Origin of the sequence: Bacillus sp. MM09(2025) (genome assembly GCF_050496725.1) — a bacterium.
Lineage (GTDB): Bacteria > Bacillota > Bacilli > Bacillales > Bacillaceae > Bacillus > Bacillus pumilus.
Map to the genome: position 1 here is coordinate 634,387 of NZ_JBNWEN010000001.1, position 57,671 is coordinate 692,057.

A 57,671-nucleotide genomic window follows, 5' to 3' on the forward strand; every position below is an offset into this window, starting at 1 on the left:
GTTCGTCCACCATTGCCTTCTCATATGGACTCCACAGCCCATCCATATTTTCAACAGGGGCTTTAAGTTTTCCTGGTGTATTACGAATGAGGCTCAAAAATCGCTGATAATGAGACGTCGCCAAATACTCAGCTCTCTCTGTATGATCAGCAGCAAAAACCGTCACACCAACCATCGCATAAGGTTCTTTTAACACATCTGAAGGTTGAAATGACTGTCTGTATAATTCTAATGCAGGAATGGTATTTTTAGGTGAGAAATGTGCCGCAAAGGCAAATGGCAGCCCAAGTTCTCCTGCAAGCCTTGCACTAAAACCACTTGAACCAAGAAGCCAAATCGGAATATCTAGCCCCTCTCCCGGAACAGCTCTTACATGTTTTTTGACATGACCGGTCGGTTTGAAATATTGCCGAAGTTCTTCAAGCTGTTCAGGGAAATCCTCCCCATTATGAAGATTACGTCTAAGTGCCCTTGCTGTTAACTGATCTGTTCCTGGTGCCCTACCTAGACCTAAATCAATTCTCCCTGGATACAAAGTCTCCAGTGTTCCAAATTGTTCTGCAATGACGAGTGAAGAATGGTTTGGAAGCATAATCCCCCCAGAACCAACCCGGATCTTTTCAGTCCCTCCAGCAATATGTCCAATTAAGACAGACGTTGCTGAGCTCGCAACCCCTTCCATATTATGGTGCTCCGCAAGCCAATATCTATGGTAGCCCCACTTCTCAGCTTTTTTTGCTAAATCCATACTATGTTCAAATGACTCTTTGATTGTGCCACCTTCTGTTACAGAGGATAAATTTAACACGGAATATGCTGCGTGTTGTAAAACTGATTGACTCATAAATGATGTCCCCATTTCTGTCAAAAATCATACTAGTTTCATACTTTCAACACCATAACATAAAACGATTTAATTTTTAAATCATTTGATTCGATGAACTTCGAACTAAAAAATATCATTTAGCTCAATTCCGCTTTTTAAATTTCTACATAGAATAAAATATTAACTTTTAGGAGATGGGGAATTTGTATAATCAGTACGATAACAAATGTCCCTTTTGCGGAAAAAAGCATGATTGGCAACCTCACTACAGAAAATCTCGTCACGATAGACCTCTACTTGATGATTGCCCTCTTCTTAAACGAGAATGTAAAAAGAAAAAAGTTGTTAAACATCACAGCACTTGTGCTAAAGCAAAAGGACGGAAAAAAACAAATAATAAGATTGTAAAAAGAGGTCCTACTGGAGCCACTGGTGCAGCTGGAGATACTGGTCCTACTGGTGATACTGGGGCAACTGGTGATACAGGTCCTACTGGAGTTACTGGTGCAACTGGTGATACAGGTGCTACTGGGGCAACTGGTGTAACTGGCGATACTGGTCCAACGGGACCTACTGGTGCTACTGGGGCAACTGGCGATACCGGTCCTACTGGTGCAACTGGTGATACCGGACCTACTGGAGCCACTGGTGCAACCGGTGATACAGGTCCTACTGGGGCTACTGGTGCAGGATTAACAGGAATTGAAACGTTTGATCCGGTAGTCAGTCCTACTTACCAAGTAGGGCAAGTAGTGACCTTTAATGGCAGTACGTATGTAGTAAATACTGCACCACCGTCAGGTACACCAGATACTTCCCCAGACTACACATTACTGGCTGCAGAAGGATCAACTGGTGCCACTGGAGATACCGGTCCAACGGGACCTACTGGAGTTACTGGTGTAACCGGAGATACCGGACCTACTGGTGCCACTGGTGTAACTGGTGATACCGGTCCTACTGGAGCCACTGGTGTAACTGGTGATACAGGTCCAACGGGACCTACTGGTGCCACTGGTGCAACCGGTGATACCGGACCTACTGGAGGCACTGGTGCAACTGGTGATACCGGACCTACTGGTGCTACTGGCGCAACTGGTGATACCGGACCTACTGGAGGCACTGGTGCAACTGGTGATACCGGACCTACTGGAGATACCGGTCCTACTGGAGTTACTGGTGTAACCGGAGATACAGGTCCTACTGGAGCCACTGGCGCAACTGGGGCAACTGGAGATACAGGTCCTACTGGAGCCACTGGGGCAACTGGTGATACAGGTCCTACTGGCGCTACTGGTGCAACTGGAGATACTGGTCCTACTGGCGCTACTGGTGTAACTGGAGATACCGGACCTACTGGAGCCACTGGTGCAACTGGAGATACCGGACCTACTGGAGCCACTGGTGCAACTGGAGATACCGGACCTACTGGTGATACAGGTGCTACTGGAGTTACTGGTGTAACTGGAGATACCGGAGCTACTGGCACAACTGGAGATACCGGTCCTACTGGTGCCACTGGTGTAACTGGAGATACCGGACCTACTGGAGCCACTGGTGTAACTGGTGATACAGGTCCAACGGGACCTACTGGAGCCACTGGTGCAACCGGTGATACAGGTCCTACTGGGGCTACTGGGGCTACTGGCGCAACTGGAGATACCGGATCTACTGGAGCCACTGGTGTAACTGGTGATACAGGTCCAACGGGACCTACTGGAGTTACTGGTGTAACCGGAGATACCGGTCCTACTGGGGCTACTGGTGCAACTGGTGATACGGGACCTACTGGCGCTACTGGTGTAACTGGAGATACAGGTCCTACTGGAGTTACTGGTGTAACTGGTGATACCGGTCCTACTGGTGATACTGGTGTAACCGGAGATACCGGTCCTACTGGAGTTACTGGTGCAACTGGAGATACCGGACCTACTGGAGCCACTGGTGCAACTGGAGATACCGGACCTACTGGAGCCACTGGTGCAACTGGAGATACCGGACCTACTGGTGATACAGGTGCTACTGGAGTTACTGGTGTAACTGGAGATACCGGAGCTACTGGCACAACTGGAGATACCGGTCCTACTGGTGCCACTGGTGTAACTGGTGATACCGGACCTACTGGAGCCACTGGTGTAACTGGTGATACAGGTCCAACGGGACCTACTGGAGCCACTGGTGCAACCGGTGATACAGGTCCTACTGGGGCTACTGGGGCTACTGGCGCAACTGGAGATACCGGATCTACTGGAGCCACTGGTGTAACTGGTGATACAGGTCCAACGGGACCTACTGGAGTTACTGGTGTAACCGGAGATACAGGTCCTACTGGTGCAACTGGTGCAACTGGTGATACGGGACCTACTGGAGCCACTGGTGTAACTGGAGATACTGGTCCAACGGGACCTACTGGTGTAACTGGAGATACCGGTCCTACTGGAGCCACTGGCGCAACTGGAGATACTGGTCCTACTGGTGCCACTGGTGCAACTGGTGATACGGGACCTACTGGTGCAACTGGTGCAACTGGTGATACGGGACCTACTGGTGCAACTGGTGTAACTGGAGATACCGGACCTACTGGTGCTACTGGTGCCACTGGAGATACCGGTCCAACGGGACCTACTGGTGCTACTGGTGATACAGGTGCTACTGGTGTAACTGGCGCAACTGGAGATACAGGTCCTACTGGAGTTACTGGTGTAACTGGAGATACCGGAGCTACTGGCACAACTGGAGATACCGGTCCTACTGGTGCCACTGGTGTAACTGGTGATACCGGACCTACTGGAGCCACTGGTGTAACTGGTGATACAGGTCCAACGGGACCTACTGGAGCCACTGGTGCAACCGGTGATACAGGTCCTACTGGGGCTACTGGGGCTACTGGCGCAACTGGAGATACCGGATCTACTGGAGCCACTGGTGTAACTGGTGATACAGGTCCAACGGGACCTACTGGAGTTACTGGTGTAACCGGAGATACAGGTCCTACTGGTGCAACTGGTGCAACTGGTGATACGGGACCTACTGGAGCCACTGGTGTAACTGGAGATACTGGTCCAACGGGACCTACTGGTGTAACTGGAGATACCGGTCCTACTGGAGCCACTGGCGCAACTGGAGATACTGGTCCTACTGGTGCCACTGGTGCAACTGGTGATACGGGACCTACTGGTGCAACTGGTGCTACTGGTGATACGGGACCTACTGGTGCAACTGGTGTAACTGGAGATACCGGACCTACTGGTGCTACTGGTGCCACTGGAGATACCGGTCCAACGGGACCTACTGGTGCTACTGGTGATACAGGTGCTACTGGTGTAACTGGCGCAACTGGAGATACAGGTCCTACTGGAGTTACTGGTGTAACCGGAGATACCGGTCCTACTGGTGCAACTGGCGCAACTGGGGCAACTGGAGATACAGGTCCTACTGGAGTTACTGGTGCAACTGGAGATACCGGACCTACTGGAGCTACTGGTGCAACTGGAGATACCGGACCTACTGGCGCTACTGGTGTAACTGGTGATACAGGTCCTACTGGAGTTACTGGTGTAACCGGAGATACCGGTCCTACTGGTGTAACTGGTGATACAGGTCCAACGGGACCTACTGGTGCAACTGGTGCCACTGGAGATACCGGTCCAACGGGACCTACTGGTGCAACTGGTGATACAGGTGCTACTGGTGTAACTGGCGCAACTGGAGATACAGGTCCTACTGGAGTTACTGGTGCAACTGGTGATACAGGTGCTACTGGTGTAACTGGCGCAACTGGAGATACAGGTCCTACTGGAGTTACTGGTGCAACTGGTGATGCCGGTCCTACTGGAGTTACTGGTGTAACTGGAGATACCGGACCTACTGGAGCTACTGGCGCAACTGGAGATACCGGACCTACTGGTGCTACTGGTGTAACTGGCGCAACTGGTGATACCGGTCCTACTGGAGTTACTGGTGCAACTGGAGATACCGGACCTACTGGAGCTACTGGTGTAACTGGAGATACCGGACCTACTGGAGGCACTGGTGCAACTGGTGATACCGGACCTACTGGAGCTACTGGTGTAACTGGAGATACCGGACCTACTGGTGCTACTGGCGCAACTGGTGATACCGGTCCTACTGGAGTTACTGGTGTAACCGGAGATACCGGTCCTACTGGTGCCACTGGCGCAACTGGTGCAACTGGAGATACAGGTCCTACTGGAGCCACTGGGGCAACTGGAGATACAGGTCCTACTGGCGCTACTGGTGCAACCGGTGATACCGGTCCTACTGGGGCTACTGGTGCAGGATTAACAGGAATTGAAACGTTTGATCCGGTAGTCAGTCCTACTTACCAAGTAGGGCAAGTAGTGACCTTTAATGGCAGTACGTATGTAGTAAATACTGCACCACCGTCAGGTACACCAGATACTTCCCCAGACTACACATTACTGGCTGCAGAAGGATCAACTGGTGCCACTGGTGATACAGGTCCAACGGGACCTACTGGAGTTACTGGTGTAACCGGAGATACCGGACCTACTGGTGCCACTGGTGTAACTGGAGATACCGGTCCTACTGGTGCCACTGGTGTAACTGGTGATACAGGTCCAACGGGACCTACTGGTGCCACTGGTGCAACCGGTGATACCGGACCTACTGGTGCCACTGGCGCAACTGGTGATACCGGTCCTACTGGAGTTACTGGTGTAACTGGTGTAACTGGTGATACCGGAGCTACTGGCGCAACTGGAGATACCGGACCTACTGGTGCCACTGGTGTAACTGGAGATACCGGTCCTACTGGAGCCACTGGTGTAACTGGTGATACAGGTCCAACGGGACCTACTGGAGCCACTGGTGTAACTGGAGATACCGGTCCTACTGGAGCCACTGGCGCAACTGGAGATACCGGTCCTACTGGAGTTACTGGTGCAACTGGAGATACCGGACCTACTGGAGCTACTGGTGTAACTGGAGATACCGGACCTACTGGTGCTACTGGCGCAACTGGTGATACCGGACCTACTGGAGGCACTGGTGCAACTGGAGATACCGGACCTACTGGAGATACCGGTCCTACTGGAGTTACTGGTGTAACCGGAGATACAGGTCCTACTGGCGCTACTGGTGTAACTGGAGATACTGGTCCTACTGGGGCTACTGGCGCAACTGGAGATACCGGTCCTACTGGTGCTACTGGTGTAACTGGCGATACTGGTCCAACGGGACCTACTGGTGATACTGGCGCAACTGGTGATACAGGTCCTACTGGAGTTACTGGTGTAACTGGTGATACCGGTCCTACTGGTGTAACCGGAGATACCGGTCCTACTGGAGTTACTGGTGCAACTGGAGATACCGGACCTACTGGTGCCACTGGTGTAACTGGAGATACCGGTCCTACTGGAGCCACTGGTGTAACTGGAGATACCGGTCCAACGGGACCTACTGGAGCCACTGGTGCAACCGGTGATACAGGTCCTACTGGGGCTACTGGCGCAACTGGAGTTACTGGTGTAACCGGAGATACCGGTCCTACTGGCGCAACTGGAGATACCGGTCCTACTGGTGCTACTGGTGTAACTGGAGATACTGGTCCAACGGGACCTACTGGTGATACTGGCGCAACTGGTGATACAGGTCCTACTGGAGTTACTGGTGTAACTGGTGATACCGGTCCTACTGGTGTAACCGGAGATACCGGTCCTACTGGAGTTACTGGTGCAACTGGAGATACCGGACCTACTGGAGCCACTGGTGCAACTGGAGATACCGGACCTACTGGAGCCACTGGTGTAACTGGCGATACTGGTCCAACGGGACCTACTGGAGCCACTGGTGCAACTGGAGATACCGGACCTACTGGTGATACTGGTGCAACTGGAGATACCGGACCTACTGGTGCTACTGGTGATACAGGTGCTACTGGAGTTACTGGTGTAACTGGAGATACCGGAGCTACTGGCGCAACTGGTGATACCGGACCTACTGGTGCCACTGGTGTAACTGGAGATACCGGTCCTACTGGAGCCACTGGTGTAACTGGTGATACAGGTCCAACGGGACCTACTGGTGATACTGGTGATACAGGTGCTACTGGTGTAACTGGCGCAACTGGAGATACAGGTCCTACTGGAGTTACTGGTGCAACTGGTGATGCCGGTCCTACTGGAGCTACTGGCGCAACTGGAGATACCGGACCTACTGGTGCTACTGGTGTAACTGGAGATACCGGTCCTACTGGAGCCACTGGTGTAACTGGTGATACCGGTCCTACTGGAGCCACTGGTGCAACCGGTGATACAGGTCCTACTGGGGCTACTGGCGCAACTGGTGATACCGGACCTACTGGTGCCACTGGTGTAACTGGAGATACCGGTCCTACTGGAGCCACTGGTGTAACTGGTGATACAGGTCCAACGGGACCTACTGGAGTTACTGGTGTAACCGGAGACACCGGTCCTACTGGTGCAACTGGTGATACTGGTGATACAGGTGCAACTGGTGTAACTGGCGCAACTGGAGATACCGGTCCTACTGGAGTTACTGGTGCAACTGGTGATGCCGGTCCTACTGGAGCTACTGGCGCAACTGGAGATACCGGACCTACTGGTGCTACTGGTGTAACTGGCGCAACTGGTGATACCGGTCCTACTGGAGTTACTGGTGCAACTGGAGATACCGGACCTACTGGAGCTACTGGTGTAACTGGAGATACCGGACCTACTGGTGCCACTGGTGTAACTGGGGCAACTGGAGATACTGGTCCTACTGGTGCAACTGGGGCAACTGGAGATACAGGTCCTACTGGCGCTACTGGTGTAACTGGAGATACCGGTCCTACTGGGGCTACTGGCGCAACTGGAGATACAGGTCCTACTGGTGCTACTGGTGTAACTGGAGATACTGGTCCAACGGGACCTACTGGTGATACTGGCGCAACTGGTGATACAGGTCCTACTGGAGTTACTGGTGTAACTGGTGATACCGGTCCTACTGGTGTAACCGGAGATACCGGTCCTACTGGAGTTACTGGTGCAACTGGAGATACCGGACCTACTGGAGCCACTGGTGCAACTGGAGATACCGGACCTACTGGAGCCACTGGTGTAACTGGCGATACTGGTCCAACGGGACCTACTGGAGCCACTGGTGCAACTGGAGATACCGGACCTACTGGTGATACTGGTGCAACTGGAGATACCGGTCCTACTGGAGCCACTGGTGTAACTGGTGATACCGGTCCTACTGGAGCCACTGGTGCAACCGGTGATACAGGTCCTACTGGGGCTACTGGCGCAACTGGTGATACCGGACCTACTGGTGCCACTGGTGTAACTGGAGATACCGGTCCTACTGGAGCCACTGGTGTAACTGGAGATACCGGTCCTACTGGAGCCACTGGTGTAACTGGTGATACAGGTCCAACGGGACCTACTGGAGTTACTGGTGTAACCGGAGACACCGGTCCTACTGGTGCAACTGGTGCAACTGGTGATACGGGACCTACTGGAGCCACTGGCGCAACTGGAGATACTGGTCCTACTGGTGCCACTGGCGCAACTGGGGCAACTGGAGATACAGGTCCTACTGGAGCCACTGGGGCAACTGGTGCCACTGGTGCCACTGGAGATACCGGTCCAACGGGACCTACTGGTGATACTGGTGATACAGGTGCTACTGGTGTAACTGGCGCAACTGGAGATACAGGTCCTACTGGAGTTACTGGTGCAACTGGTGATGCCGGTCCTACTGGAGCTACTGGCGCAACTGGAGATACCGGACCTACTGGTGCTACTGGTGTAACTGGCGCAACTGGTGATACCGGTCCTACTGGAGTTACTGGTGCAACTGGAGATACCGGACCTACTGGAGCTACTGGTGTAACTGGAGATACCGGACCTACTGGAGGCACTGGTGCAACTGGTGATACCGGACCTACTGGAGATACAGGTCCTACTGGAGTTACTGGTGTAACCGGAGATACCGGTCCTACTGGTGCCACTGGCGCAACTGGGGCAACTGGAGATACAGGTCCTACTGGAGCCACTGGTGCAGGCTTAGCAGGAATTGTAGCGGCTGATCCTGTAGTCAGCCCTAATTACCAAGTAGGGCAAGTAGTGACCTTTAATGGCAGTACGTATGTAGTAAATACTACACCACCGTCAGGTACACCAGATACTTCCCCAGACTACACATTACTAGCTGCAGCAGGACTAACTGGAACCACCGGTGCAACCGGGCCTACTGGATCCACAGGAACCACCGGTGCAACTGGGCCTACTGGATCCACAGGGATCACTGGTGCAACTGGGGCTACTGGATCCACAGGGATCACTGGTGCAACCGGGCCTACTGGATCCACAGGGATCACTGGTGCAACCGGGCCTACTGGATCCACAGGGATCACTGGTGCAACTGGGGCTACTGGATCCACAGGGATCACTGGTGCAACTGGGCCTACTGGATCCACAGGGATCACTGGTGCAACTGGGGCTACTGGATCCACAGGGATCACTGGTGCAACTGGGCCTACTGGATCCACAGGAACCACTGGTGCAACTGGGCCTACTGGATCCACAGGGATCACTGGTGCAACTGGGCCTACTGGATCCACAGGGATCACTGGTGCAACTGGGGCTACTGGATCCACAGGGATCACTGGTGCAACTGGGGCTACTGGATCCACAGGGATCACTGGTGCAACCGGGCCTACTGGAGCTACGGGAATTACAGGACCTACTGGCGTTACAGGTGTTACTGGGGCTACTGGAACAGGTGGTTTTACGGATACAGCACTTTATGCTGCTAATAGTTCTGGTCCTACCATTGTTACTGTAGCCGGGGGAACCAATATTCCCTTACCAAACTTTCAAAATATTACTGGTTTTACAGCAAACGGCACAAGTACTGTTTTCACCGTTCCACAAACTGGTAAATATTATATTACGTATCAAGTCAACACCACTACAGCACTTTTGATTAATACACGTTTGCTTTTAAATGGAACAACTACAATTTCTGGTTCAGTTCAATCACCTGTTATTTCTACTTCATTTATCAACAATACAGTTATTGTCAATTTAACAGCAGGAAATACGATTTCATTACAATTTTTCGGTGCGGTTGTAACAGCTATTCTAGTAGGTGGTGGTGCAACCGGTGCATCGCTTACCATCATCAGACTCAGCTAAGTAAAACTAAGATAAAAAAAAGAAAGGCTCAGTCGGCCTTTCTTTTTTTATCTTCAATAACGCTTATACAATGTTCAATATCATCAGATTGCAAGAGATGAAAAACAGACTGTATGATTGAAAACTCTAAATTCCACCATTCTAACAACTGAAGTTTTTCAATGATATCAGAAGAAAACCGATATTTCATGAGCCGCTGCGGGTTCCCTGCTACAATCGCATATGGTGGCACATCTTTTGTAATCAGACTATTTGCTCCAATGACTGCCCCATTTCCTATATGTACTCCTGACATGATCGTTGCTCCATATCCAATCCAAACATCGTGCCCTATACACACATCTCCTTTTGATCGTGGATGCCCTTCAATATGAGCTGCATCTGTGAAAATTTGATTAAAGGGATACGTCGTGACCCAATCTGTTCGATGTTCACCACCAAGAAAAACTTTTACTTCGTTTGCAATGGAACAAAACTTTCCCACATTCAGTGTCGTTCCTTCTCCCCAAGTCAACACTTGAAAATCTGGTCCGGCATAAGTGAAATCACCGATATTATACGAGCCGAGCTCACTTCTTTGGTTTAAAAACATAGAAGATCAGACCCCCTAAAAAGTAATCGATCTTCGTATGTATATGCCCGATGATAGGCTCACATTATGATTGGACAAGTGCAACAATCTGCTTTTTCTTCCAAACCAATCGATAATAGCTATATTGGAGGAATAAGTTTACAAAAAAGGCTGCAGGATATCCTATCCAGATTCCTTTGATCCCAAGCGATGTGTGGTGTGATAGCACATAAGCCACTGGTACTTCAACAAGCCAAATGGAACAAATACTAAAGATGGTCGGCCATAGAACGGTTCCACTTGCTCTCATTGTGGCTGCAACGATTTGCGCCGTTCCAAAAATGAGATAGCTCCATAGTGTAATCACGACCAAACTATATGCAATATCAATCGTTGCAGGATCTGTTAAAAAGATAGATAAAATTTGCGGTGCGAAAATATAGACGAAAATAATAATCAATCCGCCTATCGCAAAGTTTAGCCCCAGACCAATTTTAATGACATCTTTCAAACGATTCATGTTTCCTGCGCCAATGAATTGTGCTGCGAAAATAGAAACCGCAATACCAAGGCTCACTGCGGGCATCTGTACATAACTTACGACTTGGTTGACAACGCCATAGGCTGCTGTTGCCTGTGATCCATAATCGTTTACAAAAGAAATGACAGCAATTTCTGATAAAGAAATCAGAATCATATTAATACTAGAAGGGATACTTAACTTTAATAACGTTTTTAATAAATCCCCTTTCATCAATAAATGCTTTCTAACCAACGCATCAATGCGCAGCGGATGCTTTGTTTTATAAAGATAGATATGCAGAATGATAAACGTAACGATTGTAGAAATCACTGAAGAATACGCAGCACCATATAAACCAAATGCCGGTAGACCGAGCCAGCCAAATAATAAAATCGGCAGCAATAAAATATTTGTTCCAGTACTAATCATTAAGAAATAAAATGGTGTTTTTGAATCTCCTGTTCCACGTAAAAAGGTCGTATAGACAAAATAAAGAAATAAGACCGGCATGGAGATGAATAGGATTCTGGCATATGCCGCACTTTCCTCCACAATATTTGCAGGTGTCCCCATCAAATGTAAAATATCAGTTGCAAAAAAGCCTCCAATGACAGCTAAAGAAAGTCCAATTAAAAAAGTGAACGAAAGCGTTGTGCCTATAATTTCCTTTAATCTCTGCTCATTTTTTGCTCCATACGCTTGTCCAATGAGGATCGAGCTTCCTGATCCAATCCCAATGGAAAAAGAAACAAGTAAAAAGAAAAGCGGAAAGAATGCAGAAATTGCAGCTACTGCATCCTCTCCAATCCATCTACCGACAAGCACAATGGACACAAGCTGCCCGATTGATTGTAAAATATTGCTTAATAAAAGTGGAATTAGAAAGATCGACATGGTTTTTACTAAAGATTGATTATTATCTAACGTCATGATGGTTCTCCTTCTCTGTCTAAAGATCCTCAGCTAATATGCTGACAATGCGGTCTTCTATCTCTTTACCTTTTTCGTCATCAACGAGGTGATTCAATAATATGGAAAAAGCGAGCGTCTTTCCACTCTGCGTTTCAATATACCCAGATAGTGTACTGACCGTTGATAACGAGCCTGTTTTTGCACGCACTTTTTCTAGTGTAGCTGGTTCTTTCAATCTGTTTCTTAATGTACCTCCCACCATACGCTCACTTGCCCCAGCTAACGGAAGTGCATTGACATAGGTGTCAAACCATTTTTCCTTTTGAATGTTTGTCAAAAATAACGTGAATTGGTTTGCTGAAACAAGATTAATGGGTGATATGCCTGATCCGTCTCTCAACACAGCCATAGATGAATCTATGCCAAAGGAAGGGAGACGTTCATTCAGCACGTCAAGCCCTTTGTCAAAACTTCCTTTGTTCTTTACCCGCTTGCCAAGTTCTTTTAACAGAATTTCTGCATGTGTATTATTGCTTAATTTCATCATCGGAACAAGAAGCTCCGATAAAGGCATTGACGAATGGGAAGCGATTTTTTTTGCTTTTTTAGGAACTTGTTTTGTTTTGAGTGATCCTTTCAGCTGAATACCCTCAGCCTTTAATGCTCGTTTCATTAAGTCTAAAGCATACGTTGTCGGTTCCCATAATGCTACCCATTGTTTAGATGAAGATGCTTTTAGCGGAATCGTCCCAGTCAGCGTAATTTTGTTTGTGCCGTGAGAGCGCTTAAAAGATATTTTTTTCTTTCCGCCTTCTGGCACAGTTTTCACTTGATTGACAACTTGAGCGACGTCAGTCTTCGGGATCGTGTCATAGGTGGCCTTCTGCCCTGCTTTCTTTCCTGGCTTGACTTCGAGAATCAGCGTTCCTGCATCATAATCCTCATTCGGTGAAGCAGTGAGAGCAGATATTTGAGCGCCGTAATATTGATCTTCATCACTCCAAGGTAAATCAATCGAATACCTTGTGTCATCAAACCAAGTATCATCAGCCGCAAGCTGTCCGCGAATTGTATGTATTCCGGCCTTTTTCACTTGTTTGGCAAGTGCTGCAAAATCCTCTTCTAATAAAGTCGGATCTCCGGTACCACGTAGATACAGGCTTCCATATAACGTTTTCTTTTGAATAGAACCATCCATCCAGATGTCTGTAGGGAATGTGTGTGTTTCTCCAAGTATATCAAGGGCGATAGCTGATGTGAGCAGTTTTATATTAGAAGCAGGAGTAAGGCGCGTATCGGCTTGATGTTCATAAAGAAGAGAGGAGTCAGAAGTATCGCGGACGCTGATGCCAGAGATTGCACTTTCTAAATCAGGTGCTGTTCGTATAAATTCATCTAAAGCTGTCATCCATGGCAGTGAGCCATTACGAGCTACAAGTTGATCATCTTTTACTGAAAACGGGAGAAATAAAATCGACAGGATACATATTTGTAAAAACAAGAGCTGTGAAAAACGCTTCACGGAATCCCTCCTTTTTTGTCGCAGCCAATTTTAGAAGAATATGTTCATTATACACAAAAGAACGTTTGTTCTCAAAGGTTTTTTAAACAGAAAAGTCAGCTTTCTTTGACGAAAACTGACAAGCCCTTTACCTTTTTTCTGGATTCCAGCCATCGGCTCCGCCAAGAACAGCTTGCACCGTGATTTGACTTGCTTCATTTTTCGTTAAAATGCTGGACCATTTTACGCGGTTTGTCAAATTGCTTCCTGCCCCTGCCGATCCATATTCTTTATATCTTGCTGTTATTTCGTTATCACGGTTATCCCAGTTATGCCATCCCTCTGCCTTTATATGATCATCCATTTGTGTATAGAGGAATGTCACAGCAGAATGAGGCCGCCACGGACGTCCTAAATAAACCGATTGAGCAGCAGCCGTCCCCTTTTGCAATGTAGAGTCGATGAATACATAGCCATACCTTTGAGCTTCAGTTGTGGATGCTGCAGTAATATACCCATTTCCAAGACTTCTTATTTCAGCTCTTTTAAACACAGCTGTGGCTGATCCAAAAATAAAATCGACCGTTCCTTCGATATAGCAGTTTTCATAATATTGGCGGCCTGTTCCTGTTGCATAAAGTGTATCTTGATACCCTAAGACACGTATTTGTTTGAACGCAGCCCGGTCGCCAGAGACGTACAGTGCAACTGCCTGACCAGCATGTCTGCCGGCCGTATTTTGAAAGGTGATATTTTCTGCGTAAAAGTCGTTCGCACGAATCATTGTGCTTGAGCTATTTGTTGTGCTGCCAGTACTTGCATTTGTATCATTATACGTTAGAATCGTCTTGTGTTGGTTTTCCCCGATAAAGGACACATAAGGTTTATTTTGCGGAAGCAGGATTTTTTCTTTATACACACCATTTTTAATATAGATCGTTACGCGCTGTTGATTGTTCACTGGAATCGCATCAATGGCAGACTGAACGTTTCGAAACGAGCCATTTCCCTTTTGATCGACCACAAGGACGCGATTTGTTTGATTCTGATGATCGGCTGCTTGAAGTGAATCTAAGTTCAATAGTAATAATGACAAGACGGCCACAAGCCATACCTTTCCATACTTCATCATACATTTCCTCCTCTTTGTGAACGTTTTCAATCAAACATTCTTTTTGATCCTATTCATGATAATCACAAAAAAACACCCACTTATTGATGTTATGGGTGTTTTTTAGACTTTTCATATTTCATCGCATAAATCCCTTCATTTTCAATCCATTCACAAAATAGAACGTCTCGATAAGAAGAAATATGCTTCTTTTTTAATTGCTCTCTCAGCCATGTTTCATCGAAACCAGCTTCTTGTAAATCTTTTTTTAAAATTTCACCATCAATAATAAACGTTCTAGGCAATTTGACTTCTTTTCCCTTCACGTTCACATCTTCTGCGGTGGCTGTTGCGTATTTCATTTTCGGAAGAACGCTCACCGATCCATCTGTTTCCAAAATGGCATATTCAATTTCATTCAGGGCAAAATGACCTTTCGCGCGAATTAATGTCTGCAACTGATTGAGATCAAGCATATTTTTCTTTAAACGATTGTAGTGAATTTTCCCTTGATCAATGACAAGTGTCGGTCTCCCCTCTAAAAAGGCTCGAATCCCTTTAAAGCGCTGTGAAAACCATTCAACTGTGTAGATGAGGACACCCCATACCGCAACAGCAAATAAAATGTGCTGAATTTTGACTTCTGGGTCAAAAATGGCGTTTCCGACCATTTCCCCTAAAATTAGTGCAGAAATAAAATCAAACGGCGTAATTTGTGCAAATTGTGTTTTCCCTAATAATTTTGTAATTAAAAACAATGCGGAAAACCCGATAAAGAGCTCGATCAAAATACTAAGAAACGGCACGAAGATTCCTTCCTTTCTTGCTCTATTTACATACAGCATATACATGAAAGGAAGGTTCTAAACGACTTATGAGGGCAATAAAACAAAGACCTCGTTCCCCTCAACCAATGTTTCATATGTTTGAACGCATCCATGATCTGGCGCTTGAACATACCCTGATGATAGTTCGATTTTCCAATCATGCATTGGACAGAAGACATGATCCCCGCTGACCATTCCTTCAGCTAGTACACCGCCTTTATGAGGACAGCGATTTTCAATGGCTTTGAACTGCTGATTAGAGGTTTGAAAAACAGCTAATTCAAGAGTACCTGCTGCAACTGTTTTTCCTAGCTGCAGCGGAAAATCTGATAAGGTGCCAATGTGAACTTTTACAACTGAAACTGTCATATGATCCCATCCCTTCAATTGATTGATACAGAAGCCGTCGCTTTTTGAAATAATTGTTTCGAATCTTTTTGACTCCCGCGAAGCTCCTGCCAAGGCTCTTCATATGTTGAAAGTGCGATGTCCATTCTTTCGATCAAGGCTTCTCGTTTCTCATCATCTAGAAGTACTGATTGAATATGATCTAATCCAAGTCGTTCAACCCAAGCAGAGGTTCTTTCTAAATAATTTGCCGTTTCTCTGTAATATTGAAGATATGCAGCTGCCACTTCCTCTACTTCTTCAGCTGTACTGACCTTCATCAATAAATCGCCAGCCCGCAGGTGCGTGCCTCCATTTCCACCAGCGTACAATTCGAATCCTCCATCAATTCCCACAATGCCGAGGTCCTTAATGCCAGACTCTGCACAATTTCTAGGGCAAGCAGAGACAGCCAATTTGACTTTATGCGGTGTCGCAAGACCTTCGAATTTCTTTTCAAGTGCAATGCCAAGAGCCATTGAGTCCTGTGTGCCGAACCGGCAAAATTGTTCTCCAACACAAGTTTTGACCGTTCTTAAAGATTTTCCATATGCATAACCAGAAGGCATATCCAGGTCTGCCCACACCTTAGGTAAATCTTCTTTTTTGACACCTAGAAGGTCAATACGCTGACCGCCAGTCATTTTCACAAGCGGTATTTCATATTTGTCGACGACATCAGCTATTTTTCTCAGGTCATTTGCATTTGTGACGCCACCGTACATCCTCGGAACAACTGAATAAGTGCCATCTTTTTGAATATTGGCATGCAAGCGTTCATTCACAAATCTTGAGCTCCTTTCATCTTTGTACTCAAGAGGTTGAAGCATGCCTAAATAGTAGTTCAGGGCAGGTCGGCATTTTGAACAGCCCTCCTCTGTCGCCCAGTCAAGTACGCTCATGACTTCCTTGATATGCTGCAAGCCCTTCTCTTTGATTTCGTGAATGACCTCATCTCGTGAAAGAGTGGTGCAGGCGCAGATGGTTTCTTTTTGAGCTGTTCGGTTCGCACCCTCGCCCAACGTGTGCCAAAGAATCTCTTCGACAACAGGTTTACAGCCTCCGCATGATCGTGAGGCACTTGTACATTGCTTGACTTCCTGAAGTGTTGTTAAGCCTTCTTTATGAATGGCTTCCACAATCTGACCCTTTGAGACCCCATTGCAGCCGCAAACGATATGGTCGTTTGACATGCTTTCAATCGTGCTTTCTTGCGCTGAATCATTTGAGGTTAGGACAGATACCTTCTCCATATCCGACATATCTACCCCTTCTCTAATGTACGAAAATAGGCGGGGTCCATCATTTGTTTCTCCAAACATGACGGCACCAACTAAACGGTTTTGCTGGAAGACTAGTTTTTGGTAAATGCCTTTTTGTTCATCAAAAATTTTGATCGCTTTTTTCTCATCGTTTTCAATAAAATCACCAGCAGAGAATACATCAACTCCTGACACTTTCAGCTGTGTTGACATCACAGAACCTTCATATGGGGCAGAATTCACGCCGCATAAATGCCCAGCAAGCACATTCGCTTGATCGTATAAAGGCGCAACAAGACCGTACGTTTGTCCCCTGTGTTCTGCACATTCTCCGACTGCATAAATGCCCGGTACACTTGTTTCCATGAAATCATTGACGATAATGCCTTGATTCACTTCAAGACCGCTTATTTCTGCAAGCATTTTACTTGGTTTAATTCCTACAGCCATGACGACGAGATCTGTCTCAAGTGTTGAGCCATCTGAAAATGATAATCCTTCTACTCTTGTATCTCCTAAAATCTCAGTTGTCTGTTTTCCAAATAGAAAGTTCATACCCTGTTCCTCTAATGCTTTTTGGAGAAGCTGACCTGCAGTAGGGTCTAGCTGGCGTTCCATTAAATGAGAGCAGAGGTGAATGACATTCACTTCCATGCCTAAGTTAAGTAGACCGCGTGCCGCTTCCAGTCCAAGAAGCCCGCCCCCAATGACTGCTGCTTTTTTGTACATGTGAGAGACATTGACCATTTCCTCTGTATCTTGCAATGTCCGAAAACCCGTCACACCTTTTTTATCACTTCCTGGAATCGGCAAAATAAACGGAAGTGACCCAGTTGCTAAAATCAACCGGTCATAAGGCACGGTCCGTCCTTGATCACTGGTGACTGTTTGATTTTCTGTATCGATCTTCACAATGGTTTCATTTGTAAAAAGCTGAATATGATGCGCCTTATACCATTTCCAATCATTTAGTGTAATATCTTCAATTTTCGTATCTCCTTGAAGCACCTTCGATAAAAGAATCCGGTTATAGTTGGGATGCGGTTCGCTTCCAAATACCGTCATCTCAAATCGTTCGCTGTCAATTTTTAAAATGTTTTCGAGGCTTCGAATACCAGCCATACCGTTCCCCACTAATACGAGTCTTTCTTTCATGATAAAACACCCCTCATGTGATCATTTTTAGAAAGTACCATCATTTAAACATAGATTTAAAATACATGTTTTTATTTCTCGCATACTCTGGCGGCTGTACAGGACTGTTCCCTTGCTACCTTTTTTCATGTTGTGTGACGACGGCAAATTTTGCTCAACGATCATAATGTGAGCATTCATTTTTAAATCATCGTTCGTTTCTTAGGTCATGCCAGAATCATCAGATTCTTCATCTTATGACGGTTCACACTTCCTCTTCTGCGGGTGAAAAAGCTGCATTTGTCTTCATATAGTTGCTTGGGTGATATGTTGCTACTTTAAGCGTAACGCGCACTTCTGCGTTTGTCACGGTACGTTCAGCCTTTAAATATGACGAAGTAAGTAAAATTACATCTTCTGAATCATAAAAAGCCATGACCAACTAGTGGCCATGGCTTTTTCTTTATATGTGTAAACACCCTTTGTTTGACCTATTTTGGCAGAATCGAACTCCCCATTAAATAACGGTCTACCTCGTGCGCCACTTGTCTGCCTTCATTAATTGCCCAGACAATCAAGCTTTGCCCGCGTCTTGCATCTCCCGCTGCAAATACGCCTTCTACATTTGTTGTATACTCCCCATACTTTGCGTCAATGCGATTGTTTTTGCTGTCCACGCCAAAGTGTTTCACGAGTGGCTGTTCAGTTCCCTCAAAACCAATTGCAATAAAGACTAGCTGAGCCGGCCATACTTTTTCTGTCCCTGGAATCTCATGAAATTCAAACTTCCCATGTTCGTTTTTCACCTTTTCCATTTGAATCGTATGAAGCTCTTTTAATTTTCCATTTTTATCTGCCACAATTTTTGTGGTTTGAATGGAATATTGACGCGGATCTTCCCCGAACTTAGCTTGTGCTTCTTCATAAGCATAATCGAGTGAAAAGACGTAAGGCTGTTCAGGCCACATGTTATCCCCTACACGTGTATCCGGAAGCTTTGGATGCTTTCCGAATTGAACAACACTTTTTGCTTTTTGGCGAAGTGCAGTTGCGACGCAGTCAGCACCTGTATCTCCTCCGCCAATGACAATCACGTCTTTACCTTTTGCGTCAATAAAGTTTTTATCTTTAAATCCTGAATCAAGCATGCTTTTTGTTGCAAGTGTTAAATAATCCATTGCCAGATGAATCCCTTTTGCTTCTCTGCCTTCAATTAACAGGTCACGCTGTTTTTGTGCACCTGTACAAAGGATGACCGCATCAAACTGTTCTTTCAGTTCATCGGCAGTGACATCCACGCCGATTTCTGTGTTCGTTACAAAATCAATGCCTTCTTGTCTTAGCAGTTTGACTCTGCGCTCAACAACTTCTTTGTCCAGCTTCATGTTTGGAATGCCGTATGTCAGCAGTCCGCCAAGGCGGTCAGACCGTTCAAACACTGTAACGGCATGACCTGCTTGGTTTAATTGATCAGCACTTGCAAGTCCTGCTGGTCCTGATCCGACAATGGCGATCTTTTTCCCTGTACGGCTTGAAGGAATTCTAGGTGTAATCCAGCCATTTTCAAAGCCTTTATCAATGATCGTGCGTTCGATATTTTTAATCGAAACAGCTGGATCATTGATCGCGACTGTACATGACCCTTCACAAGGCGCTGGACATACTCTCCCAGTAAATTCAGGGAAATTGTTCGTTTTTTGTAGTCTTTCAAGCGCTTCTTTCCATCTCCCGCGATAGACAAGATCGTTCCATTCTGGAATTAAATTGTAGATCGGGCAGCCAGAAACGCCGCCTCTGATCTCCATCCCAATTTGACAAAACGGTGTTCCGCAATCCATACATCTAGCACCCTGCTGTTTTAATACCTCATCTGTATAAGGAGCTGAATATTCTTTCCAGTCATTTTGACGAGTGAGAGGGTCACGTTCATTTGGCTTTTCTCTTTTATAATCCATAAAACCTGTTGCTTTGCCCATTGTCCTCTCCCCTTTCTTAATGAGCGAGGGCTGCTTTTTGCCCGTTTGCCGTTTCTTGATTTTTCGGTTTTGTGTTTGCTTCAAATGCGAACATAACAGCTTCTTCATGACTAAGGCCCGCTTGTTTTTGTTCTTCAATACTTTGAAGCATCATTTTGTAATTTCTCGGAATGACCTTGATGAATTGTTCCTTTTCTTGCGCCCAGTTTTCTAAAAGTGCCGAAGCTTTTGCGCTGTTTGTATAGTGAAGGTGCTCTTTAATCAGCTGTTTTACTTCTTGCTCTTCATCGTGATCTGTGAGTTTTTCAAACATGATCATTTCCATGTTGCACATTCTTTTGAACTGTTTCGCATCGGATGTATGGACGTAAGCTACGCCGCCAGACATGCCTGCACCGAAGTTTTTTCCGACGTCTCCTAAAATGACGACACGCCCGCCTGTCATGTATTCACAGCCGTGATCACCGATTCCTTCAACGACCACATGCACCCCTGAATTACGAACGGCAAAGCGTTCACCTGCACGTCCGTTAATAAAGGCTTTTCCGCTTGTCGCTCCGTAGAATGCGACGTTTCCGACAATGACGTTTTCATGTCCATTTTGTACAAAGTGATCAGAGGTTTTAACCGCAATTTTGCCTCCAGAGAGTCCTTTGCCGATATAATCATTTGAATCACCTGTTAAATAAAGAGACATGCCCTTTGGTACAAATGCGCCGAAGCTTTGTCCTGCGGAACCAGTGAACCTTAGTGTGATCGTATCCTCTGGCAAGCCTTCTTCTCCGTAGCGCTTAGACACTTCACTTCCAGTAATGGTTCCCGCCACACGATTGATATTGCGAATATTCAATGATAGATCAACCGGTGTTTGATGATTCAGCGCTTCCTGTACATAAGGGAGAATTTCATTCATATCCAGTGATTCATCAATTTTATGATTTTGCGGTGTTCTGAATGTACGAGCTCCTTCTGGCTGATAAAGCAGTGTTTCAAGGTCTAGCTGACCTGCTTTCCAGTGTGCTTTTGCTCTTTCACTCACGGATAAAACATCCGTACGCCCAATCAATTCATCCATTGATGTAAAGCCAAGTACAGCTAAAATCTCTCTTACTTCCTCTGCAATAAACATCATGAAGTTGACAATGTGATCAGGATCACCCATAAATTTTTTGCGAAGTTCAGGGTTTTGAGTTGCGACACCGACTGGGCAAGTATCTAAGTGGCATGCTCTCATCATGACGCACCCTAAAACAACAAGTGGAGCTGTCGCAAAGCCGTATTCTTCTGCTCCTAAAATCGCAGCCATGACAACATCGCGTCCTGTCATTAATTTGCCATCTGTCTCAAGAACGACTCGCTCTCGAAGACCGTTTAAGACAAGGGTTTGATGCGCTTCTGCCAATCCAAGCTCCCAAGGAAGTCCTGTATGTTTAATACTTGTTTTCGGCGAAGCTCCTGTTCCGCCGTCGTATCCACTGATTACAATGACATCCGCCGTCCCTTTTGCAACACCTGCTGCAATCGTACCGACGCCTGCTTTTGACACAAGCTTGACGCTGATGCGGGCATCACGGTTGGCGTTTTTCAAATCATGGATCAGCTGCGCCAAATCCTCGATGGAATAAATATCATGATGAGGCGGTGGTGAAATCAATCCGACGCCTGGAGTAGATCCGCGTACATCGGCAACCCAAGGGTATACTTTATTACCTGGCAGCTGTCCGCCTTCTCCAGGTTTTGCTCCCTGCGCCATTTTAATTTGCAGTTCATCTGCATTGACCAAATAATGGCTCTTTACGCCAAAACGTCCAGAAGCAATTTGTTTAATCGCACTTCTGCGATCATCGCCGTGCTCGTCAACTGTAAAACGCGCAGGATCTTCTCCGCCTTCTCCGCTGTTACTTTTACCGCCAATTCGGTTCATGGCAATGGCAAGTGCTTCATGCGCTTCTTTACTTAAAGATCCAAATGACATGGCACCTGTCTTGAACCGGCGCACGATGGATTCAGCAGATTCAACGTCTTCCAAACGAACTGGTTTTTGTTTTGGCTGGAAAGCAAATAAATTTCGAAGGAAGCCGATTCTTTCTTCGTCCGCAGCCTTTGTATATTGCTTAAATAGATCGTAATCTTCATTGCGGCATGCCCACTGAAGCGTATGAATCGTTTTTGGATTAAAGGCATGGTGCTCCCCATTTTTTCTCCACTGGAAATCACTTCCTGATTCGAGGGTTTGGTCAGTCGCTGCCTGATACCCCGCTTCATGACGGAGTTTTGCTTCATGTGCAATGGTCTCAAGGTCAATCCCGCCAAGCTGAGAAGCTGTTCCTGTGAAATACGCCTGAATGACGTCTTCACTAATGCCGACGGCTTCAAAGATTTGCGCTCCTCTGTAGCTTTGCACAGTAGAAATTCCTACTTTAGACATGACTTTGACGACACCTTCGGTTACGCTTTTACCAAATTTTGTGACTGCTTCATCAAAGCTGAAAGAGATCGCTTCTTCTGCAATCAACTGTTTGTACGTTTCATACACAAGGTAAGGATGAATGGCATCTGCTCCGTAGCCAATCAGTGCGGCAAAATGATGGACCTCTCTTACTTCTCCAGATTCAACGATCAGACTCACCTTTGTCCGTAAGCCTTGACGCACAAGATGCTGATGCAGTGCACTTAATGCAAGAAGTGGTGGAATCGGCACTTTTTCTTCCGTCATTTCACGATCGGAAAGGATTAATAAAGATACACCTTCACGGATCGCTTTTTCTGCCTCTTCAAACATTGCATCCAGACCGCGTCTTAGGTCATCTGTAAAAAGTGTATGAATCGTTTTGCTTTTAAAGGCATTGTGAACAATCGTTTTCAAGCCGTTAAACTGCCCGCTTGTTAAAACAGGTGTATAAAGTTTAATTCTTCGGCATGAATATTCATTTGGATGTAAAATATCTCCCTCAGCACCTAACCAAGTCATGGTTGATGTGACGAGCTGCTCACGAATGGCATCAATTGGCGGATTCGTGACTTGAGCAAACAGCTGTTTGAAATAAGAGAACAGAGACTGCGCACGATCTGATAACACAGCAAGCGGAGTGTCGCTTCCCATTGAACCAATTGGGTCCTTACCTTCTTCTAGTAAAGGAATTAAATATTTTTGAATGTCCTCGTACGTATAATGGAATGCACGCTGGCGCGTCAATAAATCACCCATTATACTAGAATTTTCTGAATTTTCTTCAGAGCGATTGACGTGAACCATTTCTTCATCGAGCCATTTTTGATAAGGAAGTTCATTTGCAATCGAAGATTTCACTTCTTCGTCAGAAATAATTCGTCCTTCTTCTAAATCAATTAGCAGCATTTTACCTGGCTCAAGACGATCTTTATACTTCACATCCTCTTCATTTGTGTCGATCACACCGACCTCAGAAGAGAAAATAATATGATCATCATTTGTAACGTAGTATCTCGCAGGTCTTAATCCGTTACGATCTAAGATGGCACCGATTTGTTTACCATCAGTAAAGGAAATGGCTGTTGGCCCATCCCACGGCTCCATAAGAGAACTATGGTATTCATAAAATGCCCGTTTCTCTTTTGACATGTGCGTATTCTCCGTCCAAGGCTCAGGAATCAGCATCATCGCTGTATGAGCAGGAGTTCGCCCTGCAAGTACGAAAAATTCAAAGGCATTGTCTAAAATGGATGAATCACTTCCGTCTGCATTCAGCACTGGCAAAATCTTGTCTAAATCGTCTCCGAAGGCTTCAGACACGAATTGTTGTTCTCTTGCTCTCATCCAATTGATGTTTCCTCTTAATGTGTTAATTTCACCGTTGTGAATCAAGTAACGGTTTGGATGAGCCCTTTCCCATGTAGGAAATGTATTTGTACTAAATCGTGAATGAACAAGTGAAAATGCAGAAACAAATGTTTCATCCTGAAGATCAAGATAAAAAGCATCGACTTGATCTGATGTTAAAAGCCCCTTGTATACAATGGTTTGACTCGACAAGCTGACAAAGTAAAATTGCTTTTCCTCTGCTGTTCCCCAGTTCTCAGCCTGCTTACGAATGACATATAATTTTCTTTCAAATGACAGACGATCTGTGATGTTGTCGTTTGCCCCGATAAAGACTTGCCTCACAACCGGGCAGCTCTTCGCTGCGACAGTACCAATTTTCCCGGCATCAACAGGTACTGTTCTCCAGCCAATTAATGTTTGACCTTCTTGCTTAATGAATCCGTTGATTTTTTGCTCGATGGCTTGACGCGTTTTCTCGTCATCCTCTTTTGAAAAGAAGACCATTCCTACCCCATAACGGCCCTTTTCAGGAAGTGCAAAGTCTTTGCAGCTTTTTCTAAAGAAAGCGTCTGGCAGCTGTACCATTAAGCCGGCACCATCACCTGTATACGGATCACTGCCTTGCCCGCCGCGGTGATCAAGCTGGCACAGCATTTGTAATCCCTTTTTGACGATGCTGTGTGTCGCTTCCCCTTTTAAATGAGCGTACAGTCCGATCCCACATGCATCATGTTCAAATTCAGGACGGTAGAGACCTTGTGGTTGTGGTAGTTGATTATAAGTCATCGTTTCTCTCCCCCGTTTAAAAGATCCGTTTTTTCACAGTAATAAAATCTCACAAACTCTGTAACTTATTTTAAGTTTTCAAATTAATATAAACAATATATAATTTAGATGAAAACAATCTCTTTTTGAGATAGATGGGTGTGAAGTGTAAAAATGGAGCTTCGTCAGTTGCGTTATTTTGTAGAAGTCGCAGACCGTGAACACGTGTCAGAAGCGGCTGAAAACTTACATGTTGCCCAATCTGCTATCAGCCGGCAGATTGCGAATTTAGAAGAAGAACTTGGAGTGGCCTTATTCGAACGAGAAGGACGAAATATCAAATTAACGAAGATCGGCAGACAATTTTTAGATCATGTCAGAACGGCACTAAAAGCCATTGATTATGCGAAAGAGCAAATTGATGAATATTTAGATCCGCACAAAGGAACCGTCAATATCGGCTTTCCTACTAGCCTAGCAAGCCAAGTACTGCCTTCTGTCATTTCCGCCTTTAAGCAGGAATACCCAGAGGTCGATTTTTTACTTCGTCAAGGATCCTATAAATTTCTCATTGAAGCTGTAAAAAATCGAGATATTGATCTTGCCTTTTTAGGACCTGTACCGACAAACGATCCTCAAATTGAAGGAAATATTTTGTTTTCAGAAAGCATTTATGCCTTGCTTCCTGTCAGCCACCCCTTTAGCGGACAAAGGAGTATTCATTTAAGTGATTTAAGAAAAGATCATTTCGTGTTATTTCCGGAAGGATATGTCCTGAGACAAATTGCGGTTGATGCTTGTAAGCAGGCAGGCTATGAGCCAACCATTTCATCTGAAGGAGAAGATTTAGACGCCATTAAAGGTCTCGTATCAGCAGGTATGGGCGTTACCTTATTACCCGAAAGTGCTTTTTATGAAACCACACCGCGATTTACAGCGAAAATTCCGATCGATTTTCCGCAGGTGAGGAGAACTGTTGGAATTATTGCTTCTAAATCAAGAGAAATGTCTCCTTCTGCTCATGATTTTTATGTGTTTGTGAAGGATTTCTTTTCTAAAATTGAACAATATAAATAATTCATTAAAACAAGACATTTCATTTGTGGAAATAATCCCTCTTTGTATATGATGAGTTACAGAACAACACACTATATGGAAGAAAGGTATTTGTATGAAATCAATTTTATCGTTTTTAAAGCCATATCGGCTATCCGTTGTGTCCATTGTGATCCTCACCTTTTTAAGCAGTATGCTCCAGCTGTATTTACCGACGCTTACGGCAGATATCGTCGATGTCGGGATCGTCCAAGGAGATATTGCTTACATATGGAAGGTTGGCGGCTGGATGGTGGCTTGTTCTTTACTTGCCATCTTGCTCACGATCTGGAAGTCTTACTTGTCCTCAAAGACTGCACTTGGCTTCGGGCGTGATATGAGAAGACAGTTATTTGTGCATGTTGAACAATTTTCACTAGAAGAATTTCAAAAGATCGGAACGTCTTCCTTTATTACAAGATCGACAAATGATGTGAAACAAGTCCAAGATGTTACGATCATGATTTTACAAATGATGACGAGAGCCCCGCTCATGCTTGTGGGCGGAATTATTTTGGCTGTATCCCGCGATACTGTGCTGTCTCTCATCTTTTTAGCAGCCCTTCCCCTTCTTGGCGGATTTATCTATTTAGTATCGAGGAAAGCCATTCCGCTCTTTGGCCAGCTTCAGAAAAAAACAGACCGGCTGAATTTAATTATGCGAGAATCTCTTTCAGGCATCCGGGTCATTCGTGCTTTTAACCGTGTAGATGATGAAAAGGAACGTTTTCAAGAAGCCAACACATCCTACAAGGATACCGGTCTTAGAGTCAACCGTTTAATGGCTTATTTGTTTCCATTTATGCTCATCATCATGAACTTCACAAATATCGGCATTGTCTGGCTTGGTGCAAACCGAATTGATGCCGGAGAGATGGAAGTTGGGAATCTTATTGCCTTTATCCAATATGCGATGATGATTTTGATGGCACTAATTATGCTGTCAATGAGTTTCATTATGGTCCCAAGAGCACAAGCATCAGCTAAACGCATGAACGAAGTGTTAAACATGGAACCGAAAATTCAAGACAATGAAGCAACGGTTGCTGACCTTCGCGCGCCCGCACAATCCATTCGCTTTGAGGATGTGTCATTTTATTACTCAAATGCGGAAAAGCCGGCGGTTCAAGACATTACGTTTGAAGCCAAAACCGGTGAAACGACAGCTATTATCGGAAGTACAGGATCAGGGAAAACCACCCTTCTCCAGCTAATGACGCGCTTTTACGAAGCAACAGAAGGCCGGATTACACTAGATGGTGTAGACATTAGAGAGCTGCCTCAGAAGAAACTAAGAAGCCAGATGGGCTATGTTTCTCAAAAAGCGGTTTTATTTAGTGGAACCATTGCCGATAATGTGCGCTTTGGCAGGCAGGATGCAAGCGATGAAGACGTCTGGCAGGCGCTGCGCACGGCGCAGGCAGAAGAATTTGTTTTACAAAAAGATGGCGGCATCGATGCGGAAATTGACCAGGGTGGATCGAATCTATCTGGTGGTCAAAAGCAGCGTCTCTCTATTGCAAGAGCGCTAGTGAGAAAGCCGTCATTCTATCTGTTTGACGATAGTTTCTCAGCACTCGATTATAAAACAGATGCAAAGCTTCGGGCATCTTTAGAAGCCGAAAAAGCACATGCCGCTCTAATCATTGTGGCGCAAAGAATCAGCACAGTGAAGCATAGTGATAAAATCATCGTACTAGATGAAGGAAAAATTGCTGGTATCGGAACACATGAACAATTACTGAAGGACAATCTTGTCTATCAAGAAATTGTTGCATCACAGGAAGGTCAGGAGGTGGAGCGAGGATGAGTAAGAAAATGTCTTCCGGCATGGGCCATAAAGGCGGCCACCCTAGAGGGCCTGTCGCAAAACCAAAGGAATTTAAGAAAACACTGCTTCGTTTGATTGGCTATTTGAAACCGAGAAAATTTCAACTGATCCTTGTTTTCATTGCAGCGGTCGGTTCAACTGTTTTTAACGTCATTAGTCCAAAGCTGCTAGGGGATGCCACCTCTTCCCTATTTGACAGCTTTACTCAAGGAACAGCCGTTCAATTTGATGTCATTTCACGTATTTTATTATTGCTTGTCCTTTTATATGTCGTTGCCTCTCTCTTTTCATTTGTCCAGCAATATGTGATGGCGGGTGTCTCCCAACAGACCATTGCTGAATTACGGCAAGAAGCAAATGACAAGCTCACACGTCTCCCCCTTCGGTATTTTGATAAAACAACCCATGGGGACACACTGAGCCGTGTGATGAATGATATTGATAATATTAATACTTCGCTTCAGCAGGCACTCACCCAAGTAATTACATCTGTCATCACGGTCATTGGGATTGTTGTCATGATGCTCTTGATTAGTCCGCTGCTGACATTGCTTGTTTGTTTAACACTGCCGCTCAGCCTGTTTGCCATTCGCGGCATTACGTCATTTTCTCAAAAACATTTTAAAGCGCAGCAAAAAGAGCTAGGAATGATCAATGGACATATTAATGAAATGTTCACAGGGCATCAAACGGTTCGTGCATATGGCTACGAAACGAAAGCGATCGATACATTTGATCAATTAAACGAACAGCTGTATGAATCATCAAGAAAAGCGCAGTTCATATCCGGATTAATGATGCCATTGATGACGTTTATCGGGAACCTTGGCTATGTGGCAGTCAGTGTAGCCGGCGGTATTCTTGTGATTAACGGGAATATTCGTGTCGGTGATGTGCAGGCGTTTATTCAATACACGCAGCAAATGTCTCAGCCGCTCGTGCAAGCTTCAAGCGTCGCCAACTTGGTTCAATCAGCGATTGCTTCTGCTGAAAGGGTGTTTGAAATCCTGGATGAGGAAGAAGAAAGTGCCGAGGAAGATGCAGCAATTGATCTTGAATCACTTTCAGGCAATGTGAGCTTTGAACAAGTTCAATTTGGATATGAAAAAGACCATCCGATTATTAAAGATTTGAGTTTAGATGTCAAAGAAGGACAAACGGTTGCGATTGTTGGGCCAACAGGCGCTGGAAAAACAACCATCATCAATCTTTTAATGCGTTTCTATGAATTAGATCAAGGCTCTATCCGCATCGGCGGCGTCAAAACAACTGATCTCAGCCGTCAGCAAGTACGCGACTTATTTGCGATGGTTCTTCAGGATACGTGGCTTTTTGAAGGGACGATTCACGACAATATTGCCTATGGCAGGCAGAACGTCTCAAAAGAGGATGTCATCAAAGCCGCCAAACATGCTTATGCTGACGACTTCATCCGCACACTTCCAGACGGATATGACACACTCTTAACAGAAGATGCCGGCAACCTGTCCCAAGGTCAGCGCCAGCTGTTAACCATCGCCCGTGCGATTTTATCTGATCCAAAGATCTTAATACTAGATGAAGCAACGAGCAGTGTGGATACACGGACAGAGATGCACATTCAAAAGGCGATGAATGAGTTGATGAAAGGTAGAACGAGCTTCGTTATTGCACACAGACTGTCGACGATCAAAGATGCCGACCTTATTCTAGTCATGAAAGATGGCACCATCATTGAAAAAGGAACGCACAGCGGACTCTTAAAACAAAATGGTTTCTATGCAGACTTATATATGAGCCAATTTACGGAGAATCAAGTCGGTTAAAGATAAAAAAGGATAGACACGCATCCATGCGGTCTATCCTTTTTTGGTTACTCTAAACGCTTTTTCACTTTTACACTGAGTTTCGTTATATACTCTGCTTCATCTTTAGACATGAGTGAATGAAGCAAATACTCCTCAAATACATCTCCATCCAGCATCATGTCCTCTTTTTCAATTTCATCTAACAAGCGCGAATAAGCAGATTCAATCACTTCATATGATCCTTGATCATACATCACCGCATAAAGGCCCGCAGGTTTTTTAACTGCTTCCGGCGCTTCCATCCGGCAAAACAACTGATCTGACTGATGATATTGACGCTGAAGGAACTGCTCCTTTTTTAAGACAGCTCCATTTGCCGCAGCCCCTTTTATGCCAATTTCCTTTAGAAAATGTCCAACAATACGAGATATTTCTTCTACGGATGTATTCATGTCAATCGGGTTTGACACGCTTAATACAACTGGTTCTTCTGGGAGCTCTTGAAACAGCACCTCTCCTATTTTTACAGATGATAGTTCCTGCGTCGTCTCCATGACCCGCATAAGAAAAGACTGGATATCTTGAAGTTTTTCAATCTCTTGTTTGACCTTGTCTATTTGTTCAGCTGCTAGGCGTTGGAGCCTTTCGCGAGAAGGCTCAGTGAAATATTGTTTTAACTCTTTTATCGGAAATTGCACAGCTCGAAGGGATTGAATCGCTATAAAATGATCAAATTGCTCAAGGGTATAGTAACGGTACCCATTTTCATGAACACCAGCTGGCTTAAATAAACCAATTTTATCGTAATAAAACAAAGTATCTTTCTTTACATCAAATAACTTGGCAAATTCTCCAGTGAAAAAAGTTTTTTGCACATCATTCATCATCATTAAGGCTCCCCTCTTGACTATGGAGTTACTCCACCCTTTATGATAACATGCAGAACACCACTACGCTTGGAAAGGATAAAAACATGAACAACATCATTCAACATGAAGTGACATTAGAACTTGCCAAAAAAGAGGACTTCCCTTTTATGAAAAATGAGCTACAGAAAGCTTTTACAGCTGGCGTGATCGACGCATTTGGCGATGCGCATGATGGACCGATTCCTCCAGATGATGTGATTGATGCATCTTTTCATTCGAATGAACACATTGTTTATCATATGATGCTAAATGGCGAAAAGGCAGGCGGCGTTGTCATTAAAATCAACCAAGAGACCCACCACAACTCAGTTGACTTATTATACATCTCTTCATCCTCACACGGAAAAGGCATTGGTCAGGCTGCATGGAAAGCCATCGAGGCGAAATATCCAGAAACGATTGTTTGGGAGGTTGTGACCCCGTATTTTGAAAAACGCAACATTCATTTCTATGTCAATAAATGCGGCTTTCAAATTGTGGAGTTTTATCATATGAAACATCCAGATCCAAACGCACCTCATGAAACTGACCAAAAAAATGAGCCTACAGCACCTGAGGAATTTGAATTTTTTAAGTTTGAGAAAGTGATGAAGAAAACCTGTTCCAGCCAATAAATATCTGCATCAAAAAAACACTACCCCCATGAAAAAGGTAGTGTTTTTTGAATCTCATCTAGCTTCTAATCTGACCGTCACCAGAAAGAAGCAGCTTCGTTGTTGTGAGTGCTGGAAGTCCCATCGGTCCTCTGGCGTGCAGTTTTTGTGTGGAGATGCCAATTTCAGCCCCATATCCAAGTGCACCTCCGTCTGTAAAGCGAGTAGATGCGTTATGATAAACCGCCGCCGCATCGACTTCGTTTAAAAACGTGAGTGCCTGCTTTTCATCCTCTGTCACGATGGCTTCTGAATGCTTTGTACCGTACTTTTCAATATGGTGGATCGCTTCGTCGATTGAATCAACTACCTTTACGGCAAGGTCAAGACTTAAATACTCATCTGTCCAGTCCACTTCCTCAGCAGGAATGGCGTTTGAAAAATGAGACAGTGCAGCCGCGTCGCCATGAACGGTGACATGGTGCTCCTGCAGGGCTTCATTCAATGATACCGCATTCTCTTTCAGCCAATCGCGATGGATGATCAGCGTTTCAAGCGCATTACATACAGCTGGACGATTCGTTTTTGCATTGATGACGATCTCAATGGCTTTTTTCACATTGGCTGTTTGATCAATAAAGACATGACAGTTTCCTGTTCCTGTTTCAAGGACAGGAATCGTAGATTGTTCAACCACTGTTTTGATTAAAGAAGCTCCGCCTCGCGGAATTAAGACATCAATCCATTCTTTTAGATGAAGCATCGCTTGAACCGATGAACGATCTGTTTGTTCAATCAATTGCACTGCATCACGCGGAATCTTTGTTTGATCCAATGCTTCATGAATCACACTCACAATGGCTTTGTTGGAAGAAATAGCGGAGGAACCGCCTTTTAAAATCACTGCGTTACCTGCCTTAAGGGCAAGCCCTGCTGCATCGACAGTGACGTTCGGTCTCGCTTCATAGATCATCCCGATCACGCCGAGCGGTACTCTTCGGCTTTTCACATGCAAGCCGTTTTCAAGAGTCCATTCATCCAATATTTCTCCAACAGGATCTGTTAATCTCGTCACAAGCCGCAAGCTTTCGGCAAACTCATGAATTCTTTCTTCATTTAACATTAAACGATCCAAGAGTGCCTCTGAGAAGCCCTTTTCCTTCCCAGCATCTATATCTTTTTGATTCTCTTGTAAGATGAAGGTGCTATTTTGTTCTAACGCTTCTGCTAGTTTAAGCAGAGCCTCGTTTTTATCCTCTGTATGAAGTAAACCTAGTTTTTTTGAAACGTGCTTTGCTTTTTTCGCTTTTTCTTTGACCGATGTGACAACTTCAGCTGTCAGTGTCATGAAATTCCTCCCTTTTTGTTAACAAACGGGTATCGATAAATCTAAATGACAAACAAAAGCTTCAAGATCGACGACATGAACCACTTCATCCTGTAACGTGTCACTTCCTTGTGCAAGTTCATCAGATGGATAATTCACAATACCAAGCCCGATTTCTCTACCATCTTGATCTAAAATACGGACGACATCACCTTTTTTAAACGAACCCTTTACATTGACAATGCCATCGGAATCAAGGCATTTCTCCCGGTGCATGAGGTGTTCCTGTGATTTCTTTTGAACAACGATCTCGCCTTTTGGTCCAGAATGAAAGGCAATCCACTGCTTCTTGTAATTCAGCGGTGCTAAGTTTTCATCTGCGGTAAAATAAGTGCCGTCCTCTGTTCCATTGATTGCTTTGTCTAAAATGTGCGGCGTATCTGCTTTTCCTAAAAAGCCATTAATGCCAGCGGCCATTGAAATTTTAAACGCATCGAGCTTTGATTTCATTCCACCTGTGCCCACACTGCTGCCTGCATCTCCAGCTGCTGCTTCGATGTCTTCTGTGATGTCTGTGACTTCAAGAATTCTCTTCGCATTCGGATTTGTATGCGGGTTCTCTTCATACAAGCCATCAATATCAGATAAAATGGCAAGGAAATCCGCATCAATGAGTCCAGCTACTTTTGCAGACAATGTATCGTTATCTCCGAACTTCAAGCGATTAATCGTCACTGTATCATTTTCATTAATAATCGGAATGATGCCTCGATCTAATAACACATTCATCGTGTTGCGCACATTTTGATAGCGCGTTTCATCTGAAAAATCACTTCTTGTGATTAAAAGCTGTGAGGCAATATAACCGTGTGATAAAAATAAAGTAGAATATGATTCCATTAAAAGCCCTTGCCCGATTGAGGCAGATGCCTGTTTTTCCGGCAGTGTTTTAGGTCTATCGATAAATCCTAGTTTTCGGTAACCAGCTGCAACCGCACCGGATGAAACCAAAATGACTTCGTGTCCTTCATCTTTGAGTTTCACAATTTGATTGACGAGGTTTTCTAGTTTTTTTAAACTAATCTCCCCTTGAAAGCTAGTAAGAGAGCTGCTTCCAATTTTCACAACAATTCGTTTTCTCTCTTTATCTGCGTACACCTTATCACTCCTGTACCTGAGCTCTATTTATATAGATACTTTTTGTTTTTGCTGTTTGCTGATCTCTTTTGATCGATTGGCAGCATGTTTGACGGCTTGCTTGATTGCTTCTCCTCCGCCAAAATCATCTAATGCATTCAGACCTGCCGCTGTTGTTCCATTTGGTGACGTAATTTTCTCTCTTAGAGTAGAAGGATCTTCCTCTGTTTCTTGCAGCATTTTCGCAGCACCGAGAAGTGTCTGCGCGCCAATTTGGCGAGACAATTCCTTAGATAAACCTGCTTCTTCTCCTGCTTCTTCGATTCTTTCCATTAAGAAATAAAAATAGGCTGGTCCGCTTCCGGCAATGCCAGTGAAAATATCCATCTGTTCTTCCTGAATGGTATACACTTCGCCCATTTCAGATAAAAGCGCCTGACTCATGCTGATATGGGCGTCTTTCACATAACGTCCAGCACATAAAGCGGTCGCTGAAGCCCCGATTGTACTTGATGTATTCGGCATGATCCTCATCACGGGCTGCCCTTCATGCAGCATATCTTCAATATAAGATTGCTTCACACCTGCAAGGACAGACAAGATCAGCTGGTCACTCTGAATATGAGGTTTTAACGATTCAAGTGCTGTTTCAGCATCCTTTGGCTTCATGGCCAGAATCAACATATCCATTTCTTCAAAAGGAAAAGAATCCATTGTGGCTGTTTGTATTCCGTAACGTGTCGTTAGTTCATTCAATCGAAGTTGATTTTGTCTGTTTGTTGCGTAAATTTGGCCTAGCGGCATTTGTCCTGATCGCACAATCCCTGCAATCATTCCTTCCGCCATAGAACCTGCTCCAATGAAAGCAACTTTCTTTTGATCAATGATATTGACCCTCTCCCTCGTTCGCTTTTTGTTCGTGTTTTTCGCACGTTAGTTATCGTAACATGATGAGAAATCGTGTCAAGAAAGAGCCAGCGCTTTTCAAAAGTCCCGAATACGCGTTCAACCGCTTGCTGTATGTATACTGACTGCGCTTTTACAAAACAACAATTTAGATCTAATGAACTATATGCATTTGCATCATAGTACCCTTTCGTTCGACTGAATTCCCCATTTTATTTTTGGTTTCGGTGACTTCAATTCTATTTTATAGAAAACGCTATCATTTCTAATGGATTCCTATTTTCCTATACGACGAATGTGCTTGAATCTTTCGATTAGACTATTGACATATTTTAGAAAACATGTCCGTTGAAATGATATTTTACGGGTGTTACCGTGAAAGGGAAACCAAGTGAAAAAGGAGCGTTCATAATGAAAGTGAAAGAAAACTATATCAATGTCATTCCAATGAAAGAAATCCGTTCGACCGATGACCTTCTTTTCCCGTTCCCTATTTACAATGAGCTACGTACCAAGAGTGATATTAGATATGATGAAACAAGAAAGTGCTGGGATCTCTTTCGATATGCGGATATCCAGTCTGTTCTGAAGCAGCCAAAAGTGTTCTCATCACAGCGAGGAAGAAGCACGACAAAAACGAGTATTTTAACGATGGACCCGCCAAAACATACAAAAATGAGAGCACTCGTGAATAAAGCATTCACGCCAAAAGCGATCAAACAATTAGAAGATAACATTAAAGACTTGACACATGACCTGCTGCAACAAGTCAAAGATCAGCGTACGTTTGATATCGTGGAAGATCTAGCAGCTCCCCTGCCTGTCATGATCATTGCTGAGCTTCTTGGCGCAGAGATAAAGGATAGAGCGTTCATTAAGAAACATTCTGATGCCCTAGTAGCAGGTGCAAAGGATGAATCAAAAGAAGCCATTCAAGCAGTCGTCGATATGCAGAAACGCGCAGAGGGAGAGCTGTCCGCTTATTTTGCACACTTAATCCAAAAACGAAAAGAAGCCCCTGCTGATGACCTGATCTCACTTCTTATTCAAGCAGACATCGATGGTGAGCGTTTAACCGAGAATGAACTACTTGGTTTTTGTATTCTATTACTAGTTGCTGGTAATGAGACAACGACCAATTTGATTACAAATGCAGTAAGACTGCTAACAGAGCAGCCGCATATCGCCGAAGCAGTACGGCAAGACCCCTCTCTTATTCCTCAATTGACCGAAGAAACGTTACGCTATTACCCGCCTGTTCAAGCCATTGGGCGAATCGCGGCTGAGGATGTTGAGATTGCAGGCTCAAAAATTAAAAAAGGAGACTATCTCATTAACTGGGTCGCTTCAGCAAATCGCGATGAACAGAAATTTGACGATCCAGATACGTTCCGTCTTAACCGGAAATCAAACCCGCATATGAGCTTTGGCTTTGGCATTCATTTTTGTCTCGGTGCACCGCTTGCCCGCCTTGAAAGCAACATTGCACTTGAGGTTTTACTCCAGACGTATCAGGATATCACCTGCGCGGCAGATCAGCTAAAACCTATTCAAAGCACTTTTGTTTTTGGGGTAAAAGAATTTCCTGTACAGGTCACCCGTTTTTAAAAGTCCCTCTTGAGGGGCTTTTTTCATTTTCTTCAATTCATCATCTCTTTCTTACCTTCCATCTCCGAACATGCTAAAATAAAGTCCATATAAAGAGATAACGGATTTCAGAAAAGGAGCCAAAAATTCATGACCGATTATACAGCAATGAAAGACGGAATATTCAAATCAGTTTGTTCGTTAGATTGCCCAGATCAGTGTGGTCTTTTGATACATAAAGAAAATGGAAAGATCGTAAAAGTGCAGGGAGATCCAGACCACCCCGTCACCCAAGGCAACATATGTAACAAAGTGCGGAATGTCACAGCCCGTTTATATGATGAAAAGCGGCTGACCACTCCTTTGAAGCGTGTTGGCCGCAAAGGCGATGGACAATTTGCTCCGATTACATGGGAAGAAGCCATTGAAACCATTCGGCAAAAATGGACAAAGCTGATTGAAGAAAAAGGTCCAGAAAGTATTCTGCCTTACAGCTTCTATGGGAATATGGGCAATCTGAATGCAGAAGGCATGGACCGCCGCTTTTTCTATCGTCTTGGTTCAAGTCAATTAGACCGGACTATCTGTCAGTCAGCAGGAACGACCGGCTATAAATATACAATGGGTGCAAGCATCGGGACTGACCCAGAAGACACCATTCATACGAAACTATTCATCTTTTGGGGGATCAATGCTGTGTCGACCAATATGCATCAAATCACCCTCGCGCAAAAAGCCCGAAAGCAAGGAGCAAAGATTGTTGTGATTGATGTTCACAAAAACCAAACCGGACGGATGGCAGATTGGTTCATTCCGCTTCGACCTGGTACTGACAGTGCCCTTGCCCTTGGCATCATGCATGTCCTTTTTAAAGAAGGACTGACAGACGAAGCCTTTTTAGAAACTTATACTATCGGTCATAAGGAGCTGCGTGAGCATGTAAAGCAGTATGATCCAGACACTGTTGAGGGGATCACTGGGGTTTCAAAAGAGGACATCGTGACACTCGCAAGAATGTACGCAGAGACATCGCCATCTCTTATTCGTATTGGCAATGGTTTGCAGCACCATGATAATGGCGGGATGAGTATTCGTACCATTTCCTGCCTCCCTGCCCTGACTGGCCAGTGGCTCTACAAGGGAGGCGGTGCGATGAAATCAAACTCTTCTTTTCTGAGCTATAATGAAACAGCTCTTCAGCGGCCGGATTTATTAAAGGAACGCACGCCAAGATCATTTAATATGAATCAGCTAGGCAGTGTGCTGACGAATGCAGCGCCTTCCATTGATTCACTCTTTGTCTACTCGTGCAACCCAGCTGTTGTGACGCCTGAAGCAAATAAAGTAAGAGAAGGTTTGCTGAGAGAGGATTTATTTACAGTGGTTCACGACCTATTTCTAACAGAGACAGCTAAGTATGCAGACATTGTCCTGCCGGCCACATCCGCCTTTGAAAATGAGGATTTCTATACATCATACTGGCACCATTATATTCAAATTCAAGAGCCAGTGATTGAACGCTATGGAGAAAGCAAATCCAATACAGAAGTGTTCCGCTTGTTAGCCCATGCGATGGGCTTTGAAGATGCAGCCTTCCGCGAGACAGATGCGGAACTCATGGAACAAGCCCTTCATCATCCAGAAAATCCGCATTATGAGGACATTTCATACGAGGCATTAAAAGAAAAGAAATGGATCAAAGCAAAAAGAGGACCTTTCCAAGACTTAAAGCTCTCTACCCCAAGCGGGAAAATAGAGCTTTATTCGGAACAAATGAAAAAAGACGGGTATCCAGCGCTTCCAACCTATGTGCCGCTCTATCAAGAAAGCGAATATCCACTTACCTTCATACCTGGACCGAATCATAATTTTCTTAACTCGACCTTCTCACTTCATGAAAAGCATCAAAAGCTCGAGAAGTTTCCTAAGCTTCACATGAATGAAGAGGATGCAAAGGCAAGAGAGATTGAAGATGGTGACATGGTGCGTGTGCTGAATGACCGGGGTGAATGCGAGCTTGTCGTGTCAGTTGGTCAAAATGTCTTATCCGGTGTTGTGGTGAGCCAAGGATTATGGGCAGATCAAAAAGGCAAAAAGCATCTAGTCAATGGATTAACACCTGATCGGCTGGCAGATATGGGCGGCGGTGCGACGTTCTTTTCTGGCAGAGTGGAAGTTGTAAAATGATGATAGACAGAAGAAAAGCCAGCAAAAAACTGCTGGCTTTTTTTCATTAGATTTATCGAATCATCAGCTGGTTGGTAAACACATTCGCACTTCCGTTGCTTCGGTAGCCTTCTACAGTTAATGCTGTTTCATACATTTTCCCCATTGGCATACCTAGGCTTTCCCATTTTCTGAAATGCTCACTGACGGATACAGTACCGCTCGTACGTTTTGTTTGACGTACACTCCAATATTGCTTAAAGGTAGCGTCTCCAATAATAGAAGGCTGATTGACACGTAGCGTTTCATAAATGTCATATGTGCCTCCATCGGCATAAAATGATCCTTTATACGTTCCTGTTGGGCGATAGGTGCCCCATGACTCAACAATGTAGTATTCAGCTAATGGAGATTGTGTCCAGCCATAGACACATAAGTAGGAATTCCCGCCTGGGTTAAAGGCTGCGTTGTAATTGATGGAGATGTTGCCAAGTTGATGATGAGTTTTAGTGGAATCAAACTTCTTCCCTTTTCGAAACAAAGCATTTCCGATATTGTTCCATTGCGCGCTAAATGCCCCGCCGTTATTGAGTGTCATTGCGGTATTTCCGTAATCCTTCCATAATTCAAAATCGTACCCGCTGTGATTGCCTATTCTATTGTCATAAATCGTTTCCGCATGAGCTGGTACAGCCGTCAGTGTCAGCACAAATCCAATACACATCACAAACAATAGCCTCAATCTTTTCAAGTTCATTTTCCATCCATCTCCTTTTTTCATTAAAATTGTTCTGCCTTCTCTAAGATGAAGTGAGCTCATCACCTCCTTTCATGTCAACCTTTTTACTAGACGGAACGGTATTGTTCTAACCCCGCATGGATATCTCTTGTTTGTGTATAGACCTTTTGATACAGATGAAACAGATCAGCATATATACTTGCATGCTGCTGCTCTGGCTCATAGACAGCTGCTTGGTGGATAAACTGTTCCGCACATGCTTCAAGCGACGGATACCAGCCGCAGCCAAAGGCGGCCAGTATAGCTGCTCCTAAAGCAGGCCCTTGTTCATTGTCTAACTGGATGACCTCAGCCTGAAAAATGTCTGCTTGCATTTGAAGCCATGTCCGGCTTCTTGCACCGCCTCCAATGGAGACAATTGAATCTATGTGTTTCCCAGCTTGCCTGAATAAAGCGATCGATTCATTTAACGAGAAAGTAATCCCTTCTAGCACAGCTCTAACGACATGTGCCCTTTCATGCCGGCTGTCTAATCCAATCAAGCTTCCACGAATGATAGAATCCGCATGAGGTGTTCTTTCCCCGACTAAATATGGAGTGAAGAGCAATCCATTTGCTCCTGGCGCGACATCAACCGCACCCTCTAAAAGTGATTGGAACGATTCCTCTGGAGCCAGTAAATGTTTTATCCAGTTAAGGCTATATCCTGCTGAAAGGGTCACACCCATTGTGTAGAAAGCGTCTTTTTTTGCATGATGGAACAAATGCAGGTTTCCTTGAAGCTCTCTTTCATGATCCTCTTCGTAAGAGAGAATGACGCCAGATGTGCCAATGCTGCATAACGTGCGGCCAGAAGATAAAATGCCAGCTCCAATTGCTCCGCAAGCATTGTCTGCCCCGCCAGCAAAGACTTTTGCACCCTCTTCGATCCCCGTCTCACGTGCAATGTGCGGCAATAGTGTACCAACCTCTTCCTCTGATGAGATAAGCGGCGGACAAATATGAGGAGGAATATCAAATGCCTGACAAATTTCTTCACTCCACGCTTGCTCTCCAATATTTAATAACAAGGTGCCAGCTGCATCTGAATAATCGATATGAACAGAACCTGTTAAACGAAATCTGACGTAATCTTTTGGGAGTAAAAACATGTCGATTTGTTGATCAATTTCTGGTTCATGTTCCTTTACCCATAATAACTTTGGCAGTGTAAATCCTTCTAACGCTTGATTTTTCGTAATCTTTTGCAGTCGTTCCCCCAGCTTTTTTGTGATGTGTGTACATTGCGCTGTCGTTCGTGTATCATTCCATAAAATTGCAGGGCGGAGCACCTCGCGGGATTCATTTAAAAGAACAAGACCATGCATCTGTCCAGAGAAGCTGATGCCCTCTACTTTCTTTGAAAAGGCAGGCTGCCTTGCCATCAGTTCTTTCATCGCAGCCACTGTTTGCTCAACCCATTCCTCTGGGTTCTGCTCACAATATCCAGGTTTATCTTGAATGAGGCGGTAAGACTTAGTGACCTCGCCGCACACCTTTCCATCCTCATCGACTAATATGGCTTTGACTCCGCTCGTTCCAAGATCAATTCCCATTACATACTTCATGTCTTCACTCCTTCAAAACAGGTCCGCTTCTTCAATCAATCTTCTAATAAGTATTGATTTAACCGGGCTTTTAACTGTTCCTCTCTTCCCGATTCGTTTCTGATTAAAGGATGTTTGAGCGCATACTCTTCTAATGTATGAAAGTTTGCCTTTCCTTCTGAAATGTCACGTCCAATCCCTTCAGAAAAACTGCGATACCGGTGCTTGATCACATCTTCAAACACACGATCTTCTATGAGTCTATGAGCGACCCGCAGCCCTTTTGCGAATGCATCTATCCCCGCAATATGGGCATACAAAATATCTTCAAGCTCAAAAGAAGCTCTTCTAACTTTTGCATCGAAGTTGAGACCGCCAGTACCTAGTCCGCCATTTTGCAGAATTTCATACATAGCTAGCGTTGTAGCATATAAATCGGTTGGAAATTCATCAGTGTCCCAGCCAAGCAGCGTATTCCCTTGGTTCGCATCCACAGAACCGAGCAATCCATGTATTCTCGCCACGCGTAATTCATGCTCAAACGTATGACCAGCAAGCGTCGCGTGGTTGGCCTCGATGTTCAATTTAAAATGTGAATCTAATCCATATTGCTTTAAAAAGGCGATAGATGTTGCTGCATCTGCATCGTATTGATGAGTGGTTGGCTCTTTTGGCTTAGGCTCAATTAAAAATTGGCCAGTGTATCCAATTTCCTTTGCATAATCAACAGCCATATGCAAAAATGACGCCATGTGGTCAAGCTCTCTTTTCATATCAGTATTCAGCAGAGTATCGTATCCTTCTCGTCCTCCCCAAAAAACGTAATTTTCTGCGCCAAGTTCTTTAGCTGTTTCAATCCCTTTTTTCACCTGTGCGGCCGCATAGGCAAAGACATCTGCATGACAAGATGTCGCTGCGCCGTGTACAAATCTAGGATGCTTGAACATGTTGGCCGTGTTCCACAGCAGCTTGACTCCGCTATCTTGCATGTATTCTTTCATTCTTTCTAAAATGATGTCTAATTGCTGATTCGTCTCTTGAAGCGTATCTCCCTCCGGTGCAATGTCACGGTCATGGAACGAAAAATACGGTACATCCAATAGATCAAACAGTTGAAAGGCTACTTCCAATCTAGCTTTTGCTAGATCCATTCCGCTATAGGAATCCCAGGCTCTCTGCATCGTGCCAGTTCCAAACATGTCTGTTCCATCAGCAGTCAATGTATGCCAATAAGCGACTGAGAAGCGCAGGTGATCTTTCATTGTTTTTCCGCCAATCATTTCGTTTGGATCATAGTATTTAAAAGCGAGTGGATTTTTTGATTGTTTTCCTTCAAATTGTATTTTTCCGATTCCTTCTAAGCTGTGTAACGTTTTCATATTTGAGTTGGCCATCTTTTATTCCTCCTATGATTTCACTTTGTAAGTTGATTCAACAAACTAATGTTTAATTGATGATCCATTCACTTTGAATTTTCCATATTTTTTAGTTTTTTAGAAATATTTTCGTTATAATAAAGTTAAAATCATCCTTCTTACAGATTACAGACGAAGAAAAACAGCTTTTTTCTTCACTTAATCTAAAGACGAAACAAATGGAGTGGATAACATGGATATCGCTGATCAGAACTTTGTGAAAAAAATAAATCAAAAGCTATTATTAAAAGAAATTCTCCAGCATGCGCCAATTTCTAGAGCCAAATTATCTGAACGCACTGGGTTAAATAAATCGACGGTTTCCTCTCAAGTAAATACATTAATGAAAGAGCAGCTCGTCTATGAGATCGGCCAAGGTGAGTCCAGCGGCGGGAGAAGGCCGGTTTTACTCATGTTTAATAAACGTGCTGGCTGCTCCATCGGGATTGATGTCGGCGTTGATTATGTCAACGGCATTTTAACCGACCTTGAAGGGTCTATCCTTCATGAGGAGCAGATGAGGCTCCCATCAAGCGCTCCTGATGTGACCATACGAATATTAACTGAATTAATACAGCAGTTGATGACCCAAATCCCCTCTTCCCCATACGGGCTCATAGGTATTGGCCTATGTATTCCCGGGCTAGTGGATGCTGATGAACAGATCGTGTTTACGCCTCATTCTAAATGGAAAAATGTTGACCTGAAAACAACGCTACAAGATGCATTCCAAGTACCGGTCTTTATTGAAAATGAAGCAAATGCCGGTGCATATGGTGAAAAAATCTATGGTGCCGCTAAACATTATGATCATTTGATCTATGCCAGCATCGGCACTGGCATTGGAATCGGAATCATTATCAATCATCATTTATACAGAGGGGCATACGGCTTTTCTGGTGAAATGGGACATATGACCATCGACTTTAATGGACCAACATGCAGCTGCGGAAACCGTGGTTGCTGGGAGCTGTATGCATCTGAGAAAGCCTTGTTTCAATCCCTTCAAACAAATGATCAGCCCATCTCTCACCAAGATGTGGAACAGCTGGCGACGTTCAATGATATGAAAACGCTCAATGCCCTGCGCAACTTTGGTTTTTACCTTGGGGTCGGTCTCACAAACGTCCTGCATACCTTTAACCCGCAAGCGATTATTTTACGAAACAAGGTGATTGAATCGCAGCCAGCGGTATTACGTGTGATTCAAGAGGAGGTATCCTCAAGGATAGATACTCAATTCAGTTCACATGTCGAGCTGCTTCCTTCGTCATTAGGACATAACGCACCGGTATTAGGGATGACTTCACTCGTTATTGAAGCCTTTCTGCAAGATGCAACCCTCTCACCATGACAGATTCTTCGATAAAAAAGACAGCTCTTACCGTGTTGTCTTTTTTTATTTATTCTGTTTCCTCATAACGGAAATAGTTGAAATCAGCAGGCAGACGCTCGCCGCTTGTATCCTGGCACTGCATGCCGACAAATGCCCCTGTAAAAAATCCCCCTCCTCGGATGAAGTCATCAGATAGATGGCTAGATTCAAATATCACATCAATTTCCTTCCAGTCTTTTTGATCAAAAGAATAAGAATAGGTATAAGTTTCTCTCTGAACGGTCACTTTTAAATACACATAGGTGACCTCCTCTGGAATGACGATTTTTTGTGTCAATGGCTGAGAAAAGGAAAGGTTCTGACAGGCAGATAATTCAAGAATACGGCCAAGTTCCTCGTCATATGTCACCTGAAGCGCAGTCCAATTTTCCGTATTGTAATAATTTACAAGACCAGCGGCTTGCTGAAAATTCTCTGGAAAGAACGACACAGCTGTCTCTGCTTCAAAATAAAAGCTTTGCCAGCGCCTTGCAACGAAGGATTGAGTAAACTTAGATGTGAGAGATTCCTGACCATATAACCTTAAATGATGAGGTTTTTCCGTTAATGAACCGATCTGTTCAGTAAAAGGAATTCTTAATGTTTGGAAGTGTCTATTTAACGTTGATTCTTTAAACTCATCGACTGTATGGTGTGTTGGAGCAAAAACCTTTTCGTTGATCGCTGGCGCTTCAACTTCAAGCGATCCTTCTTTTCCGCCCACAACATACGGCCAGCCATCCTTCCATTCAAGCTTTTGAATCGCTGTTTCTCTTCCTAAAGGACACCACCCTCTCTGTTGAAAAATAGATTCCTTGCTTGATTGAATAGGGCGGCCAGTCAGATGAGCGAGGTACCATTCATTTGTGTGCGTTTGAACAATGGAAGCATGCCCGCATTTTTGAAGCGGATGTTCAGGCGTGTGAAAAGCACTTAAAATTGGGTTATCAGGATGAACCTCATAAGGCCCTTCAATCTGCGGGGAACGGGCAATTGTTGCCGCATGCTCGTACCTGGTGCCTCCTTCTGCTGTTAATAAATAATAGTAATCACCGATGTGATAAAGATGCGGTGCTTCTGTCAATTTAATCGGTGTGCCCTTAAAAATGACCTTCCGCTGGCCAATGAGTTTTTTTTCCGTCACGCTATATTCCTGCAGGGCAATACCCGCAAAGGAATGGTGCTTTTCCCTATGGTCCCACAGCATATTTAAAACGTATTTCTTGCCGCTTTGGTCATGAAATAAAGAAGGATCAAAGCCAGAGCTATTAAGCTTAACCGGTTCACTCCAATCACCGTCAACTTCACTTGCCGTAACCAAGTAATTATGACCATCTTTAAATGGACCATCCACTACTTTAATATCTGAATAAATAAGCCAAAACTGACCATCTGCATAGCTTAGACACGGTGCCCATACTCCACCAGAATCAGGATTCCCTTTCATGTCCAGCTGCGACGTTTTTTGCAAAGGACGCGCAGCAAGTCGCCAATGGACGAGATCCTTCGAATGATAAATTTGCACCCCTGGAAACCATTCAAATGTAGAGACCGCCATGTAATAATCTTCTCCTACACGGCAAATACTTGGGTCCGGGTTAAATCCTTTGAGCACTGGATTGGTAATTTTCATTCAACTTCCTCCTCTTTCACGACCTACATTTTAAAATCATCCATATGATCGATATATACTTGATCCCTATTCTCAAGCTCCCTCACGACTTTCTGGTGCTCTTCTTCATCTAAATTATAAAAATTAATATCAATCATCGCTAAAATCAGTAAGCATACAGGAATCACTGTTACCGTAATTAAAATGCCAAGCAATGCTTCTGGCGTCTGTATTTGGTTTGCAACATAGCCAAATCGATCGAGTACAAGCCCCGGAACGATCCCGCCTAATGCCATCCCAAATTTAAAGAAAAATCCAATGACTGCGTAGATAAGTCCGCCCATCCTTTTTCCAGTTTTATATTCGCCATATTCAACAGTCTCAGGAATGAGTGCCCACATGTATGCACCGGCTGTAATACTACCCGCAGCAGCAACGAGTCTGAAAATCAGGATTAACGTGATTTGACTCGGCGGTATCACAAGTAAGGCAAGAAGACCTACGATATTCAGCGATAAAGAATAATTCAGCAGCTTTTTCTTACCTAACAACTTGTGCAGCTTCGGAATAAACGGCAGCACCATTAAAGCTGGCAGACTGCCAATGAGTCCGTACCATTTCACTAAATCTTCTCTGCCAAGGTTATACGTCACATAATAGATCCCAACAGAGTTGCTGATCGAGTTCACACCAAAAATAATAATAAAGAAAATACTTAATACAACAAGCGGGCGATTCACTCGTAACTGGACAAAAATATCACTGAATTTAATCTTTTCCTCTGGCTTTTGAAGCGTGACACGTTCATTCGTACTTTTAAAACAGAAAATCAATAATGCGCCGCCAAGAACGCCGAGAAAAGCCATCGTCATCTGCCAGCCAAGTGCTGTATTTCCTGTCGTATCACTTAAAAAGGTCGCAAGAAAAGGAACAAAAAAAGCCACAACCAGACCGCCTAGATTGGCAAACACCATACGAACGGACGTAATACTAACAACTTCTTGGTTATTTCTTGTCATTGCGGAAGTTAAAGCACCATAAGGAACGTTGATGAATGTGTATGTGAGCGATAAACCAACATACGTGATGTAGGCATAAATGAGTTTACCCATTTCAGAAAAATCAGGTGTTGTAAAGCAGAGGATGGCAAGTACGACAAAAGGAAACGCACCGAATAACAAGTAAGGTCTAAACCTGCCAAAACGGCTGTTCGTCCGGTCCACCAATGCACCAATAAATGGATCTGCAAGCGCATCAATGGCGCGAACAACTAAAAACATCGTCCCTGCTGCTGCCGCTGATAAACCGTACACATCTGTATAGAAAAATAATAGATATGTAGAGACAGTTGCGTAAATCAAATTACATGCGAAATCCCCTGAAGCATATCCCACTTTTTCAGACATACGAATCTTCTTTAAATTCTCACTAACCATGAGCTTTCTCCCTTCTTCACTTAGCCTCTTCTAACGAACAGATGATGGAGGGCAGCAGCAATCAATACGCGGAATATAAAGCGCTTTCAATTTGTTATAAAAATGTAGCTGAACATCTCATCCTTTCAGCTTAGCCCAAATACGCAGCAAAACAGTCGAATGACAGAATCATCTCCTTCAATATAGGGTTCGATACTTGAAATTCATCTTAGTTTATTGACTAAACAAACTAAGATGAATTCATTTTATAAAATCTGATCTGACTTTTCAATATTTTTTGAAAAAATAATCCAAATAATCGATATCTTGTCATTTATCTTCTGAAATGACATGAAAATCTAAAAGAATTCATTTATTGGTTGCATTCAAGCTCATCCCATGCTATATTAATCAAGCGATGAGCTGAATTGTGTAAGTCGGGTAACATGTCTCTTTGAGACACACACGAATGTGGCGTGTGGTTATTCCGCCTCAATACGCAAAAGACATCTTCTTAGGAAGATGTCTTTTTTCTTACCCTATTTTTGTTCCATTCTCAACCGGTTCATCTGTCGCTAGCAAAACCACGTCTTCTTTTGACGGCATGCCTCCTAAGACAAGCACTTCTGATTTGAACCCAGCAATTCTTCTTGGCGGGAAATTAACGACCGCTACGATTTGTTTGCCAGTAAGATTCTCCGCTGTATAACGCTTTGTCAGCTGAGCACTAGATTGCTTCACACCGATTTCTTCGCCAAAATCAATCTTGAGTTTCAACGCAGGCACTCTTGCCTCTGCAAAAAATTCTGCCTCTATGATCGTTCCAACACGAATATCTAACGCCAAAAACTGTTCAATATCTGCCATCTGATTCTCTCCCCTTCGTAAAAGATAACGTATTCTATTGATTATCCATTGTAGCACATTCATTTTGTCAAAAAGGAGGTTCAAAAAGCCTATACAGCGCTAACATCATCTTTATAGTTTACATAATAAATTTATAGTCTCGTATTAAATGTTTGCATCCTAAAAATGAATTCGGTAGAATGGCAAATAATCCTACTGCTTCCTCTCGAATAATTTGGGGAGGGTTCACACTTGTTTACACTATCAGATATGTGGACGTTTTGCTGGTCGTTTTTTGTCATTCTTCCTATTGTTGCCATCCTGCATCAACTTGGCCATATTGTGGTCGCGTGGATGTTTGGAGCAAAGGTTTCCTTTGCGCTTGGCAGAGGCAAAAAAGTGTTGAAAGTAGGCGTCGTTGAAATTAGACGGATCTATTTTCTAGATGCATTTTGCCACTATGAAGAAATGAGGAAAAATAACCGATTGTCGCACATTCTTGTCTACTTAGGCGGTTCATTATGCAACTTGCTCAGTGTTCTCATACTGAACACAATGATCGCCAATGATTTCCTGCCAGAGCACCAATTTTTCTATCAATTTGCTTACTTCTCAGTCTACTATGTATTTTTTGCACTTCTGCCAGTCCAGTATGCAGATCATCATCCGAGTGATGGGCAAGCGATTGTGAACATCATTCGGCACGGTGAACCATGTGACATCATTGACTAACATGATGACTGTCAATATGATAATGAATCGTTAAAAAAGGAATACCGAACAGCTTCATTTGATGTACCGCTGTGAGACTTTCATCCGTCTGCGGCTTCATATGAAAGCTTTCTTCCATTGGCAGTTTCATGGTGATAAAAGGCGTATGAAAATACAATCCTTCGTCACCGGTACTGCCTTTTGGACATGTACTTTTTAATAAAAAACCTTCTTTTTCATTAAAAGGCTTTAAAATAGCTGTCAGCTGAGAATAAGGAAGTGGCAGCGCAATATTCAAATAACCCCCATCTGCATCGTAATGAAGAGCATAAAGTGCAAAAAAGACTTGCTCTCCTTTTGCGTTGTGACGTATCCAAGCCCGAACATTTTTCCTTTCTTCCTTCGGATGTTGAAATCTAGTCAGACGTCCCTTCATTTCATATGGATGACGAGATAACCCCAAATAAAGCTGACCTATTTTCTTAAACATTGGCTGAAGTAAAAAAACAAACGGCCTTACCCACCTATGAAAGCTGACGGCTGCTTTTAATGTAAATGCCATAGGGTCTTCATAAAATCTGCGAATCACGGGTGACACCCTATCAGCTGAAAATGTCTTTCCATTTAATTCATCAAGAGAATCGACTAAACCAAGCTTCTCAGAGCCATGCGCGCTGTCCTCTTGAATCGAGATCATCTGAAACCGGCCATGCACTTTCGAAATCGGAAAGTTCTTCTGCTTTAATTGATCCTTCGGTCCTTCAATCAGCCAGCCAATCAAACCTGGCAAAATCACAAAAAAAGCATTGATACTGCCATGAAACCAAATCATCTGATCAATGCTAATGTAGGTCACACGCATCAGCATACCTGCGGAATAAAGAAGTGAAAGCACGATCGTCCCCATTAAAACAAAGCTAGAAAACACAACGAGACCTTTCGCCAAAGTTGATCGAAATCTTGTTTTCACACAAAGAAAGCCATATATGTAGAGGGCTATCACATAAAGAATGACGCTGAACGTATCAAATAGACGGGAAAAGCTAATCCCAACAGCAATCATCAGAGGCGACAGCAAAATCACCCATCCCGCCGCTTTGTATAAAGCTGTTTCTTTTGCTGGCTGCCTCCCTAATAATCCATAAAAAAGCGGAATAAAAAAAGCGGAGTAATGAAAATGAATAGCGGTCAAAAGAACAATGATCGGCGAAAATGTCATCACCTGTATATCTGCTGTGTATAGCCAAAACCACAGACCCCCTAAAGCGAGATACATCCAAGCGCCATCAATCATCAGCTCATGAAGCGGAAAGATTCCTCTTTTCAATAAACGAGAAAAGCCAAATAACGCCAATAAGATTGTATATAAAAGCCATCCCGATGCGAACCAAGCGGAATGATAGATAAAAGCAGCGGTTGCACAAAGAGCCGCTAGTGGAAAGGCTTTCATTAAAAAGCCGATCAGCATCCCTGGCTTGTGTTTCTTCCCTTCTTTCTCAAAAAAGTGTAAGGCAGCGGGAAGAAAAAATAGAATCGCCATGAGAACAAAAAATTCTGCTACCCGGCCTGTCATGAAACGGGTAGCAATAAAACAAGACATGAAGATCAGACTGGATGTCAAATGCCACTTATTCATCATGAGCCATCCTTTCTGTAAAACGGCCTTTATATGTAAAAAGAGTACCAAACAGGCGGTTTTTCACGTGGACATCAATGGTATATTCACCTGCATGCTCATCGTAGCCTTCCGTTACATCTGACACACCATAAAGCCATGAAGGCAGCGGCCATTCTTTTCTGAACATCAAAAACTTCTGCCGGCCGGATTGGATGTGCAAGAAACCATGCTTTGTTACTGTAAAATGAAGCTCTGACACAAGAAGTCTAGGCTTTCCAAAGTAATCTAGTACTGTATGACTCTCCTGATCAATGATCATATCTGCATCAAAGTGCCGCTCCTTCTTTGGGAAATAAAACGTTCGATACCAGCGCATCCCTTCCTCCCCCTTATTTGTCACAAAGGGCTCGTTCACAATTTGGAAAGGAATGTTTTTACCTCGCTCGGGGAAAAAGCAACGAAACAGTGGACCCATTCTGAAGATCAACCGAATGAGTCTTGACCCGCCGCCTATTTCCTCCATAGTACCTTCAGCAGTAAACGCGCGGTTGTATCTCTCTTTTAGCTTTGGATGCAGTTTATCGTAATCTATTACTTGATGACGATGAACGACCATGTCTACCTCCCCTTTTTCGCTTGATTGAAAATACATCTACACAATCTTTTAGATTGATCATACCTGCAATCGACAAAATGAAAAATGCACTCATCACAAGCGGCTCATGAAGCGTCGTTTGCGGGGATAGGATCCCTATACAAAGCATAATGAGAAGAAACATACTTTGTAAAATGAAGAGATATTTCTTTGATCGTTTGGGAATTAGCCATGATACGCCTAAAAGCGCATAAAACAATCGGAAACTCGTGCTATGATCAAAAGCCGAATGTGAAAAAGGAATGGCTGCTTGGCTTAGCCAGACGATGGCAAACAGCAAACAAATCCCGTAATGAGCAAGGGTTCTCTCTAGTAATAACCGAGGGTGCGTTCCCTTTTCAAGCCACGTCTTTAATGCACCAAAACTAAAGGCTGTCATAAACCCGATCATTGGGCGAAAAAGAATCCGGTCTGCCCATGTCCATCCTTTTCCTTCTTTCGTTTTGTAATCAAATTGAGTTTGAAACACAATGTGATCGCTTGTTTTCATATACTTCCAGTAGCCGCTGCCTTCTTTGATAAAAGACAATGGGTGTGACGATTTAAAATGAAGTGAGGATGCCCGCTCATTCCGTTCATCCATCATTCTTGTTCGATAAGCTCCTGTCCCTGTGACACTTAAACCAAACCCAAGATGCTTTTCATACAAAAAGGATTGGGGCTGTTCATTTTGAGGTTCATTTAATGAAATGGTTGAAAAGCGCAAATCCCATTGTTCATGAAGCTTTGGATTTTGCGTATACTCCCATACTTTCTCTATCGGTGCATGAATGGTTGTTTCCACATAAACGGGCTTTCTTTTCATCTGCCTCTTCTCCTCTATGTGAATTATTTCACATAATAAGCATACCATGTTTCACAAAACTGTCAAATCTTTATTCTTTTTTTGTCAAAAAATTGCTTCAAGATGACCGCCTCTAAAACATATCGATTCACTACCAAAAAAAGACCTGTCAATGAGACAGATCTTCTTTTTGCAACACACCTGAGATATAAAGCTTGACAGCATAGCTCACACTGTCTTCAAGCTGTTCTTTTCGTTGAAATCCATTTTTATTTGAAATATCACCGAAGCCGTGCAATAAGCTTCTTAGTCCTCTGACCACATGTGTCATCTCTTCTTCTTTGACACCGAAACGGGCCATGATGGATTGGACAAATTCAACAAGGCGCTCTGCCTCACTTCTTACATTTTTCTCCTCCATATGTGAAAAGGCTGCTTCATAAAGACCTGGATGTTCGCGGACAAATTGAACATACTGTTTGGCAAAGGCTAACACAGCTTCTTCTTTATCCAGCCCCTCTGTTACGTGTATGCCTTCTTCACGTAGCATGGATAGCCCTTTTTCTGCGAGTGCCGCCTGAATTTCATGAAGACCAGATACATGATTATAAAGAGAGGGTGGTCTGATGTTCAGTCTTTTAGACAATGTAGCAATGGTCAAAGCAGAAAAACCCTCTTCATCAACAAATGTAGCTGCTGTATCGATGATTTTTTCTTGCGTGATTCCCATTCTTGGAGACACGGTTTACTGCTCCCCTTTCTTCAGCTGCTGCTGCCTTTTTCGAACGGCAGCTTGAAGCTTTTCATGAGGTTCTATAATGAGATCGCCATGTCCTGCAGCAAGACAGGATAGGCGAAGTGCCAGTAATTTTTCGGCGCTTTTGAGTGCGGTTTCTGCATCCCATGTAGCAAAAGCCGGGAAAGGGAAAGACCAGCGAAATTCACCTGTAACGGATAAGCCGCCTTTTGTCACAAGGGCATCCCCAGCAATCACAACTTTTGATCTTTCATCGTATAAGGATATGCTGCCAGGTGTGTGCCCTGGTGTTGCAATGACTTTCAGCGGTCCAATCTCATCCCCTTCTTCGACAAGCACATCCGGTTTTGTACGAATATGTTTCGAAAAACTGCCTTTGATTTTTTGCTGGGGTTCGCCAGGAAGTAAGGACAAGTCACCCTCAAATAGGAGGGCATCGCGTTTTGATAAATAGACGACAGCCTCTGGAAAAACCTTTTTCACTTCATCTAATGCACCGATATGATCCATATGACTATGGGTGAGAATGATTTTGTGGATGGGCTTGTTCTTTTGTCGAGCAAATTCGATGATCGAGTTTGCTGCCATTTTTAACGCAGCATCTATTAAGATCAGTCCATTCTCTTCCTCAAAAACATAACAGTTTACCGGGAATAATCTCGGCATCAATGTGAGCTGGTGCAGACGGTCAAAAGTTGTCAATCTCATCAAGTGTCCCCCTAAAACTAATGTTGTTAGTTTTATATTAACTAATGCTATTAGTTTTAGCAAGCCTTTCTTCATCAACCGCAATATAAATATCAATTTGCGCTTCTTTTGGATCAATAGATCTTTCGTCATACCATTCAAAGTCGCCTGTATATGTGCGGTAATGGCGCTCATCCCACGTCCAAATCTGCTGCCATGTTTCCCACACGACCTCTTCAATCGGACCCTTTCTCGTTCGGAATTTTACGTAGGCGGAGGCAGGAATCTCTATGATATGTTCTAACTGCTGATCCACGAATTGCCCAGCAGTAAATAAATAAGAGCCATGCTCATCTTTTTCATAATCTGAATACAATCCTATGACGGGCGCTTGCCCTCCGTGAAGCTGCTGCGCAAAAAATTGCTGCCAGAGTGGAGCAATCTTCCGCTCTTTTGTTTGCTCCATTTCGTTTGTTGTTCGAACAGACAGCCCTTTTATCCATTGTTTCTCTAATGTCACGATATCGTACATACATTCTCATCTCCTTTTTTTCTATCATATAAAAAGAAACCTGACAACATTGTGTCAAGTTTCTATTCGTTTGAGAAATTGTTTCAGCTGGAGATCAAACCCTTCTTTGACATGCTTCGGAGAAAGAATGTCAACATCTGGACCTAAATGGAATAGGAAACTATTTAACCAATCATCAAGAGGTACGGTGATGGTGGCAAGATAGGTACCGTCTGAACAGACGTTCAATTCGGTCTCATCTACCCATTCCTTCACTTTCCCCACTGATGCTTCCGTTAACCTGAGCATGACTGGACTGACAGACGGCTGTTCTTGCCAAGAATCATTCCAAGGCTTCTCTTCGTTTTTGACTCTTTTCGGTTGAAAATACCCTGAAATGGTGACAAGACCGGTCATTCTAGTCAGCTTGAACAGGCGAAAAGCTTTTTTTACACAACAAAACGCATACAAATACCAATGCCTCCCTTTTAAAACGAGCGTATAAGGCTCCACTTTGCGCGAAAGAGTTTCACCTTTCGCATTGCGATAAGTAAACTGAATGTATTGGTGCGCTGACGCAGCTGTATGAATGAGCTGGAGCTTCTGCTCTGCCTGGCTGTCTTTTCCCCAGGAGCTTAAATCAATGAAGACATGGTGCTGTTTCTCACCTTCATCAGTATGCGGGGGAATGAGAGATTTGATTTTTTTCAGTACATGTTCACTTTCTTTAAAGGAGTATGCACTCGTCATGCTTTCAAGAGCTGTTAAAATGACTTCGATGTCATCATCGGTAAATAATTTTTTCTCTAAACGATAGTCCTCAACAAGTGAAATGCCTCCACCTGCTCCTTGGGTTGTCACAACAGGGATTCCCGCTTGATTGATGGTATCAATGTCACGATAAATGGTTCTCGTGCTCACTTCGTGAAGTTCAGCAAGATCTTTCGCCTGTACTTGCTTCTTGCTAATGAGCAGCATCACAGTAGATAAAATGCGGTCAATTTTCATGACTTTTCCTCTTTTTCATAAATGTAGGTTTTGTTTTGATAAAAAAAGAAAGAATGGTAAAGATAAGTAACAGCCAGCATTCGTTTACATCCCTGCACGTGCAGGAGGAGGTTGCATCATGACACATAACGTGTGGCAATTGTTCATGATTGGGAGCATTATGTTGATCTGCATCATGATTCGAATGAATCGAATGAATCGAATGAGACGCTATCAGCTTGTACGCCCCATCAGGCTTTTGATGAGAATGTATCTCTTTGGTCTTTCAGCCCTTATTCTCCTATCAGAAGGATGGCAAAATCACAATATCTTGATCTATGCCGCTATTGGTATGCTTTTTGGAAGCAGCCTTGCTGTTCATGCCTATCAGACAATTCGTATGAAAGAAGAAAATGGCCGGCTGTATATGAAAACGAGTAAATGGATTGAAAGCTTCATTTTATGTTTGTTTTTATCCAGGCTTAGTTTTAAGCTGGTTGAGCTGACAAACCATTCGATGACCAAGATCAGTGCCGTTGAACTGTATCAGCATATCGTGAGCGATGATGCGATGACCATGCTCAGCTTTTTCCTTTTAGCGGCTTACTATGTTGTCTTTTCTTTTCACATGATGAAAGCAAGTAAACGATCGACACATGTACATCATGCATAAAAACCTTCCTATTGGCGTAGGAAGGTTTTTTATCAATCGTGCTGCGCATGGTGAATCATCTGTTCAAGCACTTCCATTACATGCTGATCTTCAGGACTGTAAAAAATTGAGGTCCCTGCTCGTCTAGATTTCACAAGACGAAGATTTTTTAAAAAGCGCAGCTGATGAGAAACGGTTGATTGCATGAGATTCAGTGTTTCTGCTATATCATTTACCGAGTGTTCACCTTGAGACAGCAGGTGCAGAATTCGAATACGTGTCGGATCAGATAAAGCTTTAAAGGTTTGGGAGACAAGAAATAGACTTTCTTCATCCAGCTCCATCCGTTCCTGTTCTTGATTTGTATTCAGTTCTTCCTTCATTTTGCTTCACCTTTCTTGTCCGTCAAATCACGACTTATTCTATGTATCATCATATACCAAAACGTCCGGCATGCAAAGAGAGCACACTTTAGAAAAAAGATTTACTCAAATAGCATTGACACTTGGTAGCATTCTTTTTAAAATGAGCATTATTTATTCATTTTTTTAGAGGAGCTGATAGGCAAATTGACTGAAGAGCCAAGACTAAAACGCAGCCTGACTGTCTTTCCACTTGTTGTGATCGGGCTTGCTTATATGGATCCACTTGTCGTATTTGATTCATACGGCATTGTGGCTCAGCTGACGAAAGGACACGTCGCTGCAGCTTATATATTTACGTTACTTGCATTACTATTGACAGCGCTTAGCTATGGGAATATGGTGAAGGCTTTTCCAAAAGCAGGATCTGCTTATACATACGCGCAAAAAAGTATTCATCCTCATATTGGCTTTCTTGTAGGCTGGACACTTTTACTGGATTATTTATTTTTGCCTATGGTGAATTTTGCGATTGGAAGTGCTTATTTAACCGCAGCCTTTCCTGATGTACCTCATTACATTTGGATCATCATACTTGCTATCGCCATAACGACTGTCAATGTAATCGGTATCCGGCTTACAGCCAACATCACGGCACTATTTGTGACCTTTCAGGTCATTGTCGCCGTCACTTTTGTTGGTTTTATTATTTATGGGCTCACGCAAAACGCAGGCAGCGGAGAATTATTGTCCGCCCGGCCTTTTTATTCGGCGAGCTTAGATCCAGCGCTGATTTTTTCAGGAGCAACCATTTTATGTTTTTCGTTTCTAGGATTTGATGCCATCTCAACCATGTCTGAGGAAACCATTAAGCCAAAAAAGACGATCCCACTTGCCATCTTCTTAACCGTCGCCATTGGAGGCGTACTGTTTACCTTGACGTCTTATTTTTTGCAGCAAGTATTTCCAAATTTTCAGCAGTTCAAGCATCCCGATGCGGCGTCACTTGAAATTGCGGAATTTGTGGGCGGCGCCTTTCTCCACTCGTTCTTTTTAGCTGGCACAATGGTCGCTGTTATCTCTTCTTCCTTATCGTCACATGCAAGTGCAGCAAGGCTGTTATATGCAATGGGTAGAGATGAGTCTTTACCGAAGCGTTTCTTCGGATATATTCATCCGAGATTAAAAACGCCTGTTTTTAATATTTTATTAATTGGTGCTTTCTCCTTAACCGCAGTCGTTGGCGAACTTGAAGTCATTTATTCCTTTATCAGCTTCGGCGCGTTGATTGGATTCACATTTGTGAACTTATCTGTTTTTGCGTACTATTTCATTAGACAAAAACAAAGAGGTGTACTCAATATATTGAGATACGCAGTAATCCCTCTGTGCGGGACTGCCTTTTGTATATGGCTGTTAACGAGCATCAGTACAAATGCATTAATCATTGGTATGCTTTGGCTGATTATCGGTTTTGTTTATTTCTGCTACAGACTGAAAACAAGACCCGAATTTACATTTGGATACGATTGATTATAAGGTTTTCACTTGGTATCTTGTGCAGGATATGGCATAATAAAAAGGCTGTACTTCCCTTTTAAAAGCGGGGCAAAACAGGGGTGAACTGACCTTGAAAAAGAAAAAAACAGGATGTTTTGCCATTTCAGGCTGCTTCACGATTTTTCTGTTTGTTTTCGTATTAGCAGCCATTGTCATGTCCTTTAATCAAAAGGAGTTAAAAAAGCTGCCGATTGATACGGAATCAATTGTTTTGTCGAGATTGGATGATTTCAAACCGCTTGTAGAAACAGAGTTAAGAGATCAAGATTTAGATCAATATACCGCGTTAATCCTCGGTATGATGTATCAAGAATCAAAAGGCAGAGGTGGAGATCCAATGCAGTCCTCTGAATCTCTTGGTTTGAAACGAAATGAAATCAATGACCCTCAGAAAAGCATTAGACAAGGAGTCCAACATTTTTCTACTATGTACAAGCATGGGAAGAAAAAAGGCGTTGATTTGGAAACTATTATCCAAAGCTATAATATGGGAATTGGCTATATTGATTTTGTTGCAAAAAACGGGGGAAAACATTCCGAGAAATTGGCAAAGCAATACTCTAAAAAGCAAGTGAAACGAAACCCAGAAGTCTATACGTGCGGAGGCAACAAAGATAACTTCCGCTACCCATATTGCTTCGGTGACTTCACTTATGCTGAAAAAGTAAAAGAAAAAACGAAAACAGTTGAAGAAAAGATGAAATTGGCTTCGTCATCCTCACCATCATCGTAAAAAAAGCACTTCCTCAATGGAAGTGCTTTTCATTTTATCGATGTTCTTTCCCGATTTCCGGCAGGATCGTTTTCGCTAAATGCTGATCCATTTCCTCATATTCATCATAATGAATCGTTTCATACAACTCTTGTCTCGTTTGCATGTCCTTTAGCATTCCTTGCTGCGTCCCCTTCTCCATGATTTCTGTAAATAAACGCTCATACGCTTTTGCAGCGACTCTTAGTGATGACACAGGGTAAATGACCATTTGAAAACCAAATACAGAAAATTCGTCTGCATGATAATAAGGCGTCTTGCCAAACTCCGTCATATTTGCAAGAAGCGGTCCTTTAATATTGTTTGACGCATGCGTGAAGTCCTCTGCTGTGATGAGTGCCTCAGGAAAAATAGCATCAGCTCCTGCTTCTACGTAAAGATTGGCCCGGTGGATGACATCCTCCATCCCGTTTACAGACTTTGCATCGGTTCTTGCAATCACCAAAAGCGTTGGTGCCGCTTGTTTAATGGCTTTGATTTTTGC

At 43.8% G+C, this 57,671-nt stretch carries 41 protein-coding genes (2 of these 41 only partly in view); 12 read left to right on the forward strand and 29 right to left on the reverse strand.

Translation table 11 applies throughout. The features are described 5' to 3' along the window. Window positions 1-844: the 5' portion of an LLM class flavin-dependent oxidoreductase gene (locus tag ACQYAC_RS03270; RefSeq protein ID WP_268498321.1), read on the reverse strand. It extends 176 nt beyond the left edge of the window; the window shows 844 of its 1,020 coding nt (coding positions 1-844); the start codon lies at window positions 842-844; the stop codon falls past the left edge of the window. 176 nt (window positions 845-1,020) lie between these two features. Between ACQYAC_RS03270 and ACQYAC_RS03275 the strand changes: the two genes are divergently transcribed. Then, the gene (locus ACQYAC_RS03275; protein WP_429942706.1) at window positions 1,021-10,014 is read left to right on the forward strand and encodes a hypothetical protein; all 8,994 of its coding nucleotides are present in this window, start codon (window positions 1,021-1,023) and stop codon (window positions 10,012-10,014) included. A gap of 28 nt (window positions 10,015-10,042) precedes the next feature. Here ACQYAC_RS03275 and ACQYAC_RS03280 read toward each other — a convergent pair whose 3' ends face one another. The 9 genes from ACQYAC_RS03280 to gltB form a co-directional block, all read right to left on the reverse strand. Then, a complete protein-coding gene (locus ACQYAC_RS03280; RefSeq protein WP_268497080.1) occupies window positions 10,043-10,606 on the reverse strand; it encodes a CatB-related O-acetyltransferase in 564 nt (187 codons plus the stop codon). A gap of 64 nt (window positions 10,607-10,670) precedes the next feature. Beyond that, a complete protein-coding gene (locus ACQYAC_RS03285) occupies window positions 10,671-12,038 on the reverse strand; it encodes an MATE family efflux transporter (RefSeq protein WP_268497078.1) in 1,368 nt (455 codons plus the stop codon). A gap of 19 nt (window positions 12,039-12,057) precedes the next feature. Beyond that, entirely contained in the window at window positions 12,058-13,542 is a 1,485-nt protein-coding gene (dacB, locus tag ACQYAC_RS03290) for a D-alanyl-D-alanine carboxypeptidase/D-alanyl-D-alanine endopeptidase (RefSeq protein WP_429942708.1), read from the reverse strand. Between the two features lie 127 nt (window positions 13,543-13,669). Then, the gene (locus tag ACQYAC_RS03295; RefSeq protein ID WP_429942785.1) at window positions 13,670-14,650 is read right to left on the reverse strand and encodes a pectinesterase family protein; all 981 of its coding nucleotides are present in this window, start codon (window positions 14,648-14,650) and stop codon (window positions 13,670-13,672) included. A gap of 92 nt (window positions 14,651-14,742) precedes the next feature. Next, window positions 14,743-15,477 carry a DUF421 domain-containing protein gene (locus ACQYAC_RS03300; RefSeq protein WP_186306841.1) on the reverse strand — a complete coding sequence of 245 codons (735 nt, stop codon included), beginning with the start codon at window positions 15,475-15,477 and terminating at the stop codon, window positions 14,743-14,745. 27 nt (window positions 15,478-15,504) lie between these two features. Then, the gene (nirD, locus tag ACQYAC_RS03305) at window positions 15,505-15,828 is read right to left on the reverse strand and encodes a nitrite reductase small subunit NirD (protein WP_268467640.1); all 324 of its coding nucleotides are present in this window, start codon (window positions 15,826-15,828) and stop codon (window positions 15,505-15,507) included. A 14-nt stretch (window positions 15,829-15,842) separates the two neighbouring features. Next, window positions 15,843-18,263 (reverse strand): nitrite reductase large subunit NirB, encoded by a 2,421-nt coding sequence (gene nirB / locus ACQYAC_RS03310; protein WP_429942709.1) that lies wholly within the window; start codon window positions 18,261-18,263, stop codon window positions 15,843-15,845. Window positions 18,264-18,733: 470 nt separating this feature from the next. Further along, on the reverse strand, window positions 18,734-20,218 hold the full coding sequence (gene gltD / locus ACQYAC_RS03315) for a glutamate synthase small subunit (RefSeq protein ID WP_429942710.1): 1,485 nt from the start codon (window positions 20,216-20,218) through the stop codon (window positions 18,734-18,736). Between the two features lie 16 nt (window positions 20,219-20,234). Continuing rightward, the gene (gene gltB / locus ACQYAC_RS03320) at window positions 20,235-24,806 is read right to left on the reverse strand and encodes a glutamate synthase large subunit (RefSeq protein ID WP_429942711.1); all 4,572 of its coding nucleotides are present in this window, start codon (window positions 24,804-24,806) and stop codon (window positions 20,235-20,237) included. Window positions 24,807-24,959: 153 nt separating this feature from the next. Here gltB and ACQYAC_RS03325 point away from each other — a divergent pair, with 153 nt between their 5' ends. From ACQYAC_RS03325 to ACQYAC_RS03335, 3 genes are all read left to right on the forward strand, one after another. Then, window positions 24,960-25,862, forward strand: a complete 903-nt coding sequence (locus tag ACQYAC_RS03325) for a LysR family transcriptional regulator (protein ID WP_044141269.1) — start codon at window positions 24,960-24,962, stop codon at window positions 25,860-25,862. A gap of 94 nt (window positions 25,863-25,956) precedes the next feature. Then, window positions 25,957-27,690 carry an ABC transporter ATP-binding protein gene (locus ACQYAC_RS03330; RefSeq protein ID WP_058014934.1) on the forward strand — a complete coding sequence of 578 codons (1,734 nt, stop codon included), beginning with the start codon at window positions 25,957-25,959 and terminating at the stop codon, window positions 27,688-27,690. Beyond that, complete coding sequence (locus ACQYAC_RS03335; RefSeq protein WP_429942712.1) at window positions 27,687-29,516, forward strand: ABC transporter ATP-binding protein; 1,830 nt, start codon at window positions 27,687-27,689, stop codon at window positions 29,514-29,516. Before ACQYAC_RS03330 ends, ACQYAC_RS03335 begins: the two co-directional genes overlap by 4 nt. A 47-nt stretch (window positions 29,517-29,563) precedes the next feature. Here ACQYAC_RS03335 and ACQYAC_RS03340 read toward each other — a convergent pair whose 3' ends face one another. Beyond that, window positions 29,564-30,385: a MerR family transcriptional regulator gene (locus tag ACQYAC_RS03340; protein ID WP_058014971.1), complete on the reverse strand. Its 822-nt coding sequence runs from the start codon at window positions 30,383-30,385 to the stop codon at window positions 29,564-29,566. A gap of 86 nt (window positions 30,386-30,471) precedes the next feature. On the opposite strand from ACQYAC_RS03340, the gene ACQYAC_RS03345 reads away from it, so the two are divergent. Then, the gene (locus tag ACQYAC_RS03345) at window positions 30,472-31,041 is read left to right on the forward strand and encodes a GNAT family N-acetyltransferase (protein ID WP_058014970.1); all 570 of its coding nucleotides are present in this window, start codon (window positions 30,472-30,474) and stop codon (window positions 31,039-31,041) included. Between the two features lie 58 nt (window positions 31,042-31,099). On the opposite strand, the gene ACQYAC_RS03350 is transcribed toward ACQYAC_RS03345, so the two are convergent. The 3 genes from ACQYAC_RS03350 to proC are packed head-to-tail and all read right to left on the reverse strand — an operon-like array spanning window position 31,100 to window position 34,330. Then, complete coding sequence (locus ACQYAC_RS03350) at window positions 31,100-32,368, reverse strand: glutamate-5-semialdehyde dehydrogenase (protein ID WP_429942713.1); 1,269 nt, start codon at window positions 32,366-32,368, stop codon at window positions 31,100-31,102. An 18-nt stretch (window positions 32,369-32,386) separates the two neighbouring features. Next, window positions 32,387-33,505, reverse strand: a complete 1,119-nt coding sequence (gene proB / locus ACQYAC_RS03355; protein ID WP_169057185.1) for a glutamate 5-kinase — start codon at window positions 33,503-33,505, stop codon at window positions 32,387-32,389. Window positions 33,506-33,532: 27 nt separating this feature from the next. Continuing rightward, the gene (proC, locus tag ACQYAC_RS03360) at window positions 33,533-34,330 is read right to left on the reverse strand and encodes a pyrroline-5-carboxylate reductase (protein WP_058014930.1); all 798 of its coding nucleotides are present in this window, start codon (window positions 34,328-34,330) and stop codon (window positions 33,533-33,535) included. Between the two features lie 471 nt (window positions 34,331-34,801). On the opposite strand from proC, the gene ACQYAC_RS03365 reads away from it, so the two are divergent. Together ACQYAC_RS03365 and ACQYAC_RS03370 are read left to right on the forward strand one after the other, a co-directional pair. Then, a complete protein-coding gene (locus ACQYAC_RS03365; RefSeq protein WP_429942714.1) occupies window positions 34,802-35,998 on the forward strand; it encodes a cytochrome P450 in 1,197 nt (398 codons plus the stop codon). Between the two features lie 129 nt (window positions 35,999-36,127). Further along, the gene (locus ACQYAC_RS03370) at window positions 36,128-38,164 is read left to right on the forward strand and encodes a molybdopterin oxidoreductase family protein (RefSeq protein ID WP_429942715.1); all 2,037 of its coding nucleotides are present in this window, start codon (window positions 36,128-36,130) and stop codon (window positions 38,162-38,164) included. 52 nt (window positions 38,165-38,216) lie between these two features. Here the strand turns inward: ACQYAC_RS03370 and ACQYAC_RS03375 are convergent, their stop codons facing one another. The 3 genes from ACQYAC_RS03375 to xylA all read right to left on the reverse strand — a co-directional run bounded on the left by ACQYAC_RS03375 (window position 38,217) and on the right by xylA (window position 41,862). Beyond that, window positions 38,217-38,900, reverse strand: a complete 684-nt coding sequence (locus tag ACQYAC_RS03375) for a glycoside hydrolase family 11 protein (RefSeq protein WP_169057214.1) — start codon at window positions 38,898-38,900, stop codon at window positions 38,217-38,219. 89 nt (window positions 38,901-38,989) lie between these two features. Further along, entirely contained in the window at window positions 38,990-40,489 is a 1,500-nt protein-coding gene (xylB, locus tag ACQYAC_RS03380; RefSeq protein WP_429942716.1) for a xylulokinase, read from the reverse strand. Between the two features lie 35 nt (window positions 40,490-40,524). Then, a complete protein-coding gene (xylA, locus tag ACQYAC_RS03385) occupies window positions 40,525-41,862 on the reverse strand; it encodes a xylose isomerase (RefSeq protein ID WP_429942717.1) in 1,338 nt (445 codons plus the stop codon). A 214-nt stretch (window positions 41,863-42,076) separates the two neighbouring features. On the opposite strand from xylA, the gene xylR reads away from it, so the two are divergent. Further along, entirely contained in the window at window positions 42,077-43,237 is a 1,161-nt protein-coding gene (gene xylR, locus ACQYAC_RS03390; protein WP_429942718.1) for a transcriptional repressor XylR, read from the forward strand. Window positions 43,238-43,286: 49 nt separating this feature from the next. Here xylR and ACQYAC_RS03395 read toward each other — a convergent pair whose 3' ends face one another. From ACQYAC_RS03395 to csaA, 3 genes are all read right to left on the reverse strand, one after another. Then, a complete protein-coding gene (locus ACQYAC_RS03395; RefSeq protein ID WP_429942719.1) occupies window positions 43,287-44,891 on the reverse strand; it encodes a glycoside hydrolase family 43 protein in 1,605 nt (534 codons plus the stop codon). A gap of 23 nt (window positions 44,892-44,914) precedes the next feature. After that, a complete protein-coding gene (locus tag ACQYAC_RS03400) occupies window positions 44,915-46,306 on the reverse strand; it encodes an MFS transporter (protein ID WP_058014922.1) in 1,392 nt (463 codons plus the stop codon). Window positions 46,307-46,819: 513 nt separating this feature from the next. Next, window positions 46,820-47,152 carry a chaperone CsaA gene (gene csaA / locus ACQYAC_RS03405; protein ID WP_003215734.1) on the reverse strand — a complete coding sequence of 111 codons (333 nt, stop codon included), beginning with the start codon at window positions 47,150-47,152 and terminating at the stop codon, window positions 46,820-46,822. Window positions 47,153-47,383: 231 nt separating this feature from the next. Between csaA and ACQYAC_RS03410 the strand changes: the two genes are divergently transcribed. Further along, on the forward strand, window positions 47,384-47,863 hold the full coding sequence (locus ACQYAC_RS03410; RefSeq protein WP_003216048.1) for a site-2 protease family protein: 480 nt from the start codon (window positions 47,384-47,386) through the stop codon (window positions 47,861-47,863). Here ACQYAC_RS03410 and ACQYAC_RS03415 read toward each other — a convergent pair. From ACQYAC_RS03415 to ACQYAC_RS03445, 7 genes are all read right to left on the reverse strand, one after another. Beyond that, the gene (locus ACQYAC_RS03415; protein WP_429942720.1) at window positions 47,853-49,478 is read right to left on the reverse strand and encodes a YndJ family protein; all 1,626 of its coding nucleotides are present in this window, start codon (window positions 49,476-49,478) and stop codon (window positions 47,853-47,855) included. The genes ACQYAC_RS03410 and ACQYAC_RS03415 overlap by 11 nt on opposite strands. Further along, window positions 49,471-50,076 carry a DUF4166 domain-containing protein gene (locus tag ACQYAC_RS03420; RefSeq protein WP_429942721.1) on the reverse strand — a complete coding sequence of 202 codons (606 nt, stop codon included), beginning with the start codon at window positions 50,074-50,076 and terminating at the stop codon, window positions 49,471-49,473. Before ACQYAC_RS03420 ends, ACQYAC_RS03415 begins: the two co-directional genes overlap by 8 nt. Beyond that, on the reverse strand, window positions 50,039-50,920 hold the full coding sequence (locus ACQYAC_RS03425) for a hypothetical protein (RefSeq protein WP_429942722.1): 882 nt from the start codon (window positions 50,918-50,920) through the stop codon (window positions 50,039-50,041). Before ACQYAC_RS03425 ends, ACQYAC_RS03420 begins: the two co-directional genes overlap by 38 nt. Window positions 50,921-51,068: 148 nt before the next feature. Further along, complete coding sequence (locus tag ACQYAC_RS03430) at window positions 51,069-51,641, reverse strand: TetR/AcrR family transcriptional regulator (RefSeq protein ID WP_429942723.1); 573 nt, start codon at window positions 51,639-51,641, stop codon at window positions 51,069-51,071. Between the two features lie 3 nt (window positions 51,642-51,644). Then, the gene (locus tag ACQYAC_RS03435; RefSeq protein ID WP_429942724.1) at window positions 51,645-52,364 is read right to left on the reverse strand and encodes an MBL fold metallo-hydrolase; all 720 of its coding nucleotides are present in this window, start codon (window positions 52,362-52,364) and stop codon (window positions 51,645-51,647) included. A 37-nt stretch (window positions 52,365-52,401) separates the two neighbouring features. Next, window positions 52,402-52,875 (reverse strand): GyrI-like domain-containing protein, encoded by a 474-nt coding sequence (locus ACQYAC_RS03440; protein WP_429942725.1) that lies wholly within the window; start codon window positions 52,873-52,875, stop codon window positions 52,402-52,404. Between the two features lie 54 nt (window positions 52,876-52,929). Next, window positions 52,930-53,862, reverse strand: a complete 933-nt coding sequence (locus tag ACQYAC_RS03445; protein ID WP_429942726.1) for a helix-turn-helix transcriptional regulator — start codon at window positions 53,860-53,862, stop codon at window positions 52,930-52,932. A gap of 118 nt (window positions 53,863-53,980) precedes the next feature. Here ACQYAC_RS03445 and ACQYAC_RS03450 point away from each other — a divergent pair, with 118 nt between their 5' ends. Beyond that, window positions 53,981-54,514 carry a mother cell-specific membrane sporulation protein gene (locus ACQYAC_RS03450; RefSeq protein WP_429942727.1) on the forward strand — a complete coding sequence of 178 codons (534 nt, stop codon included), beginning with the start codon at window positions 53,981-53,983 and terminating at the stop codon, window positions 54,512-54,514. A gap of 32 nt (window positions 54,515-54,546) precedes the next feature. Here ACQYAC_RS03450 and czrA read toward each other — a convergent pair whose 3' ends face one another. After that, window positions 54,547-54,876 (reverse strand): Zn(II)-responsive metalloregulatory transcriptional repressor CzrA, encoded by a 330-nt coding sequence (gene czrA / locus ACQYAC_RS03455; protein WP_007500691.1) that lies wholly within the window; start codon window positions 54,874-54,876, stop codon window positions 54,547-54,549. 186 nt (window positions 54,877-55,062) lie between these two features. Here czrA and ACQYAC_RS03460 point away from each other — a divergent pair, with 186 nt between their 5' ends. Further along, window positions 55,063-56,388, forward strand: a complete 1,326-nt coding sequence (locus tag ACQYAC_RS03460; RefSeq protein ID WP_429942728.1) for an APC family permease — start codon at window positions 55,063-55,065, stop codon at window positions 56,386-56,388. 97 nt (window positions 56,389-56,485) lie between these two features. Beyond that, window positions 56,486-57,148 carry a lysozyme family protein gene (locus ACQYAC_RS03465; RefSeq protein ID WP_169057169.1) on the forward strand — a complete coding sequence of 221 codons (663 nt, stop codon included), beginning with the start codon at window positions 56,486-56,488 and terminating at the stop codon, window positions 57,146-57,148. 34 nt (window positions 57,149-57,182) lie between these two features. On the opposite strand, the gene prpB is transcribed toward ACQYAC_RS03465, so the two are convergent. Further along, a protein-coding gene (prpB, locus tag ACQYAC_RS03470; protein WP_058014912.1) for a methylisocitrate lyase crosses the window boundary here: on the reverse strand, window positions 57,183-57,671 show its 3' portion. Its footprint extends 429 nt past the window's final position; 489 of the gene's 918 nt are visible here — the last part of the coding sequence; the start codon falls outside the window, past its right edge; its stop codon occupies window positions 57,183-57,185.

Coding starts and splice junctions, on each gene's coding strand:
- ACQYAC_RS03300 (WP_186306841.1), bottom strand. CDS start 15,477: ATGCTGTATGTAAATAGAGCAAGAAAGGAAGGAATCTTCGTGCCGTTT.
- xylR (WP_429942718.1), top strand. CDS start 42,077: ATGGATATCGCTGATCAGAACTTTGTGAAAAAAATAAATCAAAAGCTA.
- ACQYAC_RS03275 (WP_429942706.1), top strand. CDS start 1,021: ATGGGGAATTTGTATAATCAGTACGATAACAAATGTCCCTTTTGCGGA.
- ACQYAC_RS03375 (WP_169057214.1), bottom strand. CDS start 38,900: ATGAACTTGAAAAGATTGAGGCTATTGTTTGTGATGTGTATTGGATTT.
- csaA (WP_003215734.1), bottom strand. CDS start 47,152: ATGGCAGATATTGAACAGTTTTTGGCGTTAGATATTCGTGTTGGAACG.
- nirD (WP_268467640.1), bottom strand. CDS start 15,828: ATGACAGTTTCAGTTGTAAAAGTTCACATTGGCACCTTATCAGATTTT.
- ACQYAC_RS03295 (WP_429942785.1), bottom strand. CDS start 14,650: ATGAAGTATGGAAAGGTATGGCTTGTGGCCGTCTTGTCATTATTACTA.
- ACQYAC_RS03345 (WP_058014970.1), top strand. CDS start 30,472: ATGAACAACATCATTCAACATGAAGTGACATTAGAACTTGCCAAAAAA.
- ACQYAC_RS03285 (WP_268497078.1), bottom strand. CDS start 12,038: ATGACGTTAGATAATAATCAATCTTTAGTAAAAACCATGTCGATCTTT.
- ACQYAC_RS03350 (WP_429942713.1), bottom strand. CDS start 32,368: ATGACACTGACAGCTGAAGTTGTCACATCGGTCAAAGAAAAAGCGAAA.
- ACQYAC_RS03400 (WP_058014922.1), bottom strand. CDS start 46,306: ATGGTTAGTGAGAATTTAAAGAAGATTCGTATGTCTGAAAAAGTGGGA.
- ACQYAC_RS03420 (WP_429942721.1), bottom strand. CDS start 50,076: ATGGTCGTTCATCGTCATCAAGTAATAGATTACGATAAACTGCATCCA.
- ACQYAC_RS03325 (WP_044141269.1), top strand. CDS start 24,960: ATGGAGCTTCGTCAGTTGCGTTATTTTGTAGAAGTCGCAGACCGTGAA.
- ACQYAC_RS03425 (WP_429942722.1), bottom strand. CDS start 50,920: ATGAAAAGAAAGCCCGTTTATGTGGAAACAACCATTCATGCACCGATA.
- ACQYAC_RS03365 (WP_429942714.1), top strand. CDS start 34,802: ATGAAAGTGAAAGAAAACTATATCAATGTCATTCCAATGAAAGAAATC.
- ACQYAC_RS03330 (WP_058014934.1), top strand. CDS start 25,957: ATGAAATCAATTTTATCGTTTTTAAAGCCATATCGGCTATCCGTTGTG.
- proC (WP_058014930.1), bottom strand. CDS start 34,330: ATGGCGGAAGGAATGATTGCAGGGATTGTGCGATCAGGACAAATGCCG.
- xylB (WP_429942716.1), bottom strand. CDS start 40,489: ATGAAGTATGTAATGGGAATTGATCTTGGAACGAGCGGAGTCAAAGCC.
- ACQYAC_RS03415 (WP_429942720.1), bottom strand. CDS start 49,478: ATGAATAAGTGGCATTTGACATCCAGTCTGATCTTCATGTCTTGTTTT.
- gltD (WP_429942710.1), bottom strand. CDS start 20,218: ATGGGCAAAGCAACAGGTTTTATGGATTATAAAAGAGAAAAGCCAAAT.
- ACQYAC_RS03450 (WP_429942727.1), top strand. CDS start 53,981: ATGACACATAACGTGTGGCAATTGTTCATGATTGGGAGCATTATGTTG.
- ACQYAC_RS03340 (WP_058014971.1), bottom strand. CDS start 30,385: ATGATGAATGATGTGCAAAAAACTTTTTTCACTGGAGAATTTGCCAAG.
- ACQYAC_RS03335 (WP_429942712.1), top strand. CDS start 27,687: ATGAGTAAGAAAATGTCTTCCGGCATGGGCCATAAAGGCGGCCACCCT.
- ACQYAC_RS03395 (WP_429942719.1), bottom strand. CDS start 44,891: ATGAAAATTACCAATCCAGTGCTCAAAGGATTTAACCCGGACCCAAGT.
- czrA (WP_007500691.1), bottom strand. CDS start 54,876: ATGAAGGAAGAACTGAATACAAATCAAGAACAGGAACGGATGGAGCTG.
- xylA (WP_429942717.1), bottom strand. CDS start 41,862: ATGGCCAACTCAAATATGAAAACGTTACACAGCTTAGAAGGAATCGGA.
- gltB (WP_429942711.1), bottom strand. CDS start 24,806: ATGACTTATAATCAACTACCACAACCACAAGGTCTCTACCGTCCTGAA.
- ACQYAC_RS03440 (WP_429942725.1), bottom strand. CDS start 52,875: ATGTACGATATCGTGACATTAGAGAAACAATGGATAAAAGGGCTGTCT.
- nirB (WP_429942709.1), bottom strand. CDS start 18,263: ATGAAAGAAAGACTCGTATTAGTGGGGAACGGTATGGCTGGTATTCGA.
- ACQYAC_RS03435 (WP_429942724.1), bottom strand. CDS start 52,364: ATGAGATTGACAACTTTTGACCGTCTGCACCAGCTCACATTGATGCCG.
- ACQYAC_RS03280 (WP_268497080.1), bottom strand. CDS start 10,606: ATGTTTTTAAACCAAAGAAGTGAGCTCGGCTCGTATAATATCGGTGAT.
- ACQYAC_RS03370 (WP_429942715.1), top strand. CDS start 36,128: ATGACCGATTATACAGCAATGAAAGACGGAATATTCAAATCAGTTTGT.
- ACQYAC_RS03445 (WP_429942726.1), bottom strand. CDS start 53,862: ATGAAAATTGACCGCATTTTATCTACTGTGATGCTGCTCATTAGCAAG.